The sequence below is a fragment of the Pantoea sp. EA-12 genome (genome assembly GCF_030053355.1).
Taxonomy (GTDB): Bacteria; Pseudomonadota; Gammaproteobacteria; order Enterobacterales; family Enterobacteriaceae; genus Pantoea; species Pantoea vagans_C.
In genome coordinates, this window is the sequence record NZ_JASGBY010000006.1 from 114,926 (window position 1) to 172,596 (window position 57,671).

Annotated in this window: 49 protein-coding genes (1 of these 49 cut by a window edge); 26 read left to right on the top strand and 23 right to left on the bottom strand. The window is 53.4% G+C overall.

The annotated features are described in order from the left end of the window. Positions 1-612: the 3' portion of a GlxA family transcriptional regulator gene (locus tag QMZ30_RS11145; protein WP_283227414.1), read on the top strand. Its footprint begins 417 nt before the window's first position; only the last 612 of its 1,029 coding nucleotides appear in the window; the start codon falls outside the window, past its left edge; its stop codon occupies positions 610-612. 103 nt (positions 613-715) lie between these two features. Here the strand turns inward: QMZ30_RS11145 and QMZ30_RS11150 are convergent, their stop codons facing one another. Next, complete coding sequence (locus tag QMZ30_RS11150; protein ID WP_283227415.1) at positions 716-3,145, bottom strand: membrane-bound PQQ-dependent dehydrogenase, glucose/quinate/shikimate family; 2,430 nt, start codon at positions 3,143-3,145, stop codon at positions 716-718. A 428-nt stretch (positions 3,146-3,573) separates the two neighbouring features. Continuing rightward, entirely contained in the window at positions 3,574-4,503 is a 930-nt protein-coding gene (locus QMZ30_RS11155; protein ID WP_283227416.1) for a LysR family transcriptional regulator, read from the bottom strand. A 94-nt stretch (positions 4,504-4,597) separates the two neighbouring features. On the opposite strand from QMZ30_RS11155, the gene QMZ30_RS11160 reads away from it, so the two are divergent. After that, positions 4,598-5,086 carry a GNAT family N-acetyltransferase gene (locus tag QMZ30_RS11160; protein WP_200575610.1) on the top strand — a complete coding sequence of 163 codons (489 nt, stop codon included), beginning with the start codon at positions 4,598-4,600 and terminating at the stop codon, positions 5,084-5,086. A gap of 156 nt (positions 5,087-5,242) precedes the next feature. Here the strand turns inward: QMZ30_RS11160 and QMZ30_RS11165 are convergent, their stop codons facing one another. Next, positions 5,243-5,452, bottom strand: a complete 210-nt coding sequence (locus QMZ30_RS11165) for a DUF1471 domain-containing protein (RefSeq protein ID WP_200575606.1) — start codon at positions 5,450-5,452, stop codon at positions 5,243-5,245. 298 nt (positions 5,453-5,750) lie between these two features. Here QMZ30_RS11165 and QMZ30_RS11170 point away from each other — a divergent pair, with 298 nt between their 5' ends. Continuing rightward, entirely contained in the window at positions 5,751-6,476 is a 726-nt protein-coding gene (locus QMZ30_RS11170) for a pirin family protein (RefSeq protein ID WP_283227417.1), read from the top strand. Positions 6,477-6,586: 110 nt separating this feature from the next. On the opposite strand, the gene QMZ30_RS11175 is transcribed toward QMZ30_RS11170, so the two are convergent. From QMZ30_RS11175 to QMZ30_RS11190, 4 genes are read right to left on the bottom strand one after another with little or no spacing between them, the layout of a single operon-like run. Continuing rightward, positions 6,587-7,423, bottom strand: a complete 837-nt coding sequence (locus QMZ30_RS11175) for an alpha/beta fold hydrolase (protein WP_283227418.1) — start codon at positions 7,421-7,423, stop codon at positions 6,587-6,589. A gap of 48 nt (positions 7,424-7,471) precedes the next feature. Continuing rightward, positions 7,472-9,115, bottom strand: a complete 1,644-nt coding sequence (locus QMZ30_RS11180) for an MFS transporter (RefSeq protein ID WP_283227419.1) — start codon at positions 9,113-9,115, stop codon at positions 7,472-7,474. Further along, positions 9,102-9,524 carry a DoxX family protein gene (locus tag QMZ30_RS11185; protein ID WP_283227420.1) on the bottom strand — a complete coding sequence of 141 codons (423 nt, stop codon included), beginning with the start codon at positions 9,522-9,524 and terminating at the stop codon, positions 9,102-9,104. Before QMZ30_RS11185 ends, QMZ30_RS11180 begins: the two co-directional genes overlap by 14 nt. A gap of 5 nt (positions 9,525-9,529) precedes the next feature. Then, positions 9,530-11,407, bottom strand: coding sequence for an amidohydrolase (locus QMZ30_RS11190; protein ID WP_283227421.1), 1,878 nt, complete (start codon positions 11,405-11,407; stop codon positions 9,530-9,532). 276 nt (positions 11,408-11,683) lie between these two features. Here QMZ30_RS11190 and QMZ30_RS11195 point away from each other — a divergent pair, with 276 nt between their 5' ends. The 5 genes from QMZ30_RS11195 to QMZ30_RS11215 are packed head-to-tail and all read left to right on the top strand — an operon-like array spanning position 11,684 to position 18,930. Then, a complete protein-coding gene (locus tag QMZ30_RS11195; RefSeq protein ID WP_200575588.1) occupies positions 11,684-12,376 on the top strand; it encodes a hydrolase in 693 nt (230 codons plus the stop codon). Between the two features lie 51 nt (positions 12,377-12,427). Continuing rightward, complete coding sequence (locus tag QMZ30_RS11200) at positions 12,428-12,679, top strand: DUF1427 family protein (RefSeq protein ID WP_283227422.1); 252 nt, start codon at positions 12,428-12,430, stop codon at positions 12,677-12,679. Between the two features lie 2 nt (positions 12,680-12,681). Beyond that, a complete protein-coding gene (locus QMZ30_RS11205) occupies positions 12,682-12,936 on the top strand; it encodes a DUF1427 family protein (RefSeq protein ID WP_200575584.1) in 255 nt (84 codons plus the stop codon). 43 nt (positions 12,937-12,979) lie between these two features. Then, positions 12,980-13,366 carry a response regulator transcription factor gene (locus QMZ30_RS11210; RefSeq protein ID WP_200575581.1) on the top strand — a complete coding sequence of 129 codons (387 nt, stop codon included), beginning with the start codon at positions 12,980-12,982 and terminating at the stop codon, positions 13,364-13,366. Beyond that, positions 13,363-18,930: an AAA family ATPase gene (locus QMZ30_RS11215; RefSeq protein WP_283227423.1), complete on the top strand. Its 5,568-nt coding sequence runs from the start codon at positions 13,363-13,365 to the stop codon at positions 18,928-18,930. The genes QMZ30_RS11210 and QMZ30_RS11215 overlap by 4 nt, the downstream gene beginning before the upstream one ends. A gap of 40 nt (positions 18,931-18,970) precedes the next feature. On the opposite strand, the gene QMZ30_RS11220 is transcribed toward QMZ30_RS11215, so the two are convergent. Then, positions 18,971-19,585: a response regulator transcription factor gene (locus QMZ30_RS11220; RefSeq protein ID WP_283227424.1), complete on the bottom strand. Its 615-nt coding sequence runs from the start codon at positions 19,583-19,585 to the stop codon at positions 18,971-18,973. 509 nt (positions 19,586-20,094) lie between these two features. Between QMZ30_RS11220 and QMZ30_RS11225 the strand changes: the two genes are divergently transcribed. Then, entirely contained in the window at positions 20,095-20,670 is a 576-nt protein-coding gene (locus tag QMZ30_RS11225; RefSeq protein ID WP_283227425.1) for a helix-turn-helix domain-containing protein, read from the top strand. Positions 20,671-20,721: 51 nt separating this feature from the next. On the opposite strand, the gene fliD is transcribed toward QMZ30_RS11225, so the two are convergent. Beyond that, a complete protein-coding gene (gene fliD, locus QMZ30_RS11230; RefSeq protein WP_283227572.1) occupies positions 20,722-22,131 on the bottom strand; it encodes a flagellar filament capping protein FliD in 1,410 nt (469 codons plus the stop codon). Between the two features lie 629 nt (positions 22,132-22,760). On the opposite strand from fliD, the gene fhuE reads away from it, so the two are divergent. The 3 genes from fhuE (at position 22,761) to QMZ30_RS11245 (ending at position 27,471) form a co-directional block, all read left to right on the top strand. Then, on the top strand, positions 22,761-24,971 hold the full coding sequence (gene fhuE, locus QMZ30_RS11235) for a ferric-rhodotorulic acid/ferric-coprogen receptor FhuE (RefSeq protein ID WP_283227426.1): 2,211 nt from the start codon (positions 22,761-22,763) through the stop codon (positions 24,969-24,971). Positions 24,972-25,203: 232 nt separating this feature from the next. Continuing rightward, complete coding sequence (locus QMZ30_RS11240; RefSeq protein ID WP_283227427.1) at positions 25,204-25,761, top strand: PNPOx family protein; 558 nt, start codon at positions 25,204-25,206, stop codon at positions 25,759-25,761. A 258-nt stretch (positions 25,762-26,019) separates the two neighbouring features. Beyond that, complete coding sequence (locus tag QMZ30_RS11245; protein ID WP_283227428.1) at positions 26,020-27,471, top strand: sugar porter family MFS transporter; 1,452 nt, start codon at positions 26,020-26,022, stop codon at positions 27,469-27,471. Positions 27,472-27,485: 14 nt separating this feature from the next. Here the strand turns inward: QMZ30_RS11245 and QMZ30_RS11250 are convergent, their stop codons facing one another. Continuing rightward, positions 27,486-27,656 carry a DUF2256 domain-containing protein gene (locus QMZ30_RS11250; protein WP_283227429.1) on the bottom strand — a complete coding sequence of 57 codons (171 nt, stop codon included), beginning with the start codon at positions 27,654-27,656 and terminating at the stop codon, positions 27,486-27,488. Between the two features lie 140 nt (positions 27,657-27,796). On the opposite strand from QMZ30_RS11250, the gene xylB reads away from it, so the two are divergent. After that, on the top strand, positions 27,797-29,305 hold the full coding sequence (gene xylB, locus QMZ30_RS11255) for a xylulokinase (RefSeq protein ID WP_283227430.1): 1,509 nt from the start codon (positions 27,797-27,799) through the stop codon (positions 29,303-29,305). A gap of 35 nt (positions 29,306-29,340) precedes the next feature. On the opposite strand, the gene QMZ30_RS11260 is transcribed toward xylB, so the two are convergent. Continuing rightward, entirely contained in the window at positions 29,341-30,120 is a 780-nt protein-coding gene (locus QMZ30_RS11260; RefSeq protein WP_283227431.1) for a DeoR/GlpR family DNA-binding transcription regulator, read from the bottom strand. 297 nt (positions 30,121-30,417) lie between these two features. Here QMZ30_RS11260 and gatZ point away from each other — a divergent pair, with 297 nt between their 5' ends. The 7 genes from gatZ (at position 30,418) to QMZ30_RS11295 (ending at position 37,061) form a co-directional block, all read left to right on the top strand. After that, complete coding sequence (gene gatZ / locus QMZ30_RS11265) at positions 30,418-31,713, top strand: tagatose-bisphosphate aldolase subunit GatZ (protein ID WP_283227432.1); 1,296 nt, start codon at positions 30,418-30,420, stop codon at positions 31,711-31,713. Further along, entirely contained in the window at positions 31,706-32,164 is a 459-nt protein-coding gene (gatA, locus tag QMZ30_RS11270; RefSeq protein ID WP_283227433.1) for a PTS galactitol transporter subunit IIA, read from the top strand. Before gatZ ends, gatA begins: the two co-directional genes overlap by 8 nt. 34 nt (positions 32,165-32,198) lie before the next feature. Beyond that, positions 32,199-32,483 carry a PTS galactitol transporter subunit IIB gene (gene gatB / locus QMZ30_RS11275; protein WP_045832098.1) on the top strand — a complete coding sequence of 95 codons (285 nt, stop codon included), beginning with the start codon at positions 32,199-32,201 and terminating at the stop codon, positions 32,481-32,483. A 4-nt stretch (positions 32,484-32,487) separates the two neighbouring features. After that, positions 32,488-33,870, top strand: a complete 1,383-nt coding sequence (locus tag QMZ30_RS11280) for a PTS galactitol transporter subunit IIC (protein ID WP_283227434.1) — start codon at positions 32,488-32,490, stop codon at positions 33,868-33,870. A gap of 41 nt (positions 33,871-33,911) precedes the next feature. Beyond that, the gene (gene gatD / locus QMZ30_RS11285; protein ID WP_283227435.1) at positions 33,912-34,976 is read left to right on the top strand and encodes a galactitol-1-phosphate 5-dehydrogenase; all 1,065 of its coding nucleotides are present in this window, start codon (positions 33,912-33,914) and stop codon (positions 34,974-34,976) included. Next, the gene (locus QMZ30_RS11290; protein WP_283227436.1) at positions 34,976-35,833 is read left to right on the top strand and encodes a tagatose bisphosphate family class II aldolase; all 858 of its coding nucleotides are present in this window, start codon (positions 34,976-34,978) and stop codon (positions 35,831-35,833) included. The genes gatD and QMZ30_RS11290 overlap by 1 nt, the downstream gene beginning before the upstream one ends. Before the next feature lie 136 nt (positions 35,834-35,969). Next, positions 35,970-37,061 carry an NADH:flavin oxidoreductase/NADH oxidase gene (locus QMZ30_RS11295; RefSeq protein WP_283227437.1) on the top strand — a complete coding sequence of 364 codons (1,092 nt, stop codon included), beginning with the start codon at positions 35,970-35,972 and terminating at the stop codon, positions 37,059-37,061. 104 nt (positions 37,062-37,165) lie between these two features. On the opposite strand, the gene QMZ30_RS11300 is transcribed toward QMZ30_RS11295, so the two are convergent. Together QMZ30_RS11300 and QMZ30_RS11305 are read right to left on the bottom strand one after the other, a co-directional pair. Then, complete coding sequence (locus QMZ30_RS11300; RefSeq protein WP_283227438.1) at positions 37,166-38,395, bottom strand: MFS transporter; 1,230 nt, start codon at positions 38,393-38,395, stop codon at positions 37,166-37,168. 514 nt (positions 38,396-38,909) lie between these two features. Then, a complete protein-coding gene (locus tag QMZ30_RS11305) occupies positions 38,910-39,797 on the bottom strand; it encodes a LysR family transcriptional regulator (protein WP_283227439.1) in 888 nt (295 codons plus the stop codon). Positions 39,798-39,899: 102 nt separating this feature from the next. Here QMZ30_RS11305 and QMZ30_RS11310 point away from each other — a divergent pair, with 102 nt between their 5' ends. Continuing rightward, a complete protein-coding gene (locus QMZ30_RS11310) occupies positions 39,900-41,318 on the top strand; it encodes an aldehyde dehydrogenase family protein (protein WP_283227440.1) in 1,419 nt (472 codons plus the stop codon). Between the two features lie 81 nt (positions 41,319-41,399). Here the strand turns inward: QMZ30_RS11310 and QMZ30_RS11315 are convergent, their stop codons facing one another. The 6 genes from QMZ30_RS11315 to QMZ30_RS11340 all read right to left on the bottom strand — a co-directional run bounded on the left by QMZ30_RS11315 (position 41,400) and on the right by QMZ30_RS11340 (position 47,082). Further along, the gene (locus tag QMZ30_RS11315; RefSeq protein WP_283227441.1) at positions 41,400-42,590 is read right to left on the bottom strand and encodes a cytochrome c biogenesis protein/redoxin; all 1,191 of its coding nucleotides are present in this window, start codon (positions 42,588-42,590) and stop codon (positions 41,400-41,402) included. Between the two features lie 9 nt (positions 42,591-42,599). Beyond that, on the bottom strand, positions 42,600-43,352 hold the full coding sequence (locus QMZ30_RS11320; protein WP_283227442.1) for an alpha/beta fold hydrolase: 753 nt from the start codon (positions 43,350-43,352) through the stop codon (positions 42,600-42,602). Positions 43,353-43,489: 137 nt separating this feature from the next. Beyond that, the gene (locus QMZ30_RS11325) at positions 43,490-44,800 is read right to left on the bottom strand and encodes an ATP-binding protein (protein WP_283227443.1); all 1,311 of its coding nucleotides are present in this window, start codon (positions 44,798-44,800) and stop codon (positions 43,490-43,492) included. Continuing rightward, on the bottom strand, positions 44,797-45,537 hold the full coding sequence (locus QMZ30_RS11330) for a response regulator (protein ID WP_283227444.1): 741 nt from the start codon (positions 45,535-45,537) through the stop codon (positions 44,797-44,799). The genes QMZ30_RS11325 and QMZ30_RS11330 overlap by 4 nt, the downstream gene beginning before the upstream one ends. 69 nt (positions 45,538-45,606) lie before the next feature. Continuing rightward, positions 45,607-46,602, bottom strand: a complete 996-nt coding sequence (locus QMZ30_RS11335; RefSeq protein WP_283227445.1) for an alpha/beta fold hydrolase — start codon at positions 46,600-46,602, stop codon at positions 45,607-45,609. An 18-nt stretch (positions 46,603-46,620) separates the two neighbouring features. Next, complete coding sequence (locus QMZ30_RS11340) at positions 46,621-47,082, bottom strand: DUF6130 family protein (RefSeq protein WP_502921474.1); 462 nt, start codon at positions 47,080-47,082, stop codon at positions 46,621-46,623. Between the two features lie 185 nt (positions 47,083-47,267). Here QMZ30_RS11340 and QMZ30_RS11345 point away from each other — a divergent pair, with 185 nt between their 5' ends. After that, positions 47,268-47,645 carry a hypothetical protein gene (locus QMZ30_RS11345; RefSeq protein ID WP_283227446.1) on the top strand — a complete coding sequence of 126 codons (378 nt, stop codon included), beginning with the start codon at positions 47,268-47,270 and terminating at the stop codon, positions 47,643-47,645. Between the two features lie 93 nt (positions 47,646-47,738). Here the strand turns inward: QMZ30_RS11345 and QMZ30_RS11350 are convergent, their stop codons facing one another. Both QMZ30_RS11350 and QMZ30_RS11355 read right to left on the bottom strand, forming a co-directional pair. Beyond that, complete coding sequence (locus tag QMZ30_RS11350) at positions 47,739-48,437, bottom strand: hypothetical protein (RefSeq protein ID WP_283227447.1); 699 nt, start codon at positions 48,435-48,437, stop codon at positions 47,739-47,741. A 64-nt stretch (positions 48,438-48,501) separates the two neighbouring features. After that, positions 48,502-50,238, bottom strand: a complete 1,737-nt coding sequence (locus tag QMZ30_RS11355) for an ABC transporter ATP-binding protein (protein WP_283227448.1) — start codon at positions 50,236-50,238, stop codon at positions 48,502-48,504. A 268-nt stretch (positions 50,239-50,506) separates the two neighbouring features. On the opposite strand from QMZ30_RS11355, the gene yncE reads away from it, so the two are divergent. Both yncE and QMZ30_RS11365 read left to right on the top strand, forming a co-directional pair. After that, the gene (yncE, locus tag QMZ30_RS11360) at positions 50,507-51,565 is read left to right on the top strand and encodes a 7-bladed beta-propeller protein YncE (RefSeq protein ID WP_283227449.1); all 1,059 of its coding nucleotides are present in this window, start codon (positions 50,507-50,509) and stop codon (positions 51,563-51,565) included. A 13-nt stretch (positions 51,566-51,578) separates the two neighbouring features. Next, positions 51,579-53,579: a TonB-dependent receptor domain-containing protein gene (locus QMZ30_RS11365; RefSeq protein WP_283227450.1), complete on the top strand. Its 2,001-nt coding sequence runs from the start codon at positions 51,579-51,581 to the stop codon at positions 53,577-53,579. Between the two features lie 53 nt (positions 53,580-53,632). Here QMZ30_RS11365 and QMZ30_RS11370 read toward each other — a convergent pair whose 3' ends face one another. Then, positions 53,633-55,114: an aminotransferase-like domain-containing protein gene (locus tag QMZ30_RS11370; protein ID WP_283227451.1), complete on the bottom strand. Its 1,482-nt coding sequence runs from the start codon at positions 55,112-55,114 to the stop codon at positions 53,633-53,635. A 36-nt stretch (positions 55,115-55,150) separates the two neighbouring features. On the opposite strand from QMZ30_RS11370, the gene QMZ30_RS11375 reads away from it, so the two are divergent. Together QMZ30_RS11375 and QMZ30_RS11380 are read left to right on the top strand one after the other, a co-directional pair. Further along, on the top strand, positions 55,151-55,921 hold the full coding sequence (locus QMZ30_RS11375) for an arylamine N-acetyltransferase family protein (RefSeq protein WP_283227452.1): 771 nt from the start codon (positions 55,151-55,153) through the stop codon (positions 55,919-55,921). Positions 55,922-56,075: 154 nt separating this feature from the next. Continuing rightward, entirely contained in the window at positions 56,076-56,381 is a 306-nt protein-coding gene (locus QMZ30_RS11380; RefSeq protein WP_283227453.1) for a HigA family addiction module antitoxin, read from the top strand. Positions 56,382-56,543: 162 nt separating this feature from the next. On the opposite strand, the gene QMZ30_RS11385 is transcribed toward QMZ30_RS11380, so the two are convergent. Then, positions 56,544-57,659, bottom strand: coding sequence for a metallophosphoesterase (locus QMZ30_RS11385; RefSeq protein ID WP_283227454.1), 1,116 nt, complete (start codon positions 57,657-57,659; stop codon positions 56,544-56,546). Positions 57,660-57,671: the final 12 nt, after the last annotated feature.

Sequence of the window (57,671 nt, forward strand, 5' to 3'; positions counted from 1 at the left end):
TTAACAGGGCTGCGCTGTGCGGTGCATTTTTCATTGGCGGAAGAGATGCAAGCGCTGTACCCGGATGTCATTCCCGTCACGGATCAGCCTGTGGTACACGATGGGGGGATCACCACTTGCCCAGGTGGATTGGCGTCTATCAATCTGGCGGCGCAGTTGGTCACGGAGAAATGCGGACAGATACGCGCCGATAAAACGCTTCATTATCTGCTGGCCGATCGTGGTTTTGATGAAATGCGTGAGAGGAAGCAGGAGGGGGAGTTGGGACTGAAGTGTTCAGACCAGCGGGTCGCTAATGCCGTGGGATTAATGCTGCAACGCATTCACGAATCCGGCACCGTGGCGGACATCGCAAAGCTTGTTGGTGTGACCGAGCGTGAACTCACGCGTTTATTCAATCAGTATCTCAGGGCTTCGCCTGCCATGTACTGGCGTCAGTTACGTTTGAAGGCGGCACACTGGCAGGTTATCAACAGCTCCCGCTCTATCACGCAAATCGCCTATGAGTGCGGATTCACCGACAGTTCCCATCTGATTTACTGGTTTAAACGCACCTATCACGCAACGCCCTCGCGTTTACGCAAACTGCGTCAGACGGTGGGCATTCACTAAGGGGCGGTTGGATTCTGAAACTTCTAAAACATGACGATGATTTAAGGTGCAGATATTGAGGCCTTAGAAAACCGCCATTCCTGAGGAATGGCGGTTTATCAGATTACGGCAACTTATAAGCAATCACATAATCACCGCGATCCGGTGAGTTACGTGCGCCGCCTGCAGAGATAAGCAGGTACTGCTTGCCATCCACCGGTGACTTATAGCTGATTGGCGTGCCCTGGCTGCCTACCGGCAGACGCGCTTTCCACACTTCTTTACCGGTAGAAGTATCGAAGCCGCGCAGATAGTAATCCTGCGTGGAGGCGATAAACACTAAACCGCCCTGAGTCGCGAGCGTACCGCCAATGGTTGGCATACCAATTGGCATCGGCAAGCCGATTTTCACGCCGAAGGGACCGGTATCCTGTACGGTACCGACGGGCACCTGCCAGGCAATTTTCTGCGTTTTCAAGTCAACCGCGGTCAGCGTGCCGAACGGTGGCTTCTGGCAAGGGATCTCCAGCGGTGACATAAAGCGCACTTTGGCATTAATGGCATACGGCGTCCCTGCTAACGGCAGAGGACGGCTGATTGCCGCGGCTTCGTTGCCATCGTTTTTCGCGCCCTGAATCTCCGGTGATGCCGGAATCAACTGCACTTCCAGACCCACGCGCATATCGTTAATAAACAGGTATTGATTGACGGGATCAATCGACAGTCCGCCCCAGTTCATGCCACCCAGCGAGCCAGGCAGATTGAGTGAAGGGTCAGTACCTGGCGGGGTGAAGAGTCCGTTGTAACGTTTGGATTTGAACTGAATGCGACAAATCAGCTGATCGAATGGCGTGGCGCCCCACATATCCGACTCTTTCAACACATCCGCACCAATGGTAGGCATGCCGACTGAGAAGGGTTGTGTCGGTGAGTAGATCTCATCCGGGATCTGCCCTTTGGACACCGGGCGCTCTTCCACTTTGGTTAACGGTTTACCGGTGGCGCGGTCCAGTACAAAAAGCTGGCCCGATTTGGTGCCGAAAATGAGTGCCGGTGTGGTTTTGCCATCAGGCCCTGGGAAGTCAGAGAAAGAGGGCTGCATCGGCACATCGAAGTCCCACAGATCGTTATGAACCGTCTGATAGACCCATTTCACCCGGCCAGTGCTGGCATCCACGGCCACCATCGAGGCACCAAACTTACGATCCAGCGGGTTGTGTTTCACGCCCCATAAATCGACCGCCGCGCTGCCGGTTGGCATATAAACGGTGTTGGAATGGCTGTCATAAGACATTGGCGCCCACACGTTGGGTGTCGAGCGTGCATAGGTTTGACCCTCTGCTGGCGCCTGTTTCTGCTCAGGGTTGCCTGGATCAAACGCCCAACGCAGTTGGCCGGTGATGACATCAAATCCACGCACCACGCCGCCTGGCATATCGGTCGCCACGTTATCCGCGACGCGACCGCCAATGACCACGGTCGTGCCCGCCAGCGTTGGCGCAGAGGTAGGATAGTATTCGCCTTTGTCCGCGCCTTTGCCCATATGGTCGCTCAGGCTGACACGGCCGTTGTTACCAAAGTCATGGCAGAACTCACCAGTATCGGCATCCAGCGCAATCAGCTCTGGCGTCACGCTGTTCATCAGAATTCGACGCTGACACTGTGCAGTTGCGGCAACTGACACGGTGCTCACCGGCGTGGAGTCCGGCAGGTCAGGTTGCTGCAATGGCGCCTGTGCATCGAAGTAGGCCAATCCACGACAACGCATCCATTTTTTCTGCTTAGCGTTGATTTCAGTTTTCCACAGCTCTTTGCCCGTGGTGGCATCAACCGCAATCACGTTGTTATGCGGAGTACACAAATAGAGGCGGTTGCCGATCTGCAAAGGTGTTTGCTGGTCTTCCGCTCCGCCACCGTTCGGGCTGACCGGGATATCCCCGGTGCGGTAGGTCCATGCAACCTGCAGGTCCTTCACATTGTCGCGGGTGATTTGATCCAGTGCGACAAAGCGCGTCCCGCCTGAGGTGTTGCCGTAGTTGTCCCAGTTGACCTGCTCTTCACCTGGCTTCACTTTGACCAGCGGCAAAGCATCGCCAGAGGCGCTAATAGGATCGTGCGGCACAAACATACCGCCAAGGGTGGCAGCGAAGGCAATCGCCAGTCCACCAGCCAGGGAAGCGGTGAGCTTCCAGCATGACTTTTTACCTGCTTTCTTAAGCAGAAGCGGTAAGGAGAGAGCCACTAAGATGCCAAAGCCTGCCAGCGTCAACAGTCGTGAGACCAGTGGCCAGAAATCCAGACCGACATCCCACAGCGCCCAAATAGCGGTGCCCAACAGCACAACGCCATACAGCAACGCGCCGCTAACCCGTTGGCGGATAATCTGCACTCCCGAAATGAGCAATGCCAGGCCAGCGATCAGGAAGTACGCGCTGCCGTGCAGGCTGACCAACTGCCAGCCGTAAAAGGTAAGAAATGCGGCCATCACCAGAATGATGGCTCCCAAAATAGCAAGCCATGCGGCTGCTGGTTTGGACAGTTTATGACCAGACATAAATGTTCCCTAAGGTGTAATGCAAGCAATAACAGCAAGGCTAAATCCTTACTGTTTGTGAAGTTTATCAATGAGATGTAAAAAAATGCGCGGTAATGTTATTGAGTTTTTAAGCAGATGGCTATCGATCTTTAATTGGTACTGAATGAGGATTAATTGATTGGAGAAGGGGAAGGAAATCACCCTACGGGGAGGGGGAGGATGGTGAGGAAATTTTGCGCTGATGTTAATTCGACGCTTTGGGTGAGTCGTGATGTCAGGGGAGATTGAGGATGCGGGGCGTAAAAGGGTCCAGGCCAGGCTTCAGCAGCCAATCCCCATTTTGATTTACGCTGGAAAATGGCAGTGACTGAGCGTGTCATGTTATTCAGCACCTTCCTGACCGGCATTACCGCCCCGTGTCGCGTTGTTAGAGCGAGGCATGCCAGTTAGCTGACCGTTGAAGCTTTATCGAGATGCTTCAGCTTCTCGACCATCACAGACTTAAGCCAGTCGGTGGCTTCCCGTTTTCCGCTGCGTTTATGGGTATAGATCTTCACAGTGAAGCGGGGTGCCTTAAACGGTAACGGGAAAGTGCTTACGCTGACGGTGGGAGCTAATTTCCCCGCCACGAACGATGGAATCGCCATTAGCAGATCACTCTCAGCCACGATAAAAGGCGAACTGAGCATCGACGGGGTTTTGATTACCGTCCTTCGTTTCAGGCCCAGTCGTTCCAGGTGCGAGTCCAGCAATCCCTGTTTCTCATTCCAGGGAGTGACGACCAGATGACCGGCGGAAAGATACGATTCCAGTGTCAGACGGGTTCGGTTCAGATTACTGATCACCACAAACTCATCACTGAATAAATCGGTCTCTTCCATGTCGGGATGTTTGCTGTCCCCCGGCTCGCTAAAGCTCAACGCAAGATCGACCTCACCGGCCAGCAGTTCAGTGAGTGCCGGGTTGTGCGGTAAATGGCACAGTTCAAAACTCTGGTGAGGGGCGGCATCACTGAGGGCCTTCATCAGACCGGGAAACACGCAGAACGCGGTGTAATCCGTTACCGCAATTTTAAAACAGTCCTGGTTTAACAGGGGATTAAACGGTTCTGCAGGGCAAAGGTGTTTGTTTAGCGCGGCCAGCGTCTCGGCAATAAAGGGCGCCAGCTGGCAGGCATAAACGCTTGGGCACATTTTATGTCCATCGCGGTAAAACAGCGGATCTTTGAGGAACTCACGCAAGCGCGTTAAAGCGTGACTGAGGGCAGAAGTGCTCAAGGAGAGTTCAATCGCTGCCAGTCTCACCGATCGGTGTCTGAACACCGCGTCAAAAACCGGTAAGAGATTAAGATCCAGCCGCCGTAATATATGATGCATGAAATTCACCTATTGTTGATTTTATTGCACTTCATTCACTCAACATTACCCTTTATCATCCAAAGCTTCAATTCATTGAAATAAAGAAGCTTTTATGACCCTGACTGTCCGGCAAGCCTGCCCTGATGATGCAGAAGCGATCTACAACATGATTGCTGAACTCTCTGTTTATAAACACGGTTTACAGGATTCGCTGACCAGTCCGGAAGCCATTAAAAGCATGCTGTTCAGCCCTGAAAGCAATACCGAGGCATACCTGTGCGAAATCAACGGTCGGGTGGCGGGTTATGCCGTGATCACCAGCAGCTATTCTGCCTGGCTGGGTCGGCGTGGCATTTATATGGAAGATCTCTATTTTTCGCCGGACTATCGCGGGCTGGGCGTGGGAAAAGCGCTGCTCAAATTCATCGCCCAGGAAGCGGTCAGACGCCAGTGTGGTCGGATTGAATGGAGTGCGCTGAGCTGGGATCAACCCGCTAAAGAGTTCTATCAAAGCATTGATGCGCTGCCATTAAACGAATGGGTGCGCTATCGATTGGATGGGCAAGCGCTGGAGCGGTTTGCCGAAAGTCACCTGAGTTGACGCTTCTGACATTCTCCAGCAGAAAACCCTTTGCACGCCTCTCCCTTGACCGATGCCTGAAGTCACGTCATCGGTGCCCCATAGTGAGTTATGAATACCAAACAAAAAAGGCCACCTCGCGGCAGCCTTCTCTGGCAAATCCTTTTGCGACCATGATTATTTGGTCAAACGCGCCGTCATATGCACCTGATTGCCTGCGTAGGCTTCCGTGATGCTGTAGCCGGAATGTGCCAGTTTTGCTTTGGCGGCAATCTGCGCTTCGGCACCGTCTAAGGTTGAAGCGGTTGCAGTGATGGTCTGTGCGAAGCTCGCAGATGAAACCAGTGAGAGTGCGATAACTGCAACGAAAGTTTTGATGTTTTTCATGGTCATTTCCTTAGGTTAATTTAGATTTTGTGAGGCGTTTTGCCTCGATGTGATGAATGGTAGACCTAAGGTGCGAGCATGAAAATCACATATTCATGTTCAATTAAGTCAAAAAAATTGAATAATAATTGACGGTCCTTTTCCTCCTGTATCAGAACAAATACGCCTTCAGAACTGACAACTAAAATGAGATATTCATTGCCGATTTAGCGCATTGTTGGCGAATTATGTTTACGATAATTTTTCTCCTATCGAAAGGGCACTGGCGTCTTTTCCCTTACATTTTTGGAGAGTAAACATGATTGAACAACGCTTAGCCGATGCTCGTGGTCTCGGTGATCATGGCTGGTTGCATTCACGCCATACGTTTTCATTCGCCAATTACTGGGATCCTAAACAAACCGGTTTCTCTGACTTGCTGGTTATTAATGATGACAGGGTGGCAAAGGGGCGGGGCTTTGGCGCGCATCCGCACAGCAATATGGAAATCATCTCTTATGTATTAGAGGGTGCGCTGGAGCATAAGGATTCAATGGGTACCGGTTCGGTGATTGTACCGGGTGATGTCCAGTTAATGAGTGCAGGCACCGGGGTGACGCACAGTGAGTTTAACCACTCAAGAGATAACGGCGTTCACTTCCTGCAAATCTGGGTGGTTCCGGCGGAAAAGGGCAGTGAGCCGCGTTATCAACAGACGCGCATCTCTGAAGAAGAGAAGCGCGGCAGGTTCAAGCTGATCATTTCGCCGGACGGTGAGCAGGACTCTCTGCAGATCCGCCAGGACATGCGCATCTATGCCGGCCTGTTTGATGGTGATGAGCAGGAGACGGTACAGCTGGATGTCAACCGCTATGCCTATATACACGTGGCGAAGGGCAGTGTGGTGGTGAATGGGGGGATATTTAACGCGGGCGATGGTGCGCGCGTACGCCAGGAATCACAGTTGACCTTCAGTGGCGGTAAGCAGGCGGAAGTTCTGCTGTTTGATGTGCGGCCATTAGAGACCAATCAGCCCACGCGGTAAAAAAAACCGGCTTGGGAGCCGGTCAGTGAAAGCTTCTCCACTCAAGATGACAGCCATTAAGTGATGTGTGGCTGTCATTTTTTACGATCAGAATGAGGGAACTGATCGTTCTACGCTTTATGCAATGACAGTGTCTTCAGGAATGACAGCAGATCAGCGTTCAGCTCATCACCGTGGGTGACGGCAAAGCCGTGCGGCGCGTTGTCATACACCTTCAGTTTGGCCCCCTGAATCATCTCTGCGGCCAGTTTGCCCGTGGTCTCAAACGGCACCACCTGGTCATTGCTGCCGTGGATCACCAGCGTCGGCACATCGATTTTGGCCATATCCGGACGGAAGTCGGTTTCGGAGAACGCGGTGACACAATCGAGCGTGCCTTTCAACGACGCCAGCAGCGCGATGTTCAGCGTTTGCGTCAATACACCCTCAGACACAGTCTGGCCTGCATTGGTGCCGTAGAACGGCGCGGCGAAATCACTGATAAACTGCGCGCGATCTTTACGCAGCCCCTGACGGATCCCTTCGAATACCGACAGGTCAACACCTGCTGGATAGTCTTCCGCCTTACCGAAGATCGGCGTCACTGCACCCAGCAGCACCAGGCCGTCCACGCGCCCCGTACCGTAGTTATTGATATAACGCGTGACATCACCGCCACCCATCGAGAAGCCGACCAGCGTCACATCCTGCAGGTCGAGGCAGGTGATTAGGTCGTTAATGTCGGAAGCAAAAGTGTTGTAATCGTAACCCGTCCACGGCTGGTCTGAACGGCCGAACCCACGGCGGTCAAAAGCGATCACGCGATAGCCATTTTCGGCCAGCAGGTTCAACTGGTTGTCCCACATATCTCCATCCAGTGGCCAGCCGTGACTAAACAGTACCGGCTTTCCTTTACCCCAGTCTTTATAATACAGGTTAGTGCCATCAGCTGTTTTGATCGTGCTCATCGTGATTTTCCTTGCGTTAAATTGAACAACAATAGTTGAGGTTGATGCTTATACCGGCGCAACCAGATAGCGCGCCTGTGGCATGTTTTCACCCTGATGGAATTGATAGACGCGGGTCTGGATCTTCTGATCGTTCATGGTGTAGCGCTCCAGTTGGCGCAGGTGTTCCATCCAGGATCCCACCACAAAGGTTTCAACAAAGATGCCCGGTTGCAGAATGTCTTCATACACTGCCCAGTTATCCGCGCCGCCACGACGTCGAACGCGGCGCATATCCTGCATGCAAAGCGTGAAAGCATGCGCATCTTCCAGCCGGATCAGATACTCGTAACTAACACGGACCGGCCCGCGATCGTGATGAATATCCAGTGCGGGGATGCTCTCGCTGACGTCACTGACGTCCAGATTGAGATCCGGGTCCTGATCCAATCGCCAGCGCAGCACCGTCAGGCTGGCGAGTGCCATGCCGACTGTCGCTACACACAGCGACACCGGAATGCTGAAGTGCGAGGCCAGCTGGCCCCAGATGGCGCTGCCGACGGTCATCGAGCCAAAAAACACCGTCAGATACACCGCCAGCGCGCGCGCTTTCACCCACTTGGCGGCACTGCGCTGCGCACCCACGTTGAGCGTGGAGAGCACGGCAATCCAGGCGAAGCCGGTGAAGAACTCACACACATTCAGCAGCCAGAAATGACGGACGAATGCCAGCGCCAGCATCGTGGCGGCAAACATCAGGCTGGCCAACACCATCAGTCGGTCCGGGTTGAAGCGTTGACGCAAACGCGGCAGCAGCACCGCACCGCAAATAGCGCCAACACCGATAAACGCCAGCATAATGCCGTAGCCGCCAGGCCCTAATCCCAGCTCACGGCGCGCCACCAGCGGCAGCAATGCCCAGCCCGCGCTGCCGAACACGAAGAACGCCACGGTGCGCACCAGCACATTGCGCAGCACCGGTGCGGCGTGGACGTAGCGAATACCCGCGCGCACCGCTGAGAAGAAGTGCTCAGGCGGCAGGCGCTGCACGCTGGGGGCCTCCTTCCAGCGATAAAGCACCCATGCCACGCCCAGCACCGACAGAGCGTTGAGCATGAACACCATCCACGGACCGGCGAAGGAGAGGATTAAACCTCCGAGCGCCGGGCCAATGGCACGGCTGATATTGATGCCCAGCGAGTTCAGCGCAATCGCCGGACTCAGCTCATGTTTCTCCACCAGATCCGGCACGATGGCCTGAAAAGGCGGTGAACTCATCGCCGCGCCCGCGCTCATCAGAAACGCCGCCATCAGCAGCACCAGCGGCGTGACGTGCCCGGTGAAGGAGAGCACGGTCAGACTGGCTGCCGCGATAAACACCCACAGCTGGGAGAACAGCAGATACTTACGACGGTCGATAATATCCGCCAGCACGCCTGACGGCAGTGCAAACAGGAACATCGGCAGACTGCTGGCCGCCTGGACCAACGCGACATTCAGCGGGTCGGCGCTGAGCGTCAGCATGGTCCAGTTAACCCCGACATCGTTCATCCATGAGCCGATGTTGGAGACCACGGTGGCAATCCACAGCATGCGAAAAATCGGCTGACGCAGTGGTTGCCAGGGTGATGCGCTGGTTGAGGTCACTGTGGCTGGCGTGGCGGTGGCGTCCTCTTCCTGAGGAACGTCATTGATATCATTAACCTGCGCCATGTCGGATTCCCTGCTGTTTCGTGGTCGCGATACGCCACGTGCCTGGTCCGGTAATGGCCAGGGTGGTGAAGATAATCAGCAGCAGCCAGCCAAACTGACCTTCAGCAATGCTCCAGCCGGGGTGCACAAACACCATCGCCACCAGCAGCACGCCGATAATTGGCAGGCAGGCCAGGCGAGTGAAGATGCCCAGCAGGATGAAGATGGGGCAGATCACCTCGGCAAAGATGGCCGGGATTAAGCTCATATAAGGACCGAGGCCAAAAGGATCCTCGATACGTGTCAGTTCTTCGCTGAAATGAAACACCTTAGGCAGCCCGTGCACATGCAGTAACAGCAGGCAGCCGGTCAGGCGCAGGAAGAACAGCCCCGCATTCACGCGGGGCGGCTGAGAGAAGAGACTCGTCATGGTGATCAGAACGCGAAGCAGCTGCAGCCGAGCGCGCCCCAGAAGGCGTTCTCTTCCGACACCGGCAGGTTGGCAACGCGCGCGATATCGTGTGAATGGCTGTGTACGCCACATGGCCCGCTGCACTGGTGCGGCATCGGCTGCATGCCGACGCGCGTCTGTGCCGTTGGCGGCGCGCTGCGGTAGTGACCCGGCACCTTCACCACCGGGGACCACTCTGGCAGCACCGGAATAGACGGCGGGGCTTCTGAACCGAACGAACCGGCAGCATAAACGATATTGCCGTCGACCAGGGTCAGAACTGACTCGATCCCTTTGATCTCCTCTTCCGGCACGCTGAAGTAGTCCTTGCTCAGCACCACCATGTCCGCCAGCTGGCCAGCTTTGATCTGACCTTTTTTCCCCTGCTCGCTGGAGAACCAGGCGCTGCCCTGCGTCCACAGCATCAGCGCGGTTTCACGGTCGAGGCGGGCGTTGGCGTCATACATCTGCATGCCGCCGACGGTGCGACCGGAGACCAGCCAGTATAGTGCGGTCCACGGGTTATAGCTGGCGACGCGGGTGGCATCCGTACCCAAACCGACCGGCACGCCGGTTTCCAGCATACGCGCCACCGGCGGAGTATGGCGTGTGGCTTCAATGCCGTAGCGTTCGGCAAAGTATTCGCCCTGGAAAGCCATGCGGTGCTGAACCGCGATGCCGCCGCCCAGCTCTTTAATACGGTCGATGTTCCGTTGCGTCACGGTTTCGGCATGGTCGAAGAACCAGTGCAAACCATTGAATGGAATATCGCGGTTCACTTTTTCAAACACATCAAGCATGCGGCTAATGGATTCGTCGTAGGTGGCGTGCAGACGGAACGGCCAGCGATGTTCAACCAGATGGCGTACCACGCGCTCCAGTTCATCTTCCATCCCCGGCGCCAGATCCGGACGCGGCTCAAGGAAATCCTCGAAGTCAGCGGCGGAGAACACCAGCATTTCACCGGCACCGTTGTGACGGAAATAGTCACTGCCCTGACCCGGCGTCAGCATGTCGGTCCATTTCTCAAAATCTTCCAGTTCGTGCCCGGGGCGCTGGGTAAACAGGTTATAGGCGATACGAATCGTCATCTGCTTCTTCTCATGCAGTTCAGCGATGACTTCGTAATCTTCCGGGTAGTTCTGGAAACCACCGCCTGCATCAATGGCGCTGGTCAGGCCTAGGCGGTTCAGTTCGCGCATAAACTGACGGGTCGAGTTGACCTGCTGTTCCAGCGGTAATTTAGGACCCTTGGCCAGGGTGGCATAAAGGATCATGGCGTTCGGGCGAGCAATCAGCATGCCGGTTGGGTTGCCATTACTGTCACGCTGGATTTCGCCACCTGGCGGGTTGGGGGTGTCTTTGGTGTAACCCACCACTTTCAGCGCAGCGCGGTTGAGCAGGGCGCGATCGTAGAGGTGCAGCACAAACACCGGCGTGTCCGGTGCCGCTTCGTTGATCTCATCCAGTGTTGGCATGCGGCGTTCAGCAAACTGGAACTCCGTCCAGCCGCCCACCACGCGTACCCACTGCGGATTTGGCGTACGCAGCGCCTGTTCTTTCAGCATGCGCAGCGCGTCAAATACCGAGGGCACGCCTTCCCAGCGCAATTCGAGGTTGTAGTTGAGGCCGCCACGAATCAGGTGCAGGTGCGAGTCATTCAGACCCGGCACGGCGGTGTGGCCCTTCAGGTCGATGACTTTAGTGCCTTCGCAGTGATGCTGCATCACTTCGGCAAGGGTGCCGACTTCCAGAAATTTACCATCGCGAATCGCCACCGCATCGGCAACCGGATTGCCGCGATCAACGGTGTGAAAACGGCCATTGGTGAGAATGACGTCCGCCTTACCTAAAGTCACCATAAAACCTCCTGAAGAGAGTGGTCCTGCACATGCGCAAGAGAAGTAATAGGCGGAATTATGTTCAGGTGGCCAGGAGAGCGTCTAGTTATACAAAGGGATAGGTATACCTTCGTATAGTTATACCTAGAGATAATAGTGTGGAAAAAAAAGGCTCCCTACACTGCGCTGAGACAGTGAGTCTGAGCTGCCGTAAACGCGGTATCCCCGGCATGACTGTTCTTTTGACACCGTTCAATTTCGCGAAACTTCGCCACACTAACCTCAATGGGCAAAACCATGACCACTAGCAAACTTGAAGTACTGACGCCGCAGAATTGCCAGATCATCTTTATCGACCAGCAGCCACAGATGGCGTTTGGCGTGCAGTCGATTGACCGTCAGGTGCTGAAAAACAACGTTGTCGCATTAGCGAAAGCGGCCAAAGTCTTCAACATTCCTACCGTGCTGACCACCGTTGAGACGGAGAGCTTCTCAGGCAACACGTTCCCGGAGCTGCTGGATGTGTTCCCGGGTCAGGACATTCTTGAGCGTACCTCAATGAACTCCTGGGATGACCAGAAAGTGCGTGATGCGCTGAAAGCCAATGGTAAGAAAAAGGTGGTGGTATCGGGCCTGTGGACGGAAGTGTGCAACAACACCTTTGCACTGTGCGCGATGCTGGAAGGCGACTACGAAATCTACATGGTGGCGGATGCATCAGGCGGCACCACCAAAGAGGCTCACGACTATGCGATGCAGCGCATGATTCAGGCTGGCGTGATCCCGGTGACCTGGCAGCAGGTGATGCTGGAGTGGCAACGTGACTGGGCGCACAAAGACACCTACACCGCGGTGATGGATATCGCCAAAGAGCACTCCGGTGCCTACGGTATCGGCGTGGATTACGCCTACACCATGGTTCATAAAGCGCCTTCTCGTCAGAAGAGTGAGCACCGTACCCTGGCGCCGGTTCCTGCCCCGGTTCGCTAATGTGTTAAGGGCCAGACCTGTGCGCTGGCCCCCTTTTAAAAAGGAGGACCCATGAGTCCTTTGCTGATTTCTCTGGGGGCTGGCGCGTTAGCCGGTCTTATTTATGCACTGCTCAAGGTTCGCTCTCCGGCCCCGCCAGCCGTGGCACTGATTGGCCTGCTGGGCATGGTGATTGGCAGTGCGCTGGGCGGTAAGCTGCTGCATCAGGATGCGGCTGCGTTTACGCCGGCGGGTGTCACGCTCCCCGTGGCAGCGGACGCTCGTCCTCACGCCTCGCTCTTGACCTCAGGACAGGTGGGATAATCATGCTGAAATCCTATGTTTTATCGCTCGTGGTAGGCATACTCATCGGCTTACTTTATGCCGTCATGGATGTCAGTTCCCCGGCTCCACCTGTCATCGCGCTGTTGGGCCTGTTGGGGATGCAAATCGGTGAACATATTATTCCGGTTTGCCAACGACTGATAAAGCGTGAACGGATCGCTCTCTCCTGGTTCCGCCACGAATATCCACCGAGAGCCATTGATACTCCACCGGCCTCGGGTGATAAAAACGCCTAATGATGCGCGTCAGGGAGTGGTAAATTTTATTAAGGAATACAGCATGCAGCTGTCGCAGCGCATCATCATTGTGGATGATGACCGTTCCGTTCGCAGTGCCCTGACCAACCTGCTGCAGTCTGAAGGCTATGAGACGCAGGCATTCGAATCAGCGGAAGCATTGTTAAGTGATGAAGCAGCGCTCAGAGATGCGGCGCTGTTTATCATTGACGTCGAACTCAAAGGCATGTCTGGTTTTGACCTGTTTAAAGAACTGATAACACAGCTGAACAACCCGCCAGGCATCATCATTTCGGGCAATGGCGATGACAATTTACTGTGGTACGCCATCAACCTGGGCGCCATCACCTTCATGCGCAAGCCTATTGATATTGACGCGCTGTTCGAACATATTCGGGCTGAGTTATCAGCCCGGACGTTGCGACCATGAGTTCACTTTTTCTGGCTTTGAATCTGTCTGATGAAACCGCTTATGTGCTGAATGATGACATCGTGTTCAGCCCGCTGGCACAGGAAGGCAACATCGAGTGGCTGCTCGGCAGGCATGCGGTGTCCGGTGAAAGCGTTATGTTGGCGACCGCCGCCAGTGAAGAGGCGGTTTTTCAGGTCACCCAACTGCTGAAAAATGAGTTTGCCCTGCGAACGATGCTCTCCGAAAGCGGGTCGATCAAACCCATTCGATATACCTCCTATCAGGGGCGTTATGCGCTGCTTTATACCCCGTTTAACTACCGCACATTGGCTGACCAGTTGTGCATGCCCCCCGGCAACCTGAAGAGATTCTTCCACAAAGCCACACTATTATGTGAGGCGCTCGGCAAGATGCATTTGCAAGGCCTGGTGCACGGCGACATCAAACCTTCTCACTTTTTCTTCACTGAAGAGAATGTGGTGCAACTGGGTGGCTTCGGGCTCTCCTCGCTGGAATCCGATTTGATGCAACCCGCCCGCACGCCGGTCATCGGCGGCACGCTGGCCTATATGTCGCCTGAACATACCTCGCGCACGGTACATCGCGTCAGCCGCATCAGCGATTTGTACAGTCTGGGCATCGTGCTTTATGAGTTGCTGACGGGCAAATTGCCCTACGGTAGCGTGAACGGAGGCATGTCTGAGTGGGTACATCATCACATCGCATCAGAAGCGATCCCGCCGCACATGCTGCGCCGTGATGTGCCGGTGGTGTTGTCATCGATTATTTTACGCCTGCTGGCGAAGTCTCCTGAGTATCGTTACCAGACGGTAGAAGGGGTGATGGCGGATTTAAAACGCTGTGAATCCAACCTGATGCCGGATGGCGCCGTTGAGTCATTCGCACTGGGACAACAAGACACACAGCCGCTGACGCTCTCCTCCGAGACGCTGTATGCCGACCACGCACAGGCCGCGGATGTGCTGGCGGCATTTGATGATGTCAGCCGCAGCGGGAAGCACACGCTGGTGGTGATCAACGGCGCGCCAGGCTCGGGGAAGTCATCATTAATCGTCTCGGCACTGAAGGTTTTACGCAGTAAAAACGCCATGCTGACGGTAGTGAAAGCCGATAAAAACTCACCTGTGCTGCCGTTCTCGGTGTTTACCACCGCTTTCCGCATGCTGACGTTGCATCTTCTGGGGCTACCGGGCGAGGAGATGGCGCGCTGGAAAGCGCATATTTCACGCAATCTTGGCGAGTTTGCCGGGTTGGCTGTCAATCTGGTGCCGGAACTGGGCGTGGTGCTCGACAAGAGAGCGGTGGCGCAGCGTGATACGAATTTACCCGACGCGCGCGATCGCTTAAACCTGGTCGCCTGCAGTCTGGTCAGAGCCTTTACCGCACCAGGACGGCCGCTGGTGATGCTAATCGATGATGTGCACTGGGCCGATCAGGCGACCCTTCAGCTGCTGCAAAATCTGCTGAGCCTGAGCGAGGATCTCCCGCTATTACTGGTGATCAGCCATCGCGATAGCGTTTCAATGCCCTGTCCCACCGTTGCCAGCAATCTCAGCCGCATTCGCGCCTGCGCCTCACGCATTATCGATCTGACCCCAGAGCCGCTATCGACCAAAAATATTGCGCGCTGGCTGGCGGGCATGTTTCACAGCCGCAGTGCCGCCACGGCCGAGCTGGCACAGATCGTTTTTGAAAAAACCGCGGGCAATCCCCTCGCGACCCATGAATTTTTCCGTCAGGCGGTGCGCGATCACCACATCACCCATCACGCCGTCTTTAAATGGACCTATGATGCGCAGGCACTGAAAAACAGCCATTACGCGGCAAATGTCGCAGCCTGCGTGCTGGAAGATCTTAAAACGCTGCCTCATGCCGCTCACACGCTGTTGGGTGAACTGGCACTGATTGGCGCCACTGGCACACTTCGCGACATCAGCACGATCCTGGCGCTTTCACCGCAAAGGGTCGGTGAGAGACTCAAACCCGCCGCGGAGAAACGTTTAATCGCATTAAGCGACACCACGTGGTCATTTATGCATGACAGCGTGCATGAAGCGGCAATGGGGTTGCTGAGCCCTGAGGAGAAGGATGATTTTCATTTTGCTGCGGCGCGTTATTACCTGCAGGAGTCCAGCCTCGACCTCGCCAATGCCCCGCTGTTCAGCGCTGCACATCACCTGGTGTCGGTCCAGAATATCGCAGTGATTGCCGATGAAACGGCGCGATTCTGCCCGCTGCTCTTGCAGGCAACACGACGGGCAAAAATCACCGGTGACTATGTCTCTGCGCTTCGCTATCTCCAGTTTGCCCGTCAGATAACGCTTCGTTCCGGCAGTGAGTGCAGTAATGAATTTCTGCTGGAGGAGGCTGAATGCGAATTCCTTAACGGTAATTTGCTGAGTGCCATGACGCTTAGCTCGCAGATTTTGGTCTCGCCCGGTGAGGTAACGGATAAAGCGGAGGCGGCCAGCCTGATCGCTGAAATTCACATGCGCAGGTCAGACAGCCAACTGGCGCTGGAAACGGCACTTGCCTGGTTGGCGGTGTTTGGCATCCAGCTGAATCGCTACCCCGATCAGGACGAGTGTGATGCGGCAAGAATACTGCTCAAAGATGACGTGGGTAAAAATCCTTACACGCGCTTTCGATCTCTGCCGCGGGTGAGTTGTAAAAAAACCGAAGCGATCATGAATTTGATGGCGAGTGCCAGTACCTTCGCGGCGTTTATCTGCCCGCGTTTGCAATTCCTGATCCTGTGCAAACTGCTGCATCTGACCATGGCACGCGGCCTCAGCGGTGCCTCGACGCTCGCGCTGTCATGGTACGGCGTGGTGTGTGGCGATCAGTATGATGAGTACAGCCGTGGATTTGCCAGCGCGTTACTGGCACGTGAGCTGGTGTACAAGCACGACTTCGTGAGTTACAAGGCGCGCACGCTGCTGCCACTCGATCAGGTCAGTATCTGGACGATGCCGCTCACCTATGCCATCGAACGCGCAAAAGCTGCGTTTGATGTCGGGGTCGAAATTGGCGATCGGACATCGGCATGTCTGGCGCTGCGTCATCTGGTGATGAATTACCTCACGCGTGGCGATCACCTTGACGGCGTTTGTACTTCGATCACGCGTGGCATGAGCTACGTGCGCAAGGCACAGTTCCGCGACGTTGAAATCGTGCTGGGCATGCAGCTGGATTACGTGATGTTTTTGCGTAAGCCGCGCGGGGAGATTTTCTCTGGGAATCACTTCATACCGCCTGATTTAGACAAAAAGCTGCACGAGTTTGCCATCGAGCCGGTGCTGCTGATGCAGTTCTGGTGCCGCCTCTACAAGGGCATGGCACACTTTTTTGCCGGTGAATATGATGAGGCGGGAAGGTATTTTGCTGATGCCGCCCCTTTTACCGACTTCATTCCGGGTCATGTGCATCTGCTGGATCTTCATCTCTATAGCGCGCTGTCACTCTCCATCCCACTCAAGGCAGAGGAATATACGGCAGAACATCGGCAGGTACTGCTGCGCCATCTTGAGAGGCTGGTGACCTGGTCGAATGAGAATGAGAAGACCTTTGCGGACAAAGAGGCGCTGCTACGGGCTGAACTGGACAGGCTGGAAGGCGAAACCGCTAAGGCTACTGAGCAATACGAAAAAGCCATCGATTTATCCCGTCAGGGTGAGTTCCATCATATCAACGGACTGACATGCGAACTGGCGGCTCGAACGGCCGAGGCCCGTGGTATGCGCTTTGCGGCAGAAGCTTATATCAAAGGCGCCATCGCGGCCTGGGGGCGGTGGGGCGCTGGCGCCAAAGTGCACCAACTTGAATCGCTTTACCCCGGATTAGCGCACCCCTCGCCGCATACGGCGCTGGATACCGTGGCGTTTGAGCAGAGCGCCGCCATCAGCGATCTGCAAAGTATGGTCACGGCGATGCGTGCGCTAACCGAAGAGATCAATCTGGACCGTCTGATCCATACCCTGATGGTGATGCTGGTGGAGCGAGCCGGGGCGCAGGACTGTATGCTGATTCGGCTGGTCGATGGCAATGTGCCGGAGATACAGGCGAGAGCGACCACCACCGCGCAGGGGATTCGGGTCAAAATTGTTAAAGAGGTGCCGGTTGCCACGGATCTGCCGCTGTCCATCTTGTCCGCTGTCATACGCACCGGTAAGGAGATCCGCACCGGTAAGCCGGAAGTGTTCAGCCCCTTTAGCCAGGACAACTATCTGGTGGCCTCCGGGGCGGCCGTGATGTGTGTGCCGATGTTCAAGCAGGCGCAGATGGTGGGTGTGTTGTATCTGGAAAACCGACTGATGCCGGATGTGTTTACCGCCGAACATTCGCGCATTGTCTCGATGCTGGGCTCGCAGGCGGCAGTGTCGCTGGAAACGGCCCGGCTCTACGCCGAGCTGATGGACGAAAACATCCAGCGTGGCAAAATTGAGAAGCAGCTGCGCGCCAGTCAGACGTCATTAATGCTGGGTGAGAAAATCAGCCATACCGGCACCTGGCACTGGCTGATGGAACCGGATATCCAGTTCATCTCGGACGAGTACAAACGCATCATGGGCCTGCCTGACGGACAGAAGACCACCTCCATGGCGGAGTTTCAAAGCCGGGTGCACCCGGATGATATTCCCTGCCTTAGGGAATTGATTGATTCGCACTCCCGTCAGGGACTCATCATGCAGGCGGAGTTCCGAATCATCCGCGATGATGGTGAATGCCGCTACATCAAAGGCATTGGTGAGCCAGTCGATACCTGGCCCGAAGTACGGGAATACTTCGGCACGCTGACGGACATCACCAGCCAGCGACTCTCTGAAGATGCCACGCGTATCGCGCAGGCCGAACTGGCTCGCGTAGCACGCGCCACCACGGTCGGCCAGCTCACCTCATCCATCGCGCATGAGATTAATCAGCCGCTGATGTCGATAGTGGCCAATGCGGGTGCCAGCCTGCGATGGCTGAAACGCGACCCCGCCAATCTTGAGAATGCCAGCCACAGCCTGGAAGAGATCATCCGTGAAGGGCGTCGCGCAGGTGATATTATTCGCGGATTGCAGGCGCTGACGCGTAATCAGGTTTCTGAATTTGCACCGGCCAGACTGCATCAGCTGGCGCGCGACATCCTGAACCTCTCCAGAATGGAACTGGAAAGACGCTATATCTCACTGGAGCTGGACTTCAAAGCTCAGAATGATGAGGTTTACTGTGAGCGAGTTCAGATTCAACAGGTGCTGCTCAATCTGGTGATCAATGCTATTGAGGCCATGACGGACAACAGCGGTCTTTGCACGCTGCGATTGTCATCGTCTCATCCGCGGCCAGATGTTATTCGCTTCGAGGTGGCTGATAACGGCACGGGACTCTCTGAAGAAGTGATCGGAAGAATTTTCGATTCATTCTACACCACCAAAGCGGAAGGCATGGGCATGGGTTTAACCATCAGCCATGAGATTATTAAGCGGCATAGCGGAGAGATTGGCGCCGGGAATCGGCAGGAGCAAGGAAGCGTGTTCTGGTTTACGCTGCCGATTCATCAGCAGCCTGTGAATTGAAGAAAACTCCCGCCTGATTAGGCGGGAGCCTTAGGTGAGCCTACTCATCATCGAGCAAATTCAACTTCTCTGCGGCTCTGACCAGCTCTGATGCCGATCGCACCCTCATCTTCTCCATTACCCGGCGTTTATGGACTTTCGCAGTGATTTCACTGATGCCCATTTCAGCGGCAACTTGCTTATTCAACAATCCACGCATTACCAGCTGCATCAGCTCTTTCTCACGCGGGGTGAGCGACTGATAGCGGCCGGTGAGTTCGACCTTCTCTTTGGCAACTGCATCACTTTTTTCGGATAACGCGAGCGCGTCGCTTACGACGCTCAGCAGGTCATCGGGCATCACGGGCTTGGTTAAAAACTCAAAGGCCCCCGCCTTCATCGCTTTCACCGTAATAGGGATGGTGCCAAACCCGGTCAGGAAGATAGTCGGTATCGAGTATCCCCGTTCCGTCAGGCGAGCCGAGACGTCGAACCCATCGAGTCCAGGCATATTCAGGTCAACAATCAGACAACAAGGGGTGGTGAATTCCGGTTGGTTTAAAAATTCAGCCGGAGAAGTAAAAGCAAAAACCTGATATCCCTCAGAACTCAGAAGGTTTTTCAGGGAGGTGATGACTGAAACATCATCATCAACAAGATAAATCGTTTTATCCATAAAGACTCATTAAAACTCAGGCGAGTTCTCTTATACAGAACAGGCAATATACCTTTAAAGAGTTAGCGTTGGAATTGGCGAACGCTGATTTCAGGCGCTTTTAGGTCAATTGAGCGTGAATAAATGCGGCTGATAAGCAAACCAGCGATTAATCGATGAGCTGAGTAGTATTAAAGTATTGTTAAGTACACAGAATAATCAACAGGCTGGAAAAGCATTCTCAGTCTTTCATACAACCTTATCCGGCTATAAACATGGAGTAATGCGTCGGTGGATAAATTCAATTATCCAAAAGTATAACTATCCTTTTGTATAATTTCCTTTCAGCAACGTCCAACTGATAATCCCTGCACCAACCTTATCTATGTCGCTCAGCCATCGCTGCGGTGCGCTTTACATCGGAATAGGCGGAATATGAATACCGTAAATAAACGCGGTGCAGCGATGATTCTCCCGCAGGATCTGTCGCAGCGGCAGCCATCTGACCTGTTTAGAACAGTGGAGCCTTTATGTTGAGTAGCCACACCGTAGCCCTCCATGCTGACAAAACATATCCCCAACAGAAAATGAGTCGTTCATCGATTAGAGCCAGCATTGAAGTACGCCAGAGCGCGGTGCGGGTGACGGTTTGTGTCCCCTCAGTGCAAGCGGGAGGCCGGGTCATTCGTTACACTGGCGGAGCTTCTGCCATGCTTGGTGAGAGAGAGAAAACGGTGGTTGCGGTTATTCAGCAAATGGTTGACTGGATCGATAACCATCTGGATGAAAATCTTTCAGTAAACAGAATCTCGACCAAAAGTGGCTACTCCATCTGGCATTTTCAGCGCAAATTTGTCCAGCTCACCGGGTTAAACGTGTATGAATATGTTCGCGTACGCAGAATCATTAACACTGCCTATATTCTGACGCGAAGCCGTAAACTCATTCTGGAAGTGGCGGTAGAAAATGGCTTTAACTGTCAGGCTTCTTTTACCCGCACCATGCGTGACCTGACGGGATATACACCTGGGCAAATTCGGACGCATTTTACCGGGAATGAAGAGGGGCTGGAGAAAATACTGCGAGCACTGATGAATCCTGATTAAATAAATGAAATGCCAGCAAGCTGGCATTTCACATGCGCGTGTTAAGGCTAATTATTTCTTCGTACCTGACATACTCTCAAATTGCTGCGTGAGATAATCGCTGGTGCTATTTAATGAACTCATGATGGTATCCAGGTGGGTAAACTGCGCCTTATAGCGGGCAATAGTTTCATCTATTTTCTTGCTGGCGTTGTTATATTGTTCCGTCAACGCATTTAACTTTTTACTGATACTGTCAGTGGCTCCTTGCAGCATCCCCTTACTGCTGAGCATAAGCGTCATGCTGGACGCCATACCGGTGGCAATACCTGTTTTCATGCCATCCCCGGCGAATATATCCCTGACGGCTTCCGGTGTAACCGCCAGCGCGCTGCTTAATTTATCGCTATCCAGTTTAAGCTTGCCATTGGTCGGGTCGGTGCTAATCCCAGCTTGCGTCAAAGTTTTGAACTGCGCAGAGCCAGAGCCATTTGCCAAAATGCTTTTCAACTGCGTTTCGATATTGCGCAGCGTACCGTCTCCCAGTAATGCCCCATTTTTGGTGTCCTGATCCCCGCCGGCATCTACAGGGGTGTACTTGGTTAAGTTGCCCATGGTGTCCTGCAGCGCGTTATAGGCATTGACCCAATCCGTCACGGCGGTTTTTGCTTTCGAATTATCACTGGCGACGGTGAGCGTCTGAATGCCGGATGTCTGATCGCTGAGATTGAGCGTGATCCCTTCAACGGCGTCCTTGATGGTGTTGCTGCTGCTGTCAATCGGGATGTTATTAATGGTCAGGCTGGCATTCTGCGCCGCGACGTTTTGCGTCATCCCTGATGCGCCGTTGGCAGGGCCATAACCCAGGAATGCCTGTAGCGTATCATCACCGGTTATCGCCAGGCTTTTGAGCGCATGTCCGGTTCCGGTTTGGGTAGAGGTCAACGACAGGCGATAGTCTTTATCTGACACCTTGATCAGACTTGCGCTGATGCCCGCATTCGACTTGTTAATCGCGTCTCTGATGGCGCTGAGCGAAGTTTGCTCCTGACCTAATTCAATGGTGTGCTCACTGCCATCTTCACTGATCAGTGTCATGCGGCGATTATCTGCTGCACTTCCCACAGCCTGATTGATATCTGAGCGTGTTGCACTGGTCAACGTTTGTGACTGGGCGAGCTGGGTGACGCTGATGCTGTATTTGCCCGGCAATGCATTTCCCGTTGAATCTGCGGTAAACGCACTGGAGCTGCTGGTGGCTTTAGTCTGCGTATATAAACCTGCGTCTTGTAGGCTTTTGTTCGCTGTCTGGAATGACTGCACGGCTGTTTTGAGTGTGCCGTAGGCGGAAAGCTTGGCCGTTGCAGCAGACTGCTGCTTTGAGATCGGCACCAGCACCTGTTTTTCTGCTGTTGTCAGGCTATCCAGAATATCGCCCAGTTTTAGACCGGACCCTATGCCTAAGGTTGAAATCCCTGCCATCATAAACTCATGTTTTATGTTGTTACATATCATGTCGTTAGGCTTGCGCCATGAGGGAGTTTACGTGGGGTGTATTTACGATTTCTTTACGATTACGGGGTTATTGTCGGGTGATTGCAGGGGGCTGATGACGGATGAATTCAGGAAGAGAAAATAATTTAGTACTCTATCCGCTATGTTTACCAATGAAGACACCCAATTAAGCGAGCTGGAATAAAATCGTTATTATTTATTACATCAATTTAATCTATTCGGGGATAAATACGTTCATTTAATCATTAGGACAGCACCCTAATTGAATAAGTTTCAATTCAGCATGGCTTCAATTTCCGTATCCAAATGGAATTATCACCCGCAGTAATAAATTCAGCGTTATTTGTGTTTATTTTTCGTCATAAGAGTAAATAACTTGAACGGTGAATTGTAATAATTATAATTCTCATTCGCCTTCTTGGACGGGTGGGGAATCTGTTGCTGTGTACCTCTTTCACGCTAAAGCGCTTCCTACTGAATCTGTTTTGAAAATATGTTTTACAGGGAATTCTGTCTTTCATTCTGACGGAGTTGGGCGTTTGCGCATCTGAACACCCACCAGTCATCTCATTAATAACAAATTTCAAAGGATGATAATGTCTCGTTCTTCACGTCAAGCCAGGTTATTAAAGGCGAAAAATCATATCGGTGTGGGCCAAACGCTGCCGGTAATCTCTTTACTGGCCTTGGTTATCGCCACCGCTTTACACAGCCCAAAAGTCTCCGCTGCTGATACCACCACTAAAGAACAAACGCTGGAAGTCACAGCGGCAGCCGGCAGCAGTAATAGCAGCCAGGACACGGATTACAACGTCCCTGTTACGCGCGCAGCCACCAAATTAGCGCTGACCGCGCGTGACACGCCGCAGTCTGTTTCTGTTATCACTAAACAGCGTATGCAGGATCAGAAGCTGGAGACGTTAACTGACGTCTTAACCAACACCACCGGCATCAGTCAGTTCAACTCCGGCGCCAACCGCAGCAACTTCTATTCACGCGGGTTCATGATCGATAACTACCAGATTGATGGCGTGCCAGCACTGATTGATATCGCCTGGAACCTGGGCGATACCCTGTCGGATACGGCGGTATATGATCGCGTTGAAGTGGTGCGTGGTGCGACAGGCCTGATGACCGGTGCGGGCAGCCCGGCGGCCTCTGTGAATATGGTGCACAAGCAGGCAGACAGCAAAACGTTCCAGGGTAATCTCTCAGCCAGCTACGGCAGCTGGGATACCCAACGCTACGTTGCCGATCTTTCCGGTCCATTGACCGAGTCCGGCAATGTGCGTGGTCGCGTGGTGGCAGGTTATCAGGATGGCGACAGCTGGCTGGATCACTACCATACGCAGAAGAAATTCCTGTATGGCACCGTCGCGGCAGATCTTACTGACTCCACCACGCTGACGCTGGGTTACGATTACCAGGAAACCAACATACAAGGCGCGACGTGGGGCGGCTTGCCGACGTTCTATCTCGACGGCAGCAAAACCAATTATTCTCGCAGCACTAACCTCGCGCCAGATTGGGCTTACAACAACAGCGATTCCAAAAAGGTGTTTGCCAGCCTGAAGCAGACGTTCAATAACGGCTGGGAGCTCAACCTGAGCGGCTCGCATACTGAAGCCACCATGGACAGTAAGTTGCTGTACATCGACGGTTACTTTGATAAATCGACCGGTATCGGTATCGGCCCTTATGAGGGCTATGACTTGTTAGGCGGTACCGGTTATAACACCGCAAAACGCAAAGAAGATACCGCAGACGCCTATGTCACCGGTCCGTATGAGCTGTTTGGTCGCCAGCATGAGTTAATGGCGGGTGTCACTTATATCCGCCAGCACGATCGCTACGTCAGTGCCTCCACCAGCTTCACCTCGGCAGACGTGGGTGATTTCAATGACTGGGGTAATTATCCAGAACCGGATTGGGACGATCAGGCGCTGTCGCAGGATAATGTGATTCGTCAGAAATCCGCTTACTTAGCCACGCGCATTTCACTGGCCGATCCGCTGCATCTGATCCTTGGCGCCCGATACACGCAATACAACGCCAACACGCTGACGCAGAATATGGAGAAGAACAACATCACGCCGTATGCAGGCCTGGTGTATGACATCAACGATACCTATTCCGCCTACGCCAGCTATACCTCGATTTTCAAACCGCAGACCTATCGTAATGCGCAGGGTGCTTATCTCTCTCCTGTCACCGGTAAAAGCTATGAAACCGGGATCAAGGGCGACTGGATGAACAGCCGCATCACCGCATCGCTGGCGGTGTTCCGTATCGAACAGGATCACCTGGGCGCGACGGATTATGCGCTGGTGCCAGGCAGTACCGATTACGCTTACTACGAGCAGAACGGTACGGTGAGTAAAGGTGTTGAATTCGAAATCAACGGTGCGGTGACCGATAACCTGCAGATGACCTTCGGTGCAACGCGCTATGTGGCGAAAGATGGCGAAGATGCCGCGCTGAACCCAACGCAGCCGCGTACTTCACTGAAGCTGTTCACCAGCTATCGCCTGCCGATGCTGCAGGATCTGACCGTGGGTGGCGGTGTGAACTGGCAGACGCACACCTGGGATAATGTAGCGGGCCCAGGCGGAACCTCAACGCTGTATGCCGAGCAGGGCAGTTATGCGCTGGTGGATTTGTTCGGTCGCTATCAGGTCACCAAACAGCTTTCCGTGCAGGCCAACCTGAACAACCTGTTCGACAAGACGTATAACATCGATGTCGGCAGAAACACGGTGTACGGCGAACCGCGTAACGTTTCTATCTCGGCGAACTACCGATTCTGATTCGGCTTAATTCTCAGCTGAGAACGGCCCTGTCATAATCTGATTGCTGGAACCTTCACGCCTTGTGTGCGGAGGTTCCAGCTTATTCCGCGCTTACCCCCTTAAGCAGAGTTAACCTCGCAGCACCCCGATGGCAGCACCCCAATGAAATTTCACGAGTCTCTATACTTAACCTCATTCGTTAAATAGAGAGGGCAACCTTTTGGCACCTGAATCTGAACATATTGATGCCATGGCCTGGCAGGAACTGGATGCTGCAGCAAACGATCCCCATGCCGGGTTTCGTTATCTCAACGTCTGCACCATCGACACTGAATTAAAACCGCAGGCCCGCATGATGGTGCTTAGACGCACGGACAGTGCCCAGCGGCTTTTGGCGTTTCACACCGATATCCGCAGTGCAAAATGGCAGGAATTAGCCATCAACCCCGCCGCAACGGTATTGGGTTTCTGCTCGCAATCGCGTCTGCAGTTACGTTTGCAGGGGGTTTTCAAACGATATGAACCAGCAAGCGCTCTCGCCGGGCAAACGTGGGAAGGGTTGCCAGTCTGGACGCGCAGGAGTTATTCAGGCGGGCCGCCGGGAGAAGAATTGTTGTTTCCGCACGATCAAACCCGGCATGCTGAAAGTGAGGAGAGCGGGGAAGGCGGTCAGCGCCATTTTGGTGTGTTGGTTTTTCAGGCTGAGTCGCTCGACTGGTTTCGGCTTGAGCGCGACAATAATCGCAGGGCGCGACTGACTTATTCCGCAACGGGAAGTCTGACTTCATTCTCCTGGGTTAACCCTTAACGGTCCTGTATCGTTTTATTCCAGCGTAATAACAGCCCCGTTTTACTCCTTGTGCACCGAAAATAATACTTTGCGATTAATGAGGATGCCTGTGAAGGCAGACCCACGATATGAATTCGACAATCATAAGACTGCTGCACGAACCTCTCTGGACCAACGAATTACCGTGACCCAGATCTCATTCTTCAAATCCTGACTATACTCCTACCTTTCTTTACACAGTTTTGGCTGTGTTTTTAGCAACCCATGGAAGATCAAATGCAAAACTCTTCTCCGGCTCCATCGGATGATGGCGGCTCGCTCAATTTAACCGTGCAGCAACGTCTGTTCTTTGTGGTGTTAGTGGCCACCATGGGCGCGCTGGCGTTCGGTTATGACACGGGCATCATTTCCGGAGCGCTGCCCTACATGACACTGCCGACCTCGCAAGGCGGACTCGACCTCACCCCCTTTACTGAAGGGCTGGTCACTTCTGCGCTCACATTCGGTTCAGCGTTTGGGGCCTTTGTTAGCGGGTTTGTCTCTGATCGCTTTGGCCGCCGAATCACGCTGCGCAGTCTGGCCGTGCTATTTGTTGCTGGTGCATTAGGCACCACCATCGCGCCGAATCTTGAGATCATGGTGGTGATGCGATTTATCCTCGGATTCGCCGTGGGGGGCGGATCCTCCACGGTTCCGGTGTTTATCGCTGAGATTGCGGGTCCGAAACATCGTGCGCCGCTGGTCAGCCGTAATGAGCTGATGATTGTGTCAGGCCAGTTGCTGGCTTACATCGTCAGTGCGGCGATGAGTCTGTTACTGCACGATCCGAGCATGTGGCGTTATATGTTGTCGCTGGCGATGATCCCGGGTGTGCTGCTGTTTATTGGCACCTTTTTTGTCCCGGCCTCACCGCACTGGATGGTGGCCGAAGGGCGCATAAACGAGGCGTTACGTATTCTGCGTAAATTGCGTGAGAATCCGCGCGAAATTAAAAAAGAGATGGCGGAGATGCGCCAGAACGCGCGCGAAGCCCGTCAGGGGCCGCCCGCTCGTGAACTGCTGAAAGAAAAATGGATAGTACGATTGCTGCTGCTGGGCTGCGGTATGGGGATCGTGGCACAATTCACCGGTGTGAATGCTTTTATGTATTACACGCCTATCATTCTTAAAAGTACCGGACTTGGCACCAGCGCGTCGATCGCAGCCACGATAGGCAACGGCGTGGTATCTGTGATTGCGACTTTTGCCGGCATCAAAGCGATCAGCCATTTTGGTCGCCGCCCAATGCTGATCACCGGGTTATCGGTGGTGATCGCCATGCAGCTGGCGCTGGGGGCGGTGCTGGTACTGATGCCGCACAGTTTAGTGCAAAGCCTGCTGGCGCTGGCCTGCATCCTGGTGTTTCTCTTCTTTATGCAGATGTGTATTTCGCCCGTGTATTGGCTGCTGATGTCTGAGCTGTTTCCGATGAAAGTACGTGGCGTATTGACCGGTTCAGCGGTGGCTTTTCAATGGATATGTAACGCCATCGTTGCGTTGGCTTTCCCGCCACTGCTGTCGCTGGTGGGAAATAATGCGTTCTTTATCTTCGCTGCGATAAACGTGGCTTCCCTGGTGTTTGTCGCAGTGATGTTGCCGGAAACCCGTGGCAAATCGCTGGAAGAGATCGAATCGCACATGCGTGAACATTTTGGCGAGAGCACGACTGAAACGGTGGCTTCAGCGTAGTGGTTGAAATCGTATTATGACCCGCTGCCGACCCTGTGGCCTTTGGCTGCACGGCGGCAGCGTTCCGAGCAGTATTGCACCTCTTCCCAGCAATTTTCCCACTTTTTACGCCAGGTCATCGGCTTATGGCACTGCTTGCAATAGCGGATGGGCAGGGATTTTTTGTTTCCTTTGAATGCTTTCATCTGATGACACTAAAAAGCTTATTGAACGTTCACAGTATAAATGATGATGAAATTGCGGCGATCACTTGAATTTCGTCAGGTGCACAGATTTTTAAGATGATAAGTTTTATCTTGTTCAAAAATGAAATTCAGGAAAAGGTATGTTTCTGGGCATTGATTGTGGAACTCAGGGAACTAAGGTGCTGTTGTGGGACGCTGAGAATCAGGAAGTTTTGGCGACCAGCTGCCATGCCCACTCGCTAATATGTGACAGGCTAGGGCAAAAAGAACAGCTAACTGCAGACTGGCTTATTGCTATGCGAGCTGGCGTGAGAGATGTCATGCTAAAAGCAGGCATCAACCCTGAAAAAGTCATCGGGATTGGCGTTTCAGGACAGCAGCATGGGCTCGTCCTTCTTAACCGTAGTGATGAAGTAATACGACCTGCAAAACTCTGGTGTGATACTGAAAGTCACGCTGTATTGAAACAGTTTCTGCATGAGTATCAATACGTTTATGGACAGGACCTGAGTGCCGTTATTGGCATCCAGGTGCCGGTTGCTTTTACATTGGGAAAACTTTTGTGGGTCAGAAAATATGAAGCCACAAATTTCGCTCAAATAGACAAAATCCTGCTACCTCATGACTATCTAAATTTTTTCCTTACGGGTGAATACCGTACTGAAGCAGGAGATGCATCAGGAACGGGTTATTTCGATACCTGTAATAAAATCTGGTGCTCAACCATTCTTGAACTGCTGGGACCCGGTTTATATCGCAAATTACCTGAGGTCATTGAATCGGATAGTGCTCAAGGATACCTCAGTGTAGATGCAGCCAGCTATCTGGGGCTCCAGGCTGGCATTGTGGTGTCGAGCGGAGGTGGAGATAATATGATGTCAGCAATTGGTACCGGAAACATCTTGCCCGGTCAGCTGACAATGAGCTTAGGCACTTCGGGTACTTTATCCACCTGCCAGCCAGAACAATTAAATTGCACGGGTTCAACCGATATAAATACCTTCTGTTCTTCAACAGGAGATTGGCTGCCGCTTGTCAGTACCATGAATGTCACCAATGCCATTAACACCTACAGGCAGCTGATGGATATTGATATTAAAGATTTCGACAATTACCTGCTGGCGAGTCAGCCTGGCGCTGAAGGGCTATTTTCGTTTCCGTGGCTGAATGGTGCACGTCTGCCCAACCTGCCGAACGCGCGGGGAGAAATATCCGGAATCACCATGGCGAACTTTACTAAGCCGCACATGCTGCGTTCCGTTGTTGAAGGAGTGACCTTCAATCTTTGCAAAGGTATTGAGATTTTCAATGCGCAAGGATTGGCCTTTGACAGTATTAATGTGATTGGCGGCGGTGCTAATAGCAGAGTATGGTGCGCTATGATTGCCGATATTACAGGGCTCTCGGTGACCAGACCGGCAGTGCCTGATGCGGCGGCGTTGGGTGCTGCTATTCAGGCGCACTGGTGTTTCAGGTGCTTATCCACGAGTGGGCAACCGGTCGCGTTATCTGCGGTGATGCCAGAAATGTTCAAAACAAAGCAGGGTGAGATGATCGAGCCGAATCCTGTGCACAGTGCTCGCTATAGAGAGATTTATCCAACATATCATGCAGAAGTAGATCGACTTAAAGCTCTATATCTCACCTGACTTTGCCGCTGGCCACACAGTCTGTGGGCAGTACCTCATGCCACAATAACCGTCTTTCCTTGTTTTCTGAGCTCATTCAGTGCTTCTTCGGGGGCGTCTTCATCGGTAATCACGGTATGAATCTTGTCCAGTGAAAGGACCTGATTAAATCCTTTGCGGCCAAACTTGGAGGAGTCCGTCAATACAATCACCTGTCTGGATGCGTCAGCCATCACCGCGCTAATAGCAAAACCTTCGTTAAACGTAGTTATCCCGTTTTCAATATCCAGCCCGTCAGCACCGACGAACATCAGATTGGCTGAGACGTCACGCAGTGCAAGTTCAGCAATATTGCCATGCAGAGAAGCGGTTTTGTGTCGCACGGTCCCGCCGCACACCACTAGGGTAATGTCTTTATTATTAGAAAGAATGTTAGCGGCAGGCAGGCTGTTGGTAATCACGGTAATATTTTGTCTTTCTGCCAATGCTTCAGCCAGCAGCTTGGTTGTGCTTCCGCTGTCGAGGATCACGGTATCGCCTTCCTTCACCAGTTTGGCTGCCTGTATGGCGATACGCAGTTTAGGATCGGCGGCGAGCTGATAACGTTCATGCAGGCTAACTTCAGCCAGGGTTGGGTTAGCATCGTTGGCGGATGCTTCAATACTCGCCGCACCACCGTGGAATCGTGTGACCAGGCCTTTTTCTTCCAAAAGCCGTATATCGGCGCGAACGGTGACTTCCGTAACCCCTAACTCGGCAGAAATGTCACTCACCAGCCTGCTGCCGGTGCTGTTGACCATATCAACGATCCTGTTTCTACGTTCGAACGCGTTCATAAATGCTCCCCTTAAATGAAAGTCAATCCTAAAACGAAAGGATAAGAAAGTAAAATCGCAATAATGCCTTCATGATCTATGTAAATGTATTTTTTAAGAAAATAACAAGTAAGTTGATGTATATATTGAATATTAAGTCTGGCTCCCCCTTTTGTTTTAAAGGTAGGCGTCAACCTCAAAACGAAAAATAAAGATAAATAACGAAAATATATAGATCATGATCACATAAGCAAAAGAAAGCTATTGTGCTAAAAACGAAAGATTGTGATGTTATTAAGCATACTTTCGGAGGACAAAATGAAAAAAATCATCCAGCAGCACAAAGACGGTCTTGATTGCGGTATCTGCTCAGTCTGTTCCGCGCATCCACTGGTTATTGAGGCCGCACTGCGTCTTGACCTGAATACCCAGCGACAGGTACTGATCGAGGCCACATCAAACCAGGTCAATCAGTTTGGTGGTTACACCGGTATGAAGCCGGAGGATTTTCGTGATTACGTGCTGGATATCGCCGCGCGAGTCGGCTTCCCGGCTGAACGCCTGATTCTCGGCGGCGATCACCTTGGTCCCAATGTCTGGCAGGGCGAGAAGGCAGAGCAGGCAATGGAAAAATCCCGCGTACTGATCGCGGCGTATGTGAAAGCAGGATTCAGTAAGATTCACCTTGATGCTTCAATGTCCTGTGCAGATGACCCGGTTCCGCTGTCACCAGACGTGGTCGCACAGCGTGCCGCAGAACTGTGCCGCGTGGCGGAAGAAACGGCGACAGCAGAACAAAAGGCCGCGCTGACCTATATCATCGGCACCGAAGTGCCGGTACCGGGTGGCGAAGCACATGCTATCAACGAGGTACACGTAACCCGCCCGGAAGATGCCGCCCACACGCTTGATGTGCACCACAAAGCGTTTCGTGCCGCCGGTTTAGATGACGCGATTTGCCGCATTATCGGGCTGGTGGTGCAGCCAGGCGTGGAGTTTGATCACAGCAGCGTGATTCATTACGCGCCCGCCGAAGCGCGCGAACTCAGCACGTTTATTGAGTCAACACCCGTGGTGTATGAAGCTCACTCGACCGACTATCAGACCCGCACGGCCTATCGCGCGCTGGTAAAAGATCATTTCGCCATTCTGAAAGTCGGTCCGGCGCTGACCTTTGCGCTGCGCGAAGCCATCTTTGCGTTAGCCGAAATCGAAAAAAACCTGATTGCACCTGAAAAGCAGAGCCAGATCCTTGCGGTCATCGACCAGGTGATGCTGAACGAACCGGGCTACTGGAAAAAGTACTATCGTCCGTCGTTCTCAGACTCCCTGGTGGACATTCACTACAGCCTTTCAGACCGCATCCGCTACTACTGGCCGAATGCGCGCATTGTCAGTGCCTTCGACACGCTGATTGCCAACCTTAACGGCGTTGAACTGCCGCTCGGTCTGCTGAGCCAGTATCTGCCTAAACAGTTCGATCGCGTGCTAAATGGCAGCATCAGCGCTGATCCCCATACCCTCATCATCGACAAGATTCAGGACGTGCTGCGTGACTACGCATTCGGATGCGAACCTGAACTGAACCTGCAAAAAGAGGTAAGCCATGCATAACTACCGCCTAATCGTCTCTTCCGGCCTGAGCTTTGTGGATGCCGAAGAGGCGCTGAATCATATCGGCCTGAAAATGGTGCGCGACGGCATCTGTCGCGACAGCTACCCGGCTGCGCTGCTTGAACGTGAAGCCGCCTATCCAACCGGCATCGCGCTGGACGGGCACGCCGTTGCCATCCCGCACTGTGATGCTTCACACGCGGTTGAGCCGGCGATTTATCTGATCCGTCCCGCCTCGCCCGTGCATTTTCAGCAGGCGGACGATGACGGCACGATCGGCGCCGAGCTGATTATTGCGCTGGTCGTCACGCATCCTGAACAGCAGCTGAATCTGCTTAAGGCGCTGTTCGGCCAGCTGCAGCAGCCTGAATTTATCGAAAGTCTGCTCAGCGCGCCTGAGAGCGAACTGGCCGACTGCTTTACCCACCGCCTGCTCGCACCGGCGGCCTGATAACAACACCTGACCCTGCACCCGGAGAAAAACAATGAAACGTAAAGTGATTGTCGCCTGTGGCGGCGCCGTAGCCACCTCAACCATGGCGGCAGAGGAAATCAAAGATCTCTGTGAAGAGAACAGCATTACCGTCGAAATCGTGCAGTGCCGCGTTAACGAAATCGAGACCTACATGGACGGCGTGGACCTGATCTGTACCACGGCCCGCGTTGACCGTCAGTTTGGTGATATCCCGGTGGTGCACGGCATGCCGTTCATCTCAGGCGTGGGTATTGATGCGTTGCGCGACAAAATCCTGACCGTTCTTCAGGGGTAAGCTTATGTTTACTGAAATCATGCGTTACATCCTCGACCTCGGTCCGACAGTGATGCTGCCGATCGTGATCATCATTTTCTCCGTCTGCCTCGGGATGAAAGTGGGCGATGCCTTTAAGTCTGGCCTGTTTATCGGCATCGGCTTTGTCGGCATTGGGCTGGTGATTGGTCTGATGCTTGACTCTATCGGACCTGCCGCCAAAGCCATGGCGGCCAACTTTGAGATTGGCCTCGATGTGGTCGATGTGGGCTGGCCGGGATCGTCGCCGATGACATGGGCGTCACAGATTGCGCTGGTCGCCATTCCGATTGCGATTGTGGTGAACATCCTGATGCTGGTCACCCGCATGACCCGCGTGGTGAATGTCGATATCTGGAACATCTGGCACATGACCTTCACCGGCGCGATGCTGCATCTGGCGACCGGCTCTTACTGGCTGGGCATTCTGGGCGTGGTGCTGCATGCGGCCTTCGCCTACAAACTGGGTGACTGGTTTGCGCGCGATACCAAAAACTACTTCGATCTCGACGGCATTGCCGTGCCGCACGGTTCTTCCGCCTATATGGGGCCGGTGGCGGTGCTGGTAGACGTTATCATTGATAAAATCCCGGGTCTGAAGCGCATTCACTTCAGTGCTGATGATGTGCAGAAGCGTTTCGGTGCCTTTGGTGAGCCTGTGACTGTTGGCTTCATCATGGGTATCGTGATCGGCCTGCTGGCGGGCTACGACGCCAAAGGCGTGCTGCAGCTGGCGGTGAAAACCGGCGCAGTGATGTTGCTGATGCCGCGCGTCATTAAACCCATTATGGATGGCCTCAACCCGATTGCGAAACAGGCCCGTAAACGCCTGCAGGCAAAATTCGGTGGTCGGGAATTCCTGATTGGCCTCGATCCGGCGCTGTTGCTGGGCCACACCTCGGTGGTCTCCGCCAGCCTGATCTTTATTCCACTGACCATCCTGATTGCCGTGTTCGTGCCGGGCAACCGCGTGCTGCCGTTCGGCGACCTGGCCACCATTGGCTTCTTCGTGGCCATGGCCGTTGCCGTACACCAGGGCAACCTGTTCCGCACCCTGATCTCGGGCATCATCATCATGGGCATGACGCTGTGGATTGCCACCCAGACTATCGGGCTGCATACCCAGCTTGCTGCCAACGCTGGCGCACTCAAGGCCGGAAGCCAGGTGGCCTCAATGGACCAGGGCGGTTCACCTGTAACTTATCTCCTGATCCAGTTCCTGACCTGGCAGAATGTCACCGCGCTGGTGGTGATTGGCACGGTTTATCTGCTGGGCGTGGCGCTGATCTGGCGCAGAGCGCGTCAGGCAATGCAGCCACAGCCAGAGCCGGATAACACCCTTTCTCAGAATAATTCTTTAGCGAAATAACCAACGGGGGCGAGTCCCCCGTACTTCCCGGAGTTTACCCCATGAAATCTGTCGTGATACACGCCGGAGGCAGCGTTACGGTTGAAGAACAGCCGTTGCCTCAGATTGAAGCCGGAGATGACGTGCTGGTGCAGGTTCTCTGCTCCGGACTCTGCGGTTCAGATATTCCGCGCATCTTTCACGCAGGCGCACATTTTTATCCCATCACCCTGGGACACGAGTTCTGCGGTCGTGTAGTGGAAACCGGCACGGGCATCAGCGATCTTGACGCTGGCGACTTGGTTTCCTGCGTGCCGCTGCAACCCTGCTTTGACTGCGAAGAGTGTCGCCGCCAGCTCTGGTCACAGTGCCGGAACTACAGCTTCATTGGTTCTCGCAGCGATGGCGGTAATCGGGAATACATCGTGGTGCCGCGCCAGAACCTTTTCCGACTTCCGGCCAATACCTCACCCGTGGAAGGTGCCTTCTTTGAGCCGATGACGGTCAGCCTGCACACCATTGAGCTGGCAGGGGGCTGCCGCGATAAAGAGGTGATTATTGTTGGCGCGGGTACCATCGGCCTGCTGGCGATGCAGTGCGCCAAAGCGCTGGGCGCACGCTCGGTGACGGCCATTGATATCAACCCTGAACGACTGGCGCTGTCCCAGCGTCTGGGCGCGGATTACGTCTTTAACAGCGCCGAAATGAGCGCAAGTGACATTCGCAGTGAAATGAGCAATCGCCGCTTTGACCAGCTGATCCTGGAAACCGCCGGTGCACCGCAGACCGTAGAACTCAGCATCCAGATTGCCGGGCCGCAGGCGCAACTGGGGCTGATTGGCACCCTGCACAAAGACCTCGACCTGAGCAGCACCACCTTTGGCCAGATCCTGCGTAAAGAGCTGAAGGTGCTGGGCAGCTGGATGAACTACTCCGGGGCCTGGCCCGGCGTGGAGTGGGAACAGGCGACCGAACTTTTTGAAGCCGGAAAGATCGATCTCTCCGCACTCATCGCCGTACAGGGTGATGCCGACGTTTACGCCAGTGCCGTCGCCGATCTGAACGGTAAACCCATGAGCGGCAAAATCATGCTCGACTTCTCATCACATGTCGGAGGACAGGCCTAATGTATCTCGTCTCTAATCGCGCCATGCTAATCAAGGCGCAGCAGGGCGGTTATGCCGTGCCTGCGTTTAACGTACATAACCTCGAAACCGTGCAGGTGATTGCGGAAACCGCATCGGAACTGGCATCGCCGGTGATTATGGCGGGCACCACGGGCACCTATAAATATGCCGGGTTGGGTTATCTGGTGGCGATCTGTAAACAGGCCGCACAGAAGTATGATTTACCCATCGCGCTGCATCTCGATCATCATGAAGATCTGTCGGATATCGAGGCTAAAGTGAAGGCGGGCGTGCGCTCGGTGATGATTGACGCCTCGCACTTCGCCTTTGAACAGAACATTGAAAAGGTGGTGCAGGCCGTACGTCTTTGCCATCGCTACGATGCCAGTGTGGAGGCCGAACTGGGTCGCCTCGGGGGGCAGGAAGACGACATCGTGGTGGATGAGAAAGATAGTTTCTTTACTGATCCCCTCAAGGCAGCAGAATATGTGCAGCGTACCGGCATTGATTCTCTCGCCGTTGCCATAGGATCAGCTCACGGCATGTATCAGGGGGAACCGAAGCTGGATTTTGCACGGCTGGCGCAAATTCGTGACCGTGTTGGTATTCCACTAGTTTTACATGGAGCATCGGGTATTCCAGAAGCGATGTTGCGTCAGTCCATTGAGTTGGGAATCTGTAAAGTGAACGTGGCAACTGAGCTTAAAATCGCATTTTCTGACGCGGTAAAGTCTTTCTTCAATGAGAACCCGCGATCTAATGATCCGCGTGAGTATATGGAACCTGGTAAAAAAGCGATGAAATACATTGTGCAGGAGAAGATTCGCATGTGTGGCAGCGAGGGGAAACTGCGGTAGATGGGATGTGAAACAGCATGCGTTGCGCGAACAGCCTCTGCCAGAATGCGTAGAGTGAGACGCGTATCCGAGGCTGACGGTTTAACCTTGAGTGAAACCAGCGCAGCGCTGCTGCTAACAACGTTAAGGGATAAAGATGAGTCAACTATTTAGTGCCGCAAAGATTGGAGAGCTTGAGCTGGAGAACCGCATCGTGATCGCCCCGATGTGCCAATACTCCGCCGATGCGGGATGCGCCAGCAGCTGGCACCGCATCCATTTAGGTTCACTGGCGCTTTCTGGCGCCGGATTGCTGATTCTGGAAGCCACCGCCGTTGAAGCGGCAGGCCGCATCTCGCCGGGAGACCTCGGGCTGTGGGATGACAAGACGGAAGCCGCGTTACACAGCGTGCTGTCTGACATTCGCGCCTGGTCACCCATCCGCCTGGGTATCCAGCTGGGCCACGCCGGGCGTAAAGCCTCATGCCGTGCGCCATGGCAGGGAGGGCATCAACTGCCGGAGAGTGAAGGTGGCTGGCAAACGGTGGCTCCTTCAGCGCTCAGCTTTGCAGAGCAGGATCATGCTCCGACCGCACTGGATGAAGCGGGGCTGGCGCGCATCAAACAGGCATTTGTGGATAGCGCGCAGCGTGCGGTGCGTCTGGGTATTGAGCTGATTGAAATCCACGCGGCACACGGTTATCTGCTGCATCAGTTCCTGTCGCCACTGAGCAACCAACGTCAGGATCAATACGGTGGTTCGCTGGAGAATCGTTTACGTTTCCCACTCGAGGTGTTTGCGGCGGTACGTGCGGCTGTGCCTGCTTCGATTCCGGTTGGCGTGCGTCTCTCTGCCAGCGATTGGGTTGAGGGTGGCTGGGATGTTGAGCAATCCATTGTGTTTAGCCAGCAGCTTGAAGCGCAGGGGTGTGATTATGTGCATGTATCGAGCGGTGGGCTATCACCACAGCAATCCATCACTGTGGGGCCGGGATATCAGCTGCCGTTCGCACGCGATATCCGCCAACAGGTGAAGATTCCGGTTATCGGCGTGGGCTTGATCACCGATCCGCAGCAGGCTGAAGCGGTGGTGGAGCAGGGCGACGCCGACCTGGTCGCGTTGGGTCGTGCCGTGCTCTACAACCCGCACTGGCCATGGCAGGCTGCTGCCGCGCTGAATGCGCAGGTCAAGGTTCCGTCACAGTATTTGCGTTCTGAACCGCATGGCGTGAAGGGCACGCTGGTTTAATTTTAATTAGCCTGGCGGCTCTGCACTTCGAGCCGCCCATCGTCGTTAATGAAGCTTGTCAGGCTCCAACACAGAATAGCTGCGGAGCCCGTTTTAAACTAATTTTAAACATTTTCAAGATCAATACCGGTAGCATTAGGCAGGCAAAGCGCAGCGACTATCCCTATGAGGTAAGAAGTAATCGCAAGGGCTCCCATTGCGTACCCAAGATGAATATGACTGGATACAATCCCTACTATTGCAGGCATTAGTGAACCAAAGCCACGACCAAAACTTGCACAAAAACCGGCTCCACTTCCGCGTATATATGTCGAGTAAAGCTCTGAGAATGCGGGAGTTAAGCCAGAGGCCAAGCCGCCTTGTAAGGAGCCCAGGAAAAAACCAAGAACCAATGTAATATTCAGGCTGATATCAGCAAACATATAGATACTGACCACAGCTATTTGGCCCGCCAGGAAAAGGATAATGGTTTTCCATCGACCGAATCGGTCGCTTAATCTTCCATATAGAAACGGACCTATCAAAGACCCCAGTATATTAATTGCCAGATAACCAGACATGGATAATACCGGCAATCCTAATTCCATCCGTAGATAGGTCGGAAGCCAGGTAATCATCACATAGGCTCCGCCAAATATTCCAGAGGCTAGCAATGTTGCGGTAATAGTGATGCGTAGGTTCTTACCTTTGAAAATATCGCTAACATTGCTTGTATTCTTTTCTGCTTTTTTTCTCAAAAAGACAGGCGATTCCGGCACCAAACGACGAATAAACCAAACGAGAATGGCTGGGATAATTCCTGCCAGGAAAAAAAGTTTCCACGCTATCTGCTGTGGGAAAAAATTGAGCAGCACAGGTAGGACTGCTAGCGAGATTGCGTAACCAATGGCGTAACCACTTTGAATGGAAGCACCCACACGTCCCCGATAGCTGGCCCGGATCACTTCGCTGATCAATACACCGCCGACAACGACTTCACCTCCATAACCCAGTCCCTGAAGAAATCGGACGATGAGAAATTGCCAGAAATCTCCGCACAGTGCGGTTAATGCGGTGAAGCAAGCCACCCATAAAACTGTCAACTGCATGACACGAATACGTCCCAGGCGATCGGCCAGCATGCCAGCGCTCCATCCGCCTAATGCACTTCCAATTAATGACGCTGATCCTAGAATACCTGCTTCAGATTTTGTCAAGATGGCAAGGCTCAATAATATGGGCATGACCAGAGAGTATATGGTGCTATCCATCGAATCGAGCGTGAATCCTCCAAGACAGGCCCACCATGTTTTACGCTCATCCCTGTTTAGATTACTGTACCATCCCAATTTCATTGCTCACCTGCCATTTTATAATATTAATTTATTGAGCACCGTGTAGGTGTCGATGGTTTCAAGTTTTCAGATGTTGAGGGGTTTAATTTTATAAAAACACGCGATATTAACATCGGTGTCTGGTTAACCCGAGGTGGTGTAATTTTTCGTAACACCAAATTTATTGACATAAAATATTGGAAGACAACCAGTACATCGAGAGAATTTTGATTGCGATGATGAAAATTAATTGCTCCGCCAGTACGTCAGTCGAATATAGATTAATCATCAAGACACTCTTTTTGCTGCATTTCTCAATGGTTATTGCCTGTTTGTCCCTCTAATTTCATCCTGACACGCACTTAGCATCCCGAATAATACCTTTCATTTAGTCAGCTATGAGTTCTATTTATGTTGTGATGGCGATCTCATCAAAGAATATAAAGACGCGAGCTGCAATAAGATAAACTTAATATAAAACAATTAATTATAATATTTATGAGGGTTTAGACAAAATCTTCCCTCATAATAACCGTCACCCTCTGCGAATAAACTCTGTCAGCGCTCTCAGCGCAGGCGGCACCAGCCGATGGCCTGGATAATAGAGACAGAGCGCCCCCAGATTGACATGCCAGTCAGGCAGCAATCGCACCAGCCTTCCTGCCTGCACATCTACCGCAATATGTTGTTCCGACAAACAGGCAATCCCTAATCCGGCTAGCGCCGCTTTGTGCATGGACGCTAAATCGCTCGCGGCAAAACGGGGTTCCCCCTGCAATTTGTAGGATTGCTGCTGATGGCTCAACTCCCAGCGATAAAGACTGCCGTCGGACATGCGCATACACAAGGTTGAGTGTTCGCTGAGTTGCTCTGGCTGCGTGGGTGCCTGAACGCGCTCAAGATAATCCGGTGCTGCGACCACTATCATGCGCAATTCCGGTGTCAGTTTGACCGCAATCATATCGGCGGGAATATCCTCCTCCAGACGAATCCCGGCATCAAATCCCTCGGCCACAATATCCACCCGCTCTCTCTGGCTGCAGATATCGACGCGGATGCGCGGATAACGCTGCAAAAAAGGGATAAGCACCGACTCGTACCAGAGTGAGCAGCTCTCCGGGGGCACATTGAGACGCAGAATACCGGCTGGATCGTGAGGCTCGCTGCTTACCTCCTCCGATGCGCTACGAATAATTTCCAACGCTGGCGCGATCTTCTGCATAAAGCGGCGACCCGCATCCGTCAGCGCCACGCTGCGCGTAGTGCGGTTGAACAGACGCACGCCCAAACGTTTCTCCAGCGCGGCTATAGCGTTAGTGACAGCGGAAGGGGACATTTCCAGCTCGCTGGCAGCGCCTTTAAAGGTACCGCGCCGCGCTACAGCCAGCATGATTTCCAGTTCAGTGATACCTGTTCGGCTCATTGATTATTCCGTTAAACGTAATACCCCTTGCAGGGATTAGCGGATTATTCCCGCACACAGAACATGATAATTTTCCTGCCAATTCATCTCAGGAGCAGCGTCATGCATGTTATCGAACACATCTACATTAATGGCCGTTTTGTTACCCCTGTCGGCGACGAGTGGCTGGACATTATCAAGCCTGCCGACGGCAGCGTCATTGGCAAAGCGCGTCTGGCAAATGAACAGGATGCCGAACGCGCCATTGCTGCTACGCATGCAGCGTTTCCCGCCTTTTCCCGCACTTCGGTGACGCAGCGTATCACGCTGCTGGAGCAGATGTATGACGCCGTAAAAAGTTGTGAAACGGATCTGCACGCCGCCATCCTGGAGGAGTATGGCGCACCCTCATCACGATCGCAGTGGATGGCCAGCTATCCCGCGGATGTCATTCTCCAGGTAATGGAAGAACTGAAAACTTATCCATTTATACAGCAAGCCGGGCGTGCTCGTGTCCAGATGCTGTCACTCGGTGTCGCCGGACTCATTACCCCCTGGAACAGCAACGCGGGCTTTATCTGCCACAAGCTGGCGACTGCGCTGGCAGCGGGTTGCACGACGGTCATCAAGCCCAGTGAGTTTAGCCTGTTACAAACTGAGGTGATCACTCAAGCGCTACATCGCGCCGGATTGCCTGATGGCCTGTTCAATATCGTCACCGGTCGCGGCGCTCAGGTCGGTGATGCCATCAGCCGCAGTGAGAAGGTGGCAAAAATATCCTTTACCGGATCAACCGCTACAGGCAAAGCCATTTTGCGCACGGCCGCCGACACGTTCAAACGCGTCACGCTCGAGTTGGGAGGTAAATCACCGACGCTGATCCTGCCGGATGCCGATGCCTCCACCGCAGCAAAACTTGCCGTTCAGGCCGGATTTATCAATAGCGGACAAGCCTGTATTGCCGGCACGCGAATTCTGGTCCCTGAAGCCCGCAAAGCCGAGTTCGAACGTGCATTGGCGGCAGAAGTTGAGGCACAGCATTCTGGCGATCCCGTCGATGCCAGCACCACCATCGGCCCGATGATCAATGAAAAGCAGTGGCAGCGGGTACAGCACTATATTGAGCTTGGCGAGCAGGAAGGGGCGCGCCTGTTGAGCGGGGGCGCGGGACGACCGGATGGGTTAACTCACGGTTGGTATATCAAGCCCACGCTGTTCAGCGACGTGAATCCGCAGATGCGCATTGCCCGCGAAGAGATCTTTGGGCCGGTGCTCAGCCTCATCAGCTATCGCGATGAAGCGGAAGCAATTGCGATCGCTAACGATACGGAATATGGCCTGTCCGCGCTGGTGATCGGCGCAGATGAGCAGCATGCGCGTGACGTGGGCGAGCAGATTCTGGCGGGCCGGGTGATGATCAATACGCTGGCGCACGAACCCCGCGCGCCTTTTGGTGGCTTTGGCCATTCCGGAATAGGTCGGGAAATGGGGCAATGGGGTATCAGTGCCTTTCTGGAACCGCGCGCGGTGACGATTGCTTAAACTGATCAGGATGCGCAGAAATGCGCATCCTGCGATCATCGCGACGGTACAAGCAAGGTCGCCAGCAATGGCGACCTGCATTTACGTCCTTGCCTCTTTGAGCAACTGTTGAATCACGCGTTCCTGCTCCGCATAATTACCTTCACCAGAGGCGGTGTACCGCAACTGACCATGCGCATCGAAAATATAATGTGCGGGCCAGTATTGATTACCAAAGCGATTCCAGATGCTGTAGTTATTGTCCGCTACCACGGTATACGGCAGTTGCCACTGTTTGATCGCGCGGTTCACCGCTTTCTCATCCCGTTCCCACGGATATTCCGGGGTGTGAACGCCGATGACCGCTAATCCCTGAGACTGATACTTGTTGGCCCAGTCACGCACATGCGGCAAGGTGTGCTGGCAGTTAATACAGTCGTAGGTCCAGAAATCCACCAACACCACTTTGCCTTTTAGTGTCTCAGGGGTAACAGGTGTACCGTTCAGCCATGCAGTGCCGCCTTCCAGCGAGGGCAGCGTACTGCGGGTTTGTGGCATCGCGACGGGTTCGAGGCGAGGTGTCGTTGCGGGTCGAGGTGTCCACTCACTGAGACGCTGCTCCAGATGCTGTGCAAACGCAGGGCCATTCTGTAACTGACCTTGTGTTCCGCTAGCGATCAGCGCGACCGCTGCCAGCATGGATATCCCCGCCACCTGGCGCAAACGTGTAATGAATGCAAAACCCGGCCGCAATCGTGTGACTAATCCCCGTCCTGACACGTAAAGCAGTGCCAGCATCAGTGCCGCACCGCTGCCATAGGCTGCCAGCAAAAGGCCAACCGAGACAGGGTCCTTCCCCACCACGGCCAGGCTGAGAATTGCGCCCAACACCGGCCCGGCGCAGGGTGACCACAGCATTCCGGTCGCCAACCCCGCCAAAAATGCTGCCGTTAAACCGCGACGGCGATGGCTGGCATCATTCATGCGATTACCCAACGCCACAAAGGGTTGGGTAACATGCTGAGCAATACGCGGTGACAGTAAGGTTAGTGCGGTTACCGCCAGAAAGGCCAGCGCGAACCAACGTCCAGCCGCCGTGACACTGGCAACCCAATCACTGGCTACTGTCACCAGCAATGCCACGGCGGTGAACATCATCACCATACCGCTCAACAGTGCCAGCAACTGCCCTTTTTGACCGCGCACGCTGGCAAACACAAACGGAATCACAGGCAGGGTACAAGGACTGAGTAACGTCAACATGCCTGCAAAGAAAGCAATAATGAAAGACATACGGCCTCCTTAATGGGCGTTAACCGCAGCGGTGATTACACGCACCACGCTATCCGGCTGGCTCAACATCGACACATGGCTTGCCGCGACGACACTCACGTGCGCATGAATTTTTTTCGCCATCGCACGCTCAAGATCGGGGTTGATCATGCGATCCTGGCTGCTGACCAGATACCAGCTCGGCTTTTCCCCCCAGGCGGCTTGCGTCACTTTGTCGCCAAAGGCAGCGGCACGGATGGGGCCTTGCGTCACGGCGAGCAGCCGTTGCTGTGCGGGTTTCACATCTGGCGCGAAGTCTTGCGCTACCACATTGGCTGGGAGCGTGAGAAATCCCTGTGCCGTTTTGCTGATCCCGGCGCTGCCTGGGGGAGCCGGATAGCTGTCGGCCAGTTCAGCCGTGGATTCCCCCTTATCCGGCGCAAAGGCAGCGACATATACCAACGCTTTGACTTTATCGTTATTACCGGCTTCGGTGATCACCGTACCGCCCCATGAGTGACCGACCAGCACCACGTCGCCATGCGCCTGCGCAATGGCGCGTTGCGTGGCGGCGACATCATCCTGCAATGAGGTGAGCGGCAGCTGTACGGCAATCACTTCATCATGTTTGGCCTGCAGTTGTTCAATGACGCGATTCCAGCTACTTCCATCAGCGAAGGCGCCGTGGACAAGTACCACCGAGTGCAGATTATCGGCCTGCGCGAAGGGGGTAACAGAAAGTGCCAGCAGGGTGGTGGCGAAGAGTTGAGACAATGCTTTCATAGGAACCTCGTGACAGTGGTTAAAAGGCTGCGTGCTTTAGCAGTGCGCTCATTTAACCAGGCTGATGTGTTCACGAAGTGTCTGTTACCGCCCGTATTGTCAGTCTGTATGTGTACGGGCGGCGCAGATACAAAAGGCTACAAATCGGTTTGTTGCAGAGTGATGTGGGCGTCGAGCCCGCCTTCAGGTCGATTAGATAGATGCAGCGTACCAGACATCTGACTCACCAACTGCGTGGCGATCGCCAAACCCAATCCAGTGCCGCCGGTGTGACGATTGCGCGAACTCTCAACGCGATAGAAGGGTTCCAGCACCGCCTGCAGTTCCGCTTCAGGAATGCCCGGTCCGTTATCCAGTACGTGAATCTCTACCCGATCCCCTTGCGGCGCGCTCAGTACAATGCCAGCCTCGCTACCAAACTTCAGCGCGTTATCAATCAGGTTGGTCATGATGCGGCGCAGCGCTTGAGGCCTGACGGCAAAATTATCTCTGCCGTGACAGGGCGTGAAATTGACCGCTTTGCCGATGTCCTGATAGTCGCAGGCAATACTGTCGAGAAACGCATTCAGACTCACGACCTGCCGCGCTTCCTCCAGCACTTCCGATGAGCGCGCATAGGCAATGCCTTCCCGCACTAAGCGGCTCATGTTATCGAGATCGCCGAGTAATTTATCGCGCAATTCCGGCTGTTCCGACATCTCCACGCGCAGCTTCATGCGGGTAATCGGCGTTTGCAGATCGTGGGAGATCGCCGCCAGAATCTGGGCTCGCTCTTTTAGATGATCCTGAATGCGCGTCTGCATGGCGTTAAACGCACGCGCCGCCTGTTGCACTTCTTCCGGACCACTCTCTGGCATCAGTTGCGCGCTGTTTGACGCGGGTTTCAGCCCTTCGACGGCCTGGGTGAATCGCATAAAGGGTCGCACCACCTGACGTACCGCCAGCCAGGCACAACACAGCAACAGCAACAGTTGGCCGATCAATACCGCTGGCAGCCAGCGCGCGATGGCGGGCATGCGCGGCCAGAGATCCAGCGTCAGCGGCACGCCATCGTGGAGTGTCAGATGCACCTGAATATGCTCTCGCGGGCCGGGAATGGCGTGAATGCTCATCTGATAACGTCCACCGAGGCTCTCCTGCAGGGAACGGACCGCATCCCGTGCACGCCAGCTACTGGGATAAGGGCCAGGTAAACCTTTTGTTAATTCATAGCGATAGTTACCGCGCTCCAGTTTTGCCAGCCAGCCTGGTCGCTCTGCCGCAGGGAGACGGTCGAGAATGGCGACGCTGGTTGCCACATCATATTCGAGGTTGCCGAGCATCACCGTTTTGGCACTGCTCATACGCTCGATCATCAAGCTCACTAAGGTGGTGGCATTCGCCAGCAACAAGCCACCCAGCACGATAATCAGCAGGCGCGCCAGCAACGATCGCGGCCACAGCTTCATTCATGCGCCTCTTTGATGATCACCGGTGCAGCCAGCACATAGCCTTCGCTGCGTACCGTTTTGAGGTAGGCGGGCTCACGCGCATCATCACGCAGGCGCTGGCGTAAGCGGCTGACCAGCAGGTCGATGGAACGTTCGAACAACTCCGCATCGCGGCCCTGTGTCAGATTCAACAGTTGGTCGCGGTTTAATACACGCTGCGGATGATCGAGAAACACGCGCAGCAGGCGATATTCAGCCCCACTCAATGCCACAATCACGCCCTCGTGATCGATGAGATGTCGCGCAGAGGTATCTAATTGCCAGTCGCCAAAAGCGATAATGCGACCGACCTCGGTGATTTGCAGATTAGGCGGCAAGGCGCGGGTGCGGCGCAGAATGGCTTTGATGCGCGCCAGCAGCTCGCGGGCGACAAAGGGTTTGATCAGATAATCATCCGCACCCATCTCCAGGCCAAGAATACGGTCGGTATCCTCGCTGCGCGCGGTGAGCATCAGAATCGGCAAGTTTCGCTGGGGATCGCTGCGCAGCTGACGGCACAATGTCAGGCCATCATCGCCTGGCATCATGATATCGAGCACCACCAGGTCGATAGCATTCGCTGATAACATCGCGCGCATCTCCCGTCCATTGGCAGCGCCCGTCGCACGATAGCCGGACTTGATGAGGTAATCGGTAATCAGTTCACGGATATCCCGGTCATCATCGACAACCAGGATGTGATCAATGTGCTCCAAAACAACCTCCTGTTTTCAACCTACGCAAAAAAGACCGGCATCATGGATACCGGCCCTGAAAAATCATTGTTATAGCGCAGCGGCATCGACCACCGCTTTGACAAAGTCCTGCGGATCTTCCGCTGGTGGATTATGTCCGATGTTGCCGGTGAACGTCCGATGCTCATATTTGCCGCTGAATTTGGCGCGATACGCCTGCGGTGCCGGATGTGGCGCACCGTTGTTGTCTCCTTCAATGGTAATCGTTGGCACGTTAATCACCGGCAAGGTGGCTAACTTTCTCTCATAAGCATCATACTTTTGCTCGCCTTTTTCCATGCCAAGACGCCAGCGGTAGTTGCTGAGGGTCACCGCCACCTGATCGGGATTATCCAGTGCTTTAGCGCTCACGTTGAAGGTGGCATCACTAAATTTCCAGCCCGGTGAGGCTTGCTGCCAAATCAGTTTGGCAAAATCATGGGTGTTTTTCGCATAGCCTTGCGCGCCGCGTTCAGTCGCGAAATAGAACTGATACCACCACTGCAATTCCGCCTGCGGCGGTAAAGCTTTTCTGCCAACGTCCTGGCTGCTGATCAGATAACCGCTCACTGAGACCAATGCTTTCACGCGTTCAGGCCAGAGTGCCGCCACAATATCCGCCGTGCGTGCGCCCCAGTCGAAGCCGCCAAACACCGCCTGTTTGATGCCCAGCGCATCCATCAATGCCACCGTATCGGCAGCCAGCGCCGAAGGCTGGCCATTGCGCGGGGTTTTATCGGAGAGGAAATGCGTACTGCCGTATCCGCGCAGATAAGGCACGATGACGCGATAACCCTTTGCCGCCAGTTGTGGCGCGACGTTGGCATAGCTTTGGATGTCATACGGCCAGCCATGCAGCAGAATCACGGCCTGCCCATCGCGTGGACCGATATCGACGTAACCGACGTTCAGCACGCCTGCTTTCACCTGATGAATAGTATTAAAAGCGGCAACGTAATCCGTTTCCGTTGAGGTGGCGGCAAAGGCAGAGGTCGTTGCGGTTAACACCAGTGCAGCCAGCAGCGATTGACGGACGATCTTCTTCATGATGTTTTCCTCAAATAATCAATGATGTGCAGCTTGCGCAGGCACGATGAAGTGAATGGTTTTGCTATCGATAGGTTTATGCGTGGGATCGGCGAGAATAATCTTCACCTTATGTGGCCCAGCGGGCAGTCCAACCAAAATGATCGGTTCGCCGCTGGTATCCGCCCAGTGCCACGGGTTGCTATCAACGATTACGTGGATATGGCCAATGCGTGGAGTCACCTTTAGCGCTTCGGGACCGAAAACCGGCTCGATGCGCAGGTTTTCAGCGCGATATTGGATGAACACCGCGCCCTTGCGCAGCGGTCCCGCTAACGGCGCGTCCACGATCAATTCCGCCGGAGGCTGTGGATTATCGAGTGGTGCCACGGCGGCAGCGCCCAGTACATCTGCGGCGCCGAGGTCGTTGAGTTTTTCGGCCCAGGCACAGGTCGCCGAAGCGGCCATCAGGAAAGATGAAATCAGGAGTCGGGTTAACATCGGGTTATCTCTACGCAGTTGTTGAGTGCGTACAGAAGAACACGGCAATGTACGTGGAATATGTTCAGAACGGTGGGTTGTGCAACGCGGTGTATGCGTTCGGCAGAAAGATACACTGCGATACAAAACGGCTATAATTTTTTTGAATTTCTGCTTTTCTTAAAACTCACAAGGATTTCGTGAACATGAAGAAGTTGCTTTACCCCCTCTCCATGATTTTAATCGGTGTTGTTCTCACACTGTTATTACTTTTCATACTCCTGGCATTCAACAAAGCTATTCCGGCAAGTAAAGAGTATCAACAAGAATGTACAAAGCTGACTGACTCACAGATCAAAACCAGTTTCATCAAGTCATGGTTCAGAACGGCCGCTGAGGGTGAAGGAATGGATTCGATTGGATTGTCCAGCATTCGGTTTGAGACAAACCCAACGTTTTCCGACAACAGTTGGTCTGGTGAACTGAAGGTATTTGGCGAGAAAGGGCATTACTCTGCGCATGTTTATTTAGATTGTTATAACGGTTACTTCGATTATACCGGGCCGTTCGAAATTGAACCCTGATCCTTGTTCGTTTCGCCATCAGGCGAAATCCACTCGGATAACCGTGATTATCGTGAGGTGCGCATAAATGCGCACCGATTATCCTGATTAGCTTTATTGCGGGTGCCGTGCGTCCGTTGAGTGACGGAAGGGCGGTTGCGCATGGTCGCGGTAAGCATCGTCATCACTTATTTTATCCTGCACTACAGCGGGTCGCGTCGACCATATGTAGTTGGCAGATGCCAGGAAGCAAATGCTGTAACCCAATAGCTCTGTACCTTCTTCCGCCATGTTTTTTACCACGCGGTTATAGCCGTCCAGCATAAGATTTTGCCACAGCTGATGCATACCAAATAACCGGGAAAATACCAGTACGATTAATAATCCTGTAGCTGTCATCAGCCAGGTTTTGTGCCCGGTAAATCTGACCAATCCTGAAAGAATGCTTTCTGGCGCTTTCATTGCAGTTGCCAGGCTTGCCAATGCTGTCAGCAGCGCAAAAATGACCCAGCTGCCATGAAATATCATATCGAAGATAAAATCGAGTTCCCTGATTAACATACATGTGTAAAAACCGCCGATGAGAATAAGCGCACCGCGTAGCTCAGGACGGCGTGACGCCGAAAAGAAAAAACCACCTGCAATTAAAGCCAGCATCACTTCCTGAGCAAGTTCAGTTATTGATGATTCATGCAAAGCGTTATGCATCCAGTTTACGTCTATATAGATCGACGACATCATCAGGGTTATAAAAATGGCAAAAAATAAAATAGCCGCACATTGGCGGCTCAAAAGTTTAATGTGTTCGCGCATGGAAATCTCTTCATGATAATTAGCGCACTTATTATATTGATGTCTGTGTTATTTCCTTCTCATTTTATGCGTTAGCCGGCAGCGATTTTCCCGCCAGATGTGCCTGATAAAGCGTGGCGTAGACACCTTGCTTAGCCATTAACGCATCGTGGCTGCCTTCCTCCAGGATCTGCTGCTCACCCACCACCACGATGCGGTCAGCATGTTGAATGGTCGATAGACGATGAGCGATGATCAGTGAAGTGCGGCCTTGCGAAAGTTCATTCAACGATTGCTGAATAGATTGCTCGGTGGCCGTGTCCAGCGCCGAGGTGGCCTCATCAAGGATCAAAATTGGGGGATTACGCAGGAATACGCGGGCAATCGACAGACGCTGTTTTTGACCTCCAGAGAGTTTCACCCCACGTTCACCCACGACGGTATCTAATCCGTCAGGCAGGCTTTGTATCAGACTATCGAGATGGGCACGCTTCGCGGCTTGCCAGATTTCACTTTCACTGGCGTCCAGTTTGCCATACGCAATATTTTCGCGGATGGTGCCGCCAAACAGAAAGACATCCTGTTGCACTATGCCTATCTGATTTCGTAATGCGCGTTGCTGATAGTCGCGGACATCAACTCCATCAATAAGAATGGCGCCATCCTGCACATCGTAGAATCGTGGGATCAGTGCACAAAGCGTTGTTTTGCCTGCTCCACTTGGCCCTACGAATGCCACGGTTTCCCCGGGTTTGATCGTCAGCGTGATGTCTTTCAATACCGGTTGAGTGTGGCTATAACCGAAAGTGACATGATCAAAAACGATGTCCCCCTTGAGGGCCGTAACGGCCTGGGCATCGGGTCGATCAACAATATCAGGCAGGGTATCGATTAAGTTAGTGAAACGGCGAAACCCCGCGATCCCTTTTGGATAGCTTTCCAGCACCGCAGAGATTTTTTCAACCGGGCGGAAGAAGACCTCGGTGAGCAAAAGAAAACCGACAAAACCGCCATAGCTCAACTCGCCTCGCAGCACATAAGCCGTGCCAGCCACCATGATGACCAACTGGGTTAAGCGCGTTGAGAGGTAGCTTAGGGTCATGCTGGTGGTCATAATCCGGTAAGCGCGCAGTTTGGTCTTTTTATAGAGCGCGTTATCTTTGGCAAACAGTCGGGTTTCCTGCTGTTCGTTGGCAAAAGCTTTGACGACGCGAATCCCCCCGATGCTTTCTTCAATGCGGGTATTAAAATTTCCCACCTGATGAAAAAGATTTTGCCATGTTTGCGTCATCTGCCGGCCGTAACGGCTCACCAGCCAGACCATGCCGGGCACAAGAACCAGCGTGATCAATGCCAGATTAAGATGCACATTGGCCATCAAAATAAATGCGCCGATAAAGGTCATCACGGCAAGGAACAGATCTTCCGGACCGTGATGGGCTATCTCGCCGACTTCTTCAAGGTCCTTGGTCACATGCGTGATGATATGACCGGTTTTCGTATTATCGTAATAACGGAGCGAAAGGGTTTGCAGGTGTTCAAAAGCTTCCCGTCGCATATCCGTTTCAATACCGACACCTAATGCATGTCCCCAGTAATTCACGATGGCCATAAGGCCAGTGTTAATCAGATAGATGGCTAATAATGCCAACGAGGCAAGAAGGATGAGCTCCCAGTTTTGCGCAGGGAGTAATTTATCAATAAACATCCTGACTGCCATGGGAAAGGAGAGTTCCAGCAACCCGGCGACAATGGCGCAACCAAAGTCCAGAAAAAATAGACGTTTGTAGGGAAGGTAGTAATTAAAAAATCGGCGCAACATAGCGTCTTCCTTGTTATTTCGAAGCCAGAAGTTTCATGAAATTTTGGTACTAAACAGTTCCCGATATACAACCCTCGTCCATCATTTTTCCATCCCAGGTGCTTGAAACAGACCTTAACCATACGCTAGCCATGCCTTCCGTGCCGTGTACAGTTGCCAGACAGCAGCAGTTAAGCAGATTCAGCGATCGGTAAATAATCTTTATTGATAACGATACTGATAGTGATTATCATTCCGTTTCGTGTAATTAACTGTAAATAAATATCTCATGCTTATCAAAAAAATTACAAAGCGTACTCTACTCTCCCTCGCAGTCTCGCAACTGCTGTTATCTTCCTACGGGATGGCTAAGGCTATGAATGAAATGGATTTTAAGACGCAACCTTTAGGCCATGGTGTATATGAAATGGCCTATGTGAAGGAGCGTAACGCCCTGTTCGCCGCTTCATCGCCCTCGTTTGACGAGGATAAAAGGGCGGGGATGGTGTTTGAACTGGCTGCCGATACGTTGCGGATTGATAAGAAAATCCCCACAAATCGTCGTGTCTTTTCCGCGGCACTCGATGAAGAGAGCCATATCCTGTATCTCGGTAACGCGCTGGATGGTTCCGTCACCCTGCTGGATAGTCGTACCGGAAAAGAACTCCGCACGCTGCAGTTAAGCGATGATGCCGTTGCGGAAAAAAAAGCCCATGTGCGTGAAGTCGTTCTGGATAAAAAACATCATCGTCTATATGTGTCGGGTATCGGTGGAAAAGACAAAGGGTTGCTCTGGGTTGTCGATACGCAAAAACAACAGGTTATTAAAACGCTCGATAACATGGAGCCGGTTGGCTTTGCAGTCGATGAAGCGGGTAATAAAGTTTATGCCGTTACCGGAAAAGGCGAGATCATGACATTGGATGGCATCTCCTCCGATCTCATTTCGAAGGTGAAAGTCGACCCTGCAGAAACTAATCACTACTTCCTGAATATCGCCCTCAATACACGCGAGGGACTTGGCTATATCGCGGACACCAATACACGTGACGTGCTGGTGGTCCAAATGGATTCCGGCAAGCTTCTGCACCGCATACCCACACCCAACTCTATTGCGGTGCTCTTCAACGCTACCCGCAGTGAAATCTATGTCACCCACCGCAACGCGCGTCAAATCAGCATCATTGACGCCAGCAATTATCAGGTGAAGCACACCATAGATACCTCTGGCATGCCCAACAGCCTGGTGCTTACACCCGATGCCAGCACGCTTTACGTCAGCGTGAAGCAGGACGAAAAAACCAATAAAGACGATTACGTCCTTAAGATCGATTTAAACCAATTTTAAAAGGGATTTTGCTGTGAAAAACCAAACACGCCTGGCCGTGGCGATTGCGATCGCCCTGAGCCCTCTCCCCGTTGTCGGCTATGCGCAGGACAACACCTCGAATAACGAGAATGATCTTGTTGTGACCGCTTCTGGCTTCAGTCAGGAACGACGGGACGCGCCAGCGAGTATTTCAGTGGTCGGTGAGAAGGAGTTAAACACCCGATCTAATCAGAATGTCACGGAAGCGCTACGCGAAATCCCGGGTGTGCTGGTCGGCAATGGACACGGCAGCCTGGCAACCGGCGATATTCAGATGCGCGGGATGGACTCGACCTATACCTCTTACATGGTGAATGGCATTAAACAGGCCACCCGTGAGTCACGCCCTTACGGCCATCACATCGGAACCGAAGCTGCATTTATGCCACCGCTGGCGGCGATTGAGCGTATTGAGGTGATTCGCGGACCGATGTCCTCACTCTATGGTTCCGACTCGATTGGTGGTGTCGTCAACGTCATTACTAAAAAAGCTTATAACCTCGATAAATGGACAGGAGTACTGGAGGATAATTACTTCCTGCAGGAAAAAAGTGAGTACGGTAATACCAATCAGACCAATGCATTCGTTATGGGGCCGATTATTCCAGGCAAACTGGGTGTGAGTGTGGGTGCTGACTATCTTGATCGCCGTGATGATGACAGCCAAAACGATGAACGCTTCGTAAAGCATCAGTCTGGGAATCTTGATGCCACGGTTTCCATGTCTCCGACCGACACTCAACTCTGGGATCTGAGTGCCTCTCGCGGGCATCAGGAAAAAACTCACAGAGCCGCCAGTCCATGGTACTGGGGCTTTGATCGTGATGCAGCTTCGCTCTCGCAGCATGCCTGGTATGCCAACGACGTGATTGAAGCGAAAAACTTCATTAGCTATGAAAAGGCACGCACGGAATATCGTGTTCCTGAGATGTCACCTCAGTTCATTGAGCAGCGTAACTTTGAAGCGAACAGCGCCAACACCTTCACTTTAGGCGATCACAAACTCACGCTGGGGGCGAACTTCACCCGTAATGAGCTGAATGACACCTTTGATGTCGAGGATAAGGTGGCGCCTGGCGTCACACCGGTTAGCAAAATATCCCGTAATGGCTGGGCATTATTCGCGGAAGACGCATGGATGATCGTCCCTGACTTTACGCTGACAACCTCTGCTCGTCTGGATCATGACAGTTACTTCGGTTACCACGTCACGCCTAAACTTTATGGCAACTGGACACTGAATGAAAACTGGTCGCTTAAAGGAGGCGTTTCAGCGGGTTATAAAAAGCCGGATTTGCGTGAAAACAATGCAGGCTTTACCAGCGTATATGGCGCCTATCCATACTCCTACATTGGCATCGGCAACGATGAACTCAAACCGGAAAAGAGTATCAATACCGAGTTGGGGCTTTACTGGCAGCAGGATGCCCTGGCGCTGGATGCCACCATTTTCCACACAAAATTTAAAGATAAGATCAGCGATTACACCATCTGTACCCAGTCGGCCACGCAGCAGTGCGAATACAATGGCTATGTTGCCGAGAGCGTCTCGCAATATTTCAACGTCAGCGACGCTGAAATCTATGGGTTAGAGCTGAACGGTGACTGGCAGGCCACATCAAACCTGAAGGTTAACGCCAATTACACCTATACCCACAGTGAGCAGAAAAGCGGTGAGTACAAGGGATACGCGTTGAGTGACTTCCCGACCAGCATGGCCAATCTCTCGGTGAACTGGATGGCGATGAGCGATCTGGAGTTGTGGACGCAGACAAGCTGGCGCAGTAATTCTCCGGACATTGGCAAGTCCAGCTCTACCGAAGCTTATGCATTGGTTGATCTGGGTGCGCGCTATCATCTGAATAAAAATATTACGTTGATGGCGGGTATTTATAATCTGTTCGATGCAAACCCGATTTATAAAACGTCCTACAATCAGTCGGCGATGCTGGAGGGCAGACGTTATAACTTAGGGGCACGAGTCGAGTTCTGACATGAGCCGGGCCTGATAGGCCCGGCATTTATTTCTGATGCGCCATATAAAAATCAGGCCATCAATGTGTGACAAATCGCCCCGATCTGGTCCACAGCATTGAGCAGCTGTGCTGTTGGTTCGTTGGCACAATTTAACCGCAGGAAGTTCTGTAACTCTGCTCCCGGTGAAAACAGCGGTCCAGGGCTAACCCCAATACCCAGCGCCAGCGCGCGACGATGAACTTCCAGCGCATTGATCGGATGCGGAAGTTCAACCCACAGCAAAAAACCGGCTTCCGGTGCAGTAACGCGTGTGTCAGGCGGGAAACTCGCTTCAACCCGTGCGATGACGGTGCGCACACCTTCTGCAACGCGAACTTTCAAACGTCGCAGGTGCCGATCGTAGTCCCCACTAGCCAGTACGTCGCTGGCGGCGGCTTCAAGTAACGGCGCGCCCGCCCAGTCGCCCGCCATGCGCGCTTGCAAAACCTGGGTGTGATAGCGGCCGGCGGCAATCCAGCCTATGCGCCAGCCGGGCGCGAGTGTCTTGGACAGCGAACTGCAGTAAATCACATTGCCACTCTGATCAAAGGCCTTGCAGGCAGGAGGACGCTGTCCTTCGCCAGCGAGATCGCCATACACATCGTCCTCAATCAACGGGATGCCTGCACGTTCAAGTAACGCCACAAGCTCCTGCTTACGCGCGACCGGCATACTGGCACCCAGCGGGTTTTGCACGGTAGGCGAGGCCAGTACGGCAGCGGGTCGATGCCGTTTAATGGCGTCAGCGAGCGGTGCCAGCAGCAATCCTTCAATGGGATCGGTGGGGATTTGCAGTGCCTTCAGGCCCAAATCCTCCAGCAGCAGGAGTGTGCCGAAGTAGGCGGGCTGCTCAATCGCGACGGCATCGCCAGGCTGACACACGGCGCGCAGTGCCAGACGCAGCGCCTGGGTCGCCCCTGCGGTAATAACAAGGTCGTCTGCGCTAAAGCGTGCGCCCCATTGCGCGGCACGTGTGGCTATCTTATTGCGCAGGTCGGCCCGGCCCGGTGGCAGGCTATAGCTTTGGCCATGCGCATCCAGACGGCGACCTGCCGATTGCAGCGCCCGCTGGAGTGTCTCCGTCGGCAACCAGTGGGGATCGGGCAGCGCAGCGCCGAGCGGTATCAAACGGCTTTCTGCGCTACTGAACAGTGAACGCGCAACAGCTGACAAGGTCACGGGCACAGGGCCCGACAGCGCCGGCTGCATTTGCCGTTCGGTGTTTCGCGGAGTGACGAAGTAGCCTGAGCGCGGACGCGCAATAATCAATCCTTCCGCTTCCAGACAACGCAGGGCTTCCAGAGCGGTTGGCAGACTTACCTGTTCGCGTTCGGCCAGTTTGCGTGCGGAGATCATACGATCGCCGGGTCGCAGCGCACCGGAGGCGAGGGTGTGTCGCAGACTCTCAGCAATGCGGCGGTAATGTGGGGACGATAATGACGAGGCGGGCATGTCGATCTGTGCAGTCTGATTTTCAATGAATCTGACTATACAGACGATGATGAGTGCCATCTATAGTGTCGGGCATGAACCAGACAAGGAGGCACTATGCATTGCGATAACTTCGACCTTTCCCGCTATTTCCGCCGCATCAATTACACCGGCCCTGCAGCCGCCGATTCCGCCACGCTGCACGCCATTATGCGTCATCAACTTTTCTCCGTGCCGTTTGAGAATCTCGACGTTCAGGCAGGAAAAGTTGTCTCGCTGGTGCCTGAAGAGATCAGTGACAAGATTCTGCTTCAGGGGAGAGGGGGCTACTGTTATGAGGTCAACGGGCTGTTCGCCATGGCGCTGGAAGCGTTAGGTATTCCCTACCGTTTTGTGGCAGCAAGGCCGATGTTCTACCCGGTGCGCCGTCCCAAAACCCACATGGCAATCATTGCTGAAGTTGATGGCCGCCAGTGGCTGTGCGATCTCGGGTTTGGTAGCTACGGCATCCGCGCACCCATAGCCTTAGATCAGCTCAATAACGATATTAAACAGGATTTCGATACGTTCAAACTCACCTGTGACGCGCATGGCGAGTATCTGCTGCAGGCGAAGGTAGAAGGGGAGTGGTGTAACCAATACGGCTTTGACCTGTCACCGCAAGAGTGGATTGACTTTGCCCCGGCGAATTACCTCAATTCGACCCATCCTGATGCGATTTTTGTGCAGAAACGACTCATTGTGCAGCATCGTCCAGAGGGGCGGATGATCCTGCTGGGAGATATATTGAAAACGGTGACGGCGAATGGCGTGGAAAAGCAGCAGCTGGCGGAAGATGAAATTGATGCTGTGCTGCAAAGCCGCTTTGGATTGGCCAGCCGCGCATAGGCAAGTCAAAGGAGCGAAAAAGTAATTTTTGAAATGAATGTCTGTGTCTATAGATAACCTGGCTTTTGATAAGCTGAAGCAACACCTTGATGCAAGGTGTTGTATTGTTTAGAACAGGTGACGCTTACATTCTTAATTATGAGGATTATCACTGATGACTCTGCATAATCCCCCACACGCGGGTGAAATCATTTCCGATATCATGGAAGACCTTGATATTGGTGTGCGCGAGCTAGCACGTGCTTTGGCGATTGCACCTTCTACAGCATCACGAATGGTTTCGGGTTTGACTGCAATCACTCCAGAGATGGCCATAAAGTTATCAGCGGTAATTGGAAGTACGCCCGCCATGTGGCTTCGTATTCAAGCGGCTTATGACCTGGACCGAGCGGCAAGAACCGTTGATCTTTCTGTTTTGAATACCTGCTATAAACCTGACCCTCTCTGCGGCGCCAATTAAACATATTCTGATGATGTTTTGGGCTCCAAAGAAATTTCTGATTTCCATATGATTAAACGTTTTTAGTCCTTGTTGGCTCAATACAAGCCATGAGCCTCGCATAATAGGCTCATGGCTATGCACATTCTTCTCAAAGTTTTTTAGAAGATATGACTCAAAACTTCACTCTTTCCGCTGCAACGTAATCCGCGTCAGTTCAGAAGGGCGTCCCAGTCGTATTGCCATGCCTGGCCAGAGCGCAGTGCCGTTATTCACATAGAGTTGCATGCCATCCACATCATAAAGGCCTGAGACAAAGCCCGCGTTGGGTTTTGCAAACAAGCGGTCAAAACCGACGATCAGTCCGCCGTGGGTGTGACCAGATAGCTGCAAATCGACTTTGTGCGTTGCGTTCTGGCGCGCATTGCGCGGTTGATGATCCATCAAGATTACCGGAGCGTCAGCAGGAACACCCTCCAGCGTCAGCTCAAGGTTAGGGCCAGTGGCATCTCTGCGGGAGGCTGAAACATCGGGCAGACCGGCGATCGCTAGCTCCGCGTCGCCGCGTTTAATGAGGGTATGGCTGTTGAGCAAAGGTTGCAGTCCTAACGCTGCAAGATGATCGGTCCAGCGTTGCTGTTCAAAGAAATACTCATGGTTGCCAGTGATGGCATAAACGCCGTCCGGCGCATGTAACCCTCGCAGCGGCTCCACGTCATTTCTGCGATTTTCCAGGGTGCCATCTATGACATCGCCCGTTACCAGGATCAGGTCAGCATTCAGCGTCATGGCCTTTTTCACCATGGCTGCGGTCCATGCGGCGTTGAACACTTTGGTGATATGCAGGTCGGTGAGCTGAAGCAGCTGGTAGCCTTCAAACTCGCGCGGCAGATTATCGATTTTTATCGTCACCTCTTTTACGGCGGGGACGCGTATGGCCTGATGGACGCCCACAGCCGCCACTACCATGGTTAAAAGCGCAGCGCCATATCGTATGCCTGGTGTCATCTGCAGCGGGTGCCGCACCAGCAGGGAAATGAGTGTCACCACATCAATCAATATTTGAGTGAACGCGAGCAGTAGCACTGTGCCAAAGGCCCAGCTGAACAGGATGGTGACGGCACGTGGCATTTCTGGTGAGAAAATGCCGCCCGGGGTAAATCGGCTAATTAATAGATATTGAGAAGCCAGTAAAACCACCAAAGATAGGATGATCTTCAACACTAACGGCATGGCTAATGGGAAAACGAATCGTGCGATAACATACCAACTCGGTATGCTAAAAATCAGATGAAACATCACTCTCTTCCC

Coding starts and splice junctions, on each gene's coding strand:
- QMZ30_RS11150 (WP_283227415.1), bottom strand. CDS start 3,145: ATGTCTGGTCATAAACTGTCCAAACCAGCAGCCGCATGGCTTGCTATT.
- QMZ30_RS11155 (WP_283227416.1), bottom strand. CDS start 4,503: ATGCATCATATATTACGGCGGCTGGATCTTAATCTCTTACCGGTTTTT.
- QMZ30_RS11160 (WP_200575610.1), top strand. CDS start 4,598: ATGACCCTGACTGTCCGGCAAGCCTGCCCTGATGATGCAGAAGCGATC.
- QMZ30_RS11165 (WP_200575606.1), bottom strand. CDS start 5,452: ATGAAAAACATCAAAACTTTCGTTGCAGTTATCGCACTCTCACTGGTT.
- QMZ30_RS11170 (WP_283227417.1), top strand. CDS start 5,751: ATGATTGAACAACGCTTAGCCGATGCTCGTGGTCTCGGTGATCATGGC.
- QMZ30_RS11175 (WP_283227418.1), bottom strand. CDS start 7,423: ATGAGCACGATCAAAACAGCTGATGGCACTAACCTGTATTATAAAGAC.
- QMZ30_RS11180 (WP_283227419.1), bottom strand. CDS start 9,115: ATGGCGCAGGTTAATGATATCAATGACGTTCCTCAGGAAGAGGACGCC.
- QMZ30_RS11185 (WP_283227420.1), bottom strand. CDS start 9,524: ATGACGAGTCTCTTCTCTCAGCCGCCCCGCGTGAATGCGGGGCTGTTC.
- QMZ30_RS11190 (WP_283227421.1), bottom strand. CDS start 11,407: ATGGTGACTTTAGGTAAGGCGGACGTCATTCTCACCAATGGCCGTTTT.
- QMZ30_RS11195 (WP_200575588.1), top strand. CDS start 11,684: ATGACCACTAGCAAACTTGAAGTACTGACGCCGCAGAATTGCCAGATC.
- QMZ30_RS11200 (WP_283227422.1), top strand. CDS start 12,428: ATGAGTCCTTTGCTGATTTCTCTGGGGGCTGGCGCGTTAGCCGGTCTT.
- QMZ30_RS11205 (WP_200575584.1), top strand. CDS start 12,682: ATGCTGAAATCCTATGTTTTATCGCTCGTGGTAGGCATACTCATCGGC.
- QMZ30_RS11210 (WP_200575581.1), top strand. CDS start 12,980: ATGCAGCTGTCGCAGCGCATCATCATTGTGGATGATGACCGTTCCGTT.
- QMZ30_RS11215 (WP_283227423.1), top strand. CDS start 13,363: ATGAGTTCACTTTTTCTGGCTTTGAATCTGTCTGATGAAACCGCTTAT.
- QMZ30_RS11220 (WP_283227424.1), bottom strand. CDS start 19,585: ATGGATAAAACGATTTATCTTGTTGATGATGATGTTTCAGTCATCACC.
- QMZ30_RS11225 (WP_283227425.1), top strand. CDS start 20,095: ATGTTGAGTAGCCACACCGTAGCCCTCCATGCTGACAAAACATATCCC.
- fliD (WP_283227572.1), bottom strand. CDS start 22,131: ATGGCAGGGATTTCAACCTTAGGCATAGGGTCCGGTCTAAAACTGGGC.
- fhuE (WP_283227426.1), top strand. CDS start 22,761: ATGTCTCGTTCTTCACGTCAAGCCAGGTTATTAAAGGCGAAAAATCAT.
- QMZ30_RS11240 (WP_283227427.1), top strand. CDS start 25,204: ATGGCCTGGCAGGAACTGGATGCTGCAGCAAACGATCCCCATGCCGGG.
- QMZ30_RS11245 (WP_283227428.1), top strand. CDS start 26,020: ATGCAAAACTCTTCTCCGGCTCCATCGGATGATGGCGGCTCGCTCAAT.
- QMZ30_RS11250 (WP_283227429.1), bottom strand. CDS start 27,656: ATGAAAGCATTCAAAGGAAACAAAAAATCCCTGCCCATCCGCTATTGC.
- xylB (WP_283227430.1), top strand. CDS start 27,797: ATGTTTCTGGGCATTGATTGTGGAACTCAGGGAACTAAGGTGCTGTTG.
- QMZ30_RS11260 (WP_283227431.1), bottom strand. CDS start 30,120: ATGAACGCGTTCGAACGTAGAAACAGGATCGTTGATATGGTCAACAGC.
- gatZ (WP_283227432.1), top strand. CDS start 30,418: ATGAAAAAAATCATCCAGCAGCACAAAGACGGTCTTGATTGCGGTATC.
- gatA (WP_283227433.1), top strand. CDS start 31,706: ATGCATAACTACCGCCTAATCGTCTCTTCCGGCCTGAGCTTTGTGGAT.
- gatB (WP_045832098.1), top strand. CDS start 32,199: ATGAAACGTAAAGTGATTGTCGCCTGTGGCGGCGCCGTAGCCACCTCA.
- QMZ30_RS11280 (WP_283227434.1), top strand. CDS start 32,488: ATGTTTACTGAAATCATGCGTTACATCCTCGACCTCGGTCCGACAGTG.
- gatD (WP_283227435.1), top strand. CDS start 33,912: ATGAAATCTGTCGTGATACACGCCGGAGGCAGCGTTACGGTTGAAGAA.
- QMZ30_RS11290 (WP_283227436.1), top strand. CDS start 34,976: ATGTATCTCGTCTCTAATCGCGCCATGCTAATCAAGGCGCAGCAGGGC.
- QMZ30_RS11295 (WP_283227437.1), top strand. CDS start 35,970: ATGAGTCAACTATTTAGTGCCGCAAAGATTGGAGAGCTTGAGCTGGAG.
- QMZ30_RS11300 (WP_283227438.1), bottom strand. CDS start 38,395: ATGAAATTGGGATGGTACAGTAATCTAAACAGGGATGAGCGTAAAACA.
- QMZ30_RS11305 (WP_283227439.1), bottom strand. CDS start 39,797: ATGAGCCGAACAGGTATCACTGAACTGGAAATCATGCTGGCTGTAGCG.
- QMZ30_RS11310 (WP_283227440.1), top strand. CDS start 39,900: ATGCATGTTATCGAACACATCTACATTAATGGCCGTTTTGTTACCCCT.
- QMZ30_RS11315 (WP_283227441.1), bottom strand. CDS start 42,590: ATGTCTTTCATTATTGCTTTCTTTGCAGGCATGTTGACGTTACTCAGT.
- QMZ30_RS11320 (WP_283227442.1), bottom strand. CDS start 43,352: ATGAAAGCATTGTCTCAACTCTTCGCCACCACCCTGCTGGCACTTTCT.
- QMZ30_RS11325 (WP_283227443.1), bottom strand. CDS start 44,800: ATGAAGCTGTGGCCGCGATCGTTGCTGGCGCGCCTGCTGATTATCGTG.
- QMZ30_RS11335 (WP_283227445.1), bottom strand. CDS start 46,602: ATGAAGAAGATCGTCCGTCAATCGCTGCTGGCTGCACTGGTGTTAACC.
- QMZ30_RS11340 (WP_502921474.1), bottom strand. CDS start 47,082: ATGTTAACCCGACTCCTGATTTCATCTTTCCTGATGGCCGCTTCGGCG.
- QMZ30_RS11345 (WP_283227446.1), top strand. CDS start 47,268: ATGAAGAAGTTGCTTTACCCCCTCTCCATGATTTTAATCGGTGTTGTT.
- QMZ30_RS11350 (WP_283227447.1), bottom strand. CDS start 48,437: ATGCGCGAACACATTAAACTTTTGAGCCGCCAATGTGCGGCTATTTTA.
- QMZ30_RS11355 (WP_283227448.1), bottom strand. CDS start 50,238: ATGTTGCGCCGATTTTTTAATTACTACCTTCCCTACAAACGTCTATTT.
- yncE (WP_283227449.1), top strand. CDS start 50,507: ATGCTTATCAAAAAAATTACAAAGCGTACTCTACTCTCCCTCGCAGTC.
- QMZ30_RS11370 (WP_283227451.1), bottom strand. CDS start 55,114: ATGGCACTCATCATCGTCTGTATAGTCAGATTCATTGAAAATCAGACT.
- QMZ30_RS11375 (WP_283227452.1), top strand. CDS start 55,151: ATGCATTGCGATAACTTCGACCTTTCCCGCTATTTCCGCCGCATCAAT.
- QMZ30_RS11380 (WP_283227453.1), top strand. CDS start 56,076: ATGACTCTGCATAATCCCCCACACGCGGGTGAAATCATTTCCGATATC.
- QMZ30_RS11385 (WP_283227454.1), bottom strand. CDS start 57,659: ATGTTTCATCTGATTTTTAGCATACCGAGTTGGTATGTTATCGCACGA.